General features: G+C 72.9%; 45 protein-coding genes (1 of these 45 running past the window's edge). 20 read left to right on the top strand and 25 right to left on the bottom strand.

The features are described from left to right. A protein-coding gene (locus ACZ6S0_RS28750) for a glycoside hydrolase family 2 TIM barrel-domain containing protein (protein WP_465922421.1) crosses the window boundary here: on the top strand, positions 1-2446 show its 3' portion. The gene continues 404 nt to the left of window position 1, outside the view; only the last 2446 of its 2850 coding nucleotides appear in the window; its start codon lies off the left edge, out of view; the stop codon is at positions 2444-2446. Between the two features lie 163 nt (positions 2447-2609). Here the strand turns inward: ACZ6S0_RS28750 and tuf are convergent, their stop codons facing one another. Continuing rightward, positions 2610-3782 carry an elongation factor Tu gene (tuf, locus tag ACZ6S0_RS28745; RefSeq protein ID WP_465922420.1) on the bottom strand — a complete coding sequence of 391 codons (1173 nt, stop codon included), beginning with the start codon at positions 3780-3782 and terminating at the stop codon, positions 2610-2612. A 253-nt stretch (positions 3783-4035) separates the two neighbouring features. Then, positions 4036-5331, bottom strand: coding sequence for a UDP-glucose dehydrogenase family protein (locus ACZ6S0_RS28740; RefSeq protein ID WP_465922419.1), 1296 nt, complete (start codon positions 5329-5331; stop codon positions 4036-4038). A gap of 249 nt (positions 5332-5580) precedes the next feature. Between ACZ6S0_RS28740 and ACZ6S0_RS28735 the strand changes: the two genes are divergently transcribed. Further along, positions 5581-6876, top strand: coding sequence for a serine hydrolase domain-containing protein (locus tag ACZ6S0_RS28735; protein ID WP_465922418.1), 1296 nt, complete (start codon positions 5581-5583; stop codon positions 6874-6876). Here ACZ6S0_RS28735 and menC read toward each other — a convergent pair. From menC to ACZ6S0_RS28720, 3 genes are all read right to left on the bottom strand, one after another. After that, entirely contained in the window at positions 6866-7966 is a 1101-nt protein-coding gene (gene menC / locus ACZ6S0_RS28730; RefSeq protein ID WP_465922417.1) for an o-succinylbenzoate synthase, read from the bottom strand. The genes ACZ6S0_RS28735 and menC overlap by 11 nt on opposite strands. Beyond that, on the bottom strand, positions 7963-8730 hold the full coding sequence (locus ACZ6S0_RS28725; RefSeq protein WP_465922416.1) for a GNAT family N-acetyltransferase: 768 nt from the start codon (positions 8728-8730) through the stop codon (positions 7963-7965). The genes menC and ACZ6S0_RS28725 overlap by 4 nt, the downstream gene beginning before the upstream one ends. Positions 8731-8835: 105 nt before the next feature. Beyond that, complete coding sequence (locus ACZ6S0_RS28720; RefSeq protein ID WP_465922415.1) at positions 8836-9399, bottom strand: acyclic terpene utilization AtuA family protein; 564 nt, start codon at positions 9397-9399, stop codon at positions 8836-8838. Between the two features lie 333 nt (positions 9400-9732). Here ACZ6S0_RS28720 and ACZ6S0_RS28715 point away from each other — a divergent pair, with 333 nt between their 5' ends. From ACZ6S0_RS28715 to ACZ6S0_RS28705, 3 genes are all read left to right on the top strand, one after another. Beyond that, positions 9733-10500, top strand: coding sequence for a bestrophin-like domain (locus ACZ6S0_RS28715; protein WP_465922414.1), 768 nt, complete (start codon positions 9733-9735; stop codon positions 10498-10500). Then, the gene (locus ACZ6S0_RS28710) at positions 10497-11345 is read left to right on the top strand and encodes a hypothetical protein (RefSeq protein ID WP_465922413.1); all 849 of its coding nucleotides are present in this window, start codon (positions 10497-10499) and stop codon (positions 11343-11345) included. Before ACZ6S0_RS28715 ends, ACZ6S0_RS28710 begins: the two co-directional genes overlap by 4 nt. Before the next feature lie 97 nt (positions 11346-11442). Then, complete coding sequence (locus tag ACZ6S0_RS28705; protein ID WP_465922412.1) at positions 11443-12240, top strand: phosphotransferase; 798 nt, start codon at positions 11443-11445, stop codon at positions 12238-12240. Here ACZ6S0_RS28705 and ACZ6S0_RS28700 read toward each other — a convergent pair. From ACZ6S0_RS28700 to ACZ6S0_RS28690, 3 genes are all read right to left on the bottom strand, one after another. Further along, positions 12209-13099: a carbohydrate ABC transporter permease gene (locus tag ACZ6S0_RS28700; RefSeq protein WP_465922411.1), complete on the bottom strand. Its 891-nt coding sequence runs from the start codon at positions 13097-13099 to the stop codon at positions 12209-12211. The two genes, ACZ6S0_RS28705 and ACZ6S0_RS28700, sit on opposite strands and share 32 nt — an antisense overlap. Positions 13100-13102: 3 nt before the next feature. Beyond that, a complete protein-coding gene (locus ACZ6S0_RS28695; protein ID WP_465922661.1) occupies positions 13103-13948 on the bottom strand; it encodes a carbohydrate ABC transporter permease in 846 nt (281 codons plus the stop codon). Between the two features lie 83 nt (positions 13949-14031). Beyond that, the gene (locus ACZ6S0_RS28690) at positions 14032-15348 is read right to left on the bottom strand and encodes an extracellular solute-binding protein (protein ID WP_465922410.1); all 1317 of its coding nucleotides are present in this window, start codon (positions 15346-15348) and stop codon (positions 14032-14034) included. A gap of 448 nt (positions 15349-15796) precedes the next feature. Here ACZ6S0_RS28690 and ACZ6S0_RS28685 point away from each other — a divergent pair, with 448 nt between their 5' ends. From ACZ6S0_RS28685 to ACZ6S0_RS28670, 4 genes are all read left to right on the top strand, one after another. Beyond that, entirely contained in the window at positions 15797-16822 is a 1026-nt protein-coding gene (locus ACZ6S0_RS28685) for a LacI family DNA-binding transcriptional regulator (protein ID WP_465922409.1), read from the top strand. Between the two features lie 154 nt (positions 16823-16976). Further along, positions 16977-18659: a protein kinase domain-containing protein gene (locus tag ACZ6S0_RS28680; protein ID WP_465922408.1), complete on the top strand. Its 1683-nt coding sequence runs from the start codon at positions 16977-16979 to the stop codon at positions 18657-18659. A gap of 113 nt (positions 18660-18772) precedes the next feature. Further along, positions 18773-19879 carry a coiled-coil domain-containing protein gene (locus ACZ6S0_RS28675; protein ID WP_465922407.1) on the top strand — a complete coding sequence of 369 codons (1107 nt, stop codon included), beginning with the start codon at positions 18773-18775 and terminating at the stop codon, positions 19877-19879. A gap of 130 nt (positions 19880-20009) precedes the next feature. Beyond that, positions 20010-21224, top strand: a complete 1215-nt coding sequence (locus tag ACZ6S0_RS28670) for an FAD-dependent monooxygenase (protein WP_465922660.1) — start codon at positions 20010-20012, stop codon at positions 21222-21224. Here the strand turns inward: ACZ6S0_RS28670 and ACZ6S0_RS28665 are convergent. The 3 genes from ACZ6S0_RS28665 to ACZ6S0_RS28655 form a co-directional block, all read right to left on the bottom strand. Next, a complete protein-coding gene (locus ACZ6S0_RS28665; protein WP_465922406.1) occupies positions 21197-23443 on the bottom strand; it encodes an effector-associated constant component EACC1 in 2247 nt (748 codons plus the stop codon). The two genes, ACZ6S0_RS28670 and ACZ6S0_RS28665, sit on opposite strands and share 28 nt — an antisense overlap. A 151-nt stretch (positions 23444-23594) precedes the next feature. Then, positions 23595-25076 (bottom strand): sugar ABC transporter ATP-binding protein, encoded by a 1482-nt coding sequence (locus ACZ6S0_RS28660; protein WP_465922405.1) that lies wholly within the window; start codon positions 25074-25076, stop codon positions 23595-23597. A gap of 87 nt (positions 25077-25163) precedes the next feature. Continuing rightward, complete coding sequence (locus tag ACZ6S0_RS28655) at positions 25164-25964, bottom strand: DeoR/GlpR family DNA-binding transcription regulator (protein ID WP_465922404.1); 801 nt, start codon at positions 25962-25964, stop codon at positions 25164-25166. 162 nt (positions 25965-26126) lie between these two features. On the opposite strand from ACZ6S0_RS28655, the gene ACZ6S0_RS28650 reads away from it, so the two are divergent. From ACZ6S0_RS28650 to ACZ6S0_RS28630, 5 genes are all read left to right on the top strand, one after another. After that, positions 26127-28652, top strand: coding sequence for a PA14 domain-containing protein (locus ACZ6S0_RS28650; protein ID WP_465922403.1), 2526 nt, complete (start codon positions 26127-26129; stop codon positions 28650-28652). A 109-nt stretch (positions 28653-28761) separates the two neighbouring features. After that, the gene (locus ACZ6S0_RS28645) at positions 28762-29829 is read left to right on the top strand and encodes an ABC transporter substrate-binding protein (RefSeq protein WP_465922402.1); all 1068 of its coding nucleotides are present in this window, start codon (positions 28762-28764) and stop codon (positions 29827-29829) included. Between the two features lie 10 nt (positions 29830-29839). After that, positions 29840-31438 carry a sugar ABC transporter ATP-binding protein gene (locus ACZ6S0_RS28640; protein ID WP_465922659.1) on the top strand — a complete coding sequence of 533 codons (1599 nt, stop codon included), beginning with the start codon at positions 29840-29842 and terminating at the stop codon, positions 31436-31438. Continuing rightward, positions 31431-32414: an ABC transporter permease gene (locus ACZ6S0_RS28635; protein WP_465922401.1), complete on the top strand. Its 984-nt coding sequence runs from the start codon at positions 31431-31433 to the stop codon at positions 32412-32414. Before ACZ6S0_RS28640 ends, ACZ6S0_RS28635 begins: the two co-directional genes overlap by 8 nt. Beyond that, positions 32411-33364, top strand: coding sequence for an ABC transporter permease (locus ACZ6S0_RS28630; RefSeq protein ID WP_465922400.1), 954 nt, complete (start codon positions 32411-32413; stop codon positions 33362-33364). The genes ACZ6S0_RS28635 and ACZ6S0_RS28630 overlap by 4 nt, the downstream gene beginning before the upstream one ends. 68 nt (positions 33365-33432) lie before the next feature. On the opposite strand, the gene ACZ6S0_RS28625 is transcribed toward ACZ6S0_RS28630, so the two are convergent. The 10 genes from ACZ6S0_RS28625 to ACZ6S0_RS28580 form a co-directional block, all read right to left on the bottom strand. Beyond that, a complete protein-coding gene (locus ACZ6S0_RS28625) occupies positions 33433-34344 on the bottom strand; it encodes a pirin family protein (protein WP_465922399.1) in 912 nt (303 codons plus the stop codon). Between the two features lie 29 nt (positions 34345-34373). Further along, on the bottom strand, positions 34374-35495 hold the full coding sequence (locus ACZ6S0_RS28620) for an MBL fold metallo-hydrolase (RefSeq protein ID WP_465922398.1): 1122 nt from the start codon (positions 35493-35495) through the stop codon (positions 34374-34376). Positions 35496-35656: 161 nt separating this feature from the next. After that, the gene (locus ACZ6S0_RS28615; protein ID WP_465922397.1) at positions 35657-36382 is read right to left on the bottom strand and encodes a DUF3152 domain-containing protein; all 726 of its coding nucleotides are present in this window, start codon (positions 36380-36382) and stop codon (positions 35657-35659) included. Positions 36383-36482: 100 nt separating this feature from the next. Then, positions 36483-37595: an NAD(P)/FAD-dependent oxidoreductase gene (locus ACZ6S0_RS28610; RefSeq protein WP_465922396.1), complete on the bottom strand. Its 1113-nt coding sequence runs from the start codon at positions 37593-37595 to the stop codon at positions 36483-36485. 123 nt (positions 37596-37718) lie between these two features. Beyond that, positions 37719-38687 carry a zinc metalloprotease gene (locus ACZ6S0_RS28605; RefSeq protein ID WP_465922395.1) on the bottom strand — a complete coding sequence of 323 codons (969 nt, stop codon included), beginning with the start codon at positions 38685-38687 and terminating at the stop codon, positions 37719-37721. A 207-nt stretch (positions 38688-38894) separates the two neighbouring features. Next, a complete protein-coding gene (locus tag ACZ6S0_RS28600) occupies positions 38895-41690 on the bottom strand; it encodes a sugar-binding protein (protein ID WP_465922394.1) in 2796 nt (931 codons plus the stop codon). Between the two features lie 13 nt (positions 41691-41703). Next, positions 41704-42504: a carbohydrate ABC transporter permease gene (locus tag ACZ6S0_RS28595; RefSeq protein WP_465922393.1), complete on the bottom strand. Its 801-nt coding sequence runs from the start codon at positions 42502-42504 to the stop codon at positions 41704-41706. Beyond that, the gene (locus tag ACZ6S0_RS28590) at positions 42501-43433 is read right to left on the bottom strand and encodes a carbohydrate ABC transporter permease (RefSeq protein ID WP_465922392.1); all 933 of its coding nucleotides are present in this window, start codon (positions 43431-43433) and stop codon (positions 42501-42503) included. The genes ACZ6S0_RS28595 and ACZ6S0_RS28590 overlap by 4 nt, the downstream gene beginning before the upstream one ends. A gap of 1 nt (position 43434) precedes the next feature. Then, a complete protein-coding gene (locus ACZ6S0_RS28585) occupies positions 43435-44835 on the bottom strand; it encodes an extracellular solute-binding protein (RefSeq protein ID WP_465922391.1) in 1401 nt (466 codons plus the stop codon). Between the two features lie 5 nt (positions 44836-44840). After that, positions 44841-46064: a PfkB family carbohydrate kinase gene (locus ACZ6S0_RS28580; RefSeq protein WP_465922390.1), complete on the bottom strand. Its 1224-nt coding sequence runs from the start codon at positions 46062-46064 to the stop codon at positions 44841-44843. Between the two features lie 133 nt (positions 46065-46197). On the opposite strand from ACZ6S0_RS28580, the gene ACZ6S0_RS28575 reads away from it, so the two are divergent. Both ACZ6S0_RS28575 and ACZ6S0_RS28570 read left to right on the top strand, forming a co-directional pair. Further along, the gene (locus tag ACZ6S0_RS28575) at positions 46198-46956 is read left to right on the top strand and encodes a DeoR/GlpR family DNA-binding transcription regulator (protein ID WP_465922389.1); all 759 of its coding nucleotides are present in this window, start codon (positions 46198-46200) and stop codon (positions 46954-46956) included. 10 nt (positions 46957-46966) lie between these two features. Then, on the top strand, positions 46967-48307 hold the full coding sequence (locus tag ACZ6S0_RS28570; protein WP_465922388.1) for a 6-phospho-beta-glucosidase: 1341 nt from the start codon (positions 46967-46969) through the stop codon (positions 48305-48307). Between the two features lie 113 nt (positions 48308-48420). Here the strand turns inward: ACZ6S0_RS28570 and ACZ6S0_RS28565 are convergent, their stop codons facing one another. Continuing rightward, a complete protein-coding gene (locus tag ACZ6S0_RS28565; protein ID WP_465922387.1) occupies positions 48421-50925 on the bottom strand; it encodes an ATP-dependent Clp protease ATP-binding subunit in 2505 nt (834 codons plus the stop codon). A 247-nt stretch (positions 50926-51172) separates the two neighbouring features. Then, complete coding sequence (locus tag ACZ6S0_RS28560) at positions 51173-51850, bottom strand: NAD(P)H-binding protein (protein ID WP_465922386.1); 678 nt, start codon at positions 51848-51850, stop codon at positions 51173-51175. A 22-nt stretch (positions 51851-51872) separates the two neighbouring features. Between ACZ6S0_RS28560 and ACZ6S0_RS28555 the strand changes: the two genes are divergently transcribed. Both ACZ6S0_RS28555 and gndA read left to right on the top strand, forming a co-directional pair. Then, a complete protein-coding gene (locus tag ACZ6S0_RS28555) occupies positions 51873-52565 on the top strand; it encodes an HAD family hydrolase (RefSeq protein WP_465922385.1) in 693 nt (230 codons plus the stop codon). A gap of 74 nt (positions 52566-52639) precedes the next feature. Further along, the gene (gndA, locus tag ACZ6S0_RS28550; protein WP_465922384.1) at positions 52640-54064 is read left to right on the top strand and encodes an NADP-dependent phosphogluconate dehydrogenase; all 1425 of its coding nucleotides are present in this window, start codon (positions 52640-52642) and stop codon (positions 54062-54064) included. Positions 54065-54133: 69 nt separating this feature from the next. Here the strand turns inward: gndA and ACZ6S0_RS28545 are convergent, their stop codons facing one another. Together ACZ6S0_RS28545 and ACZ6S0_RS28540 are read right to left on the bottom strand one after the other, a co-directional pair. Then, a complete protein-coding gene (locus ACZ6S0_RS28545) occupies positions 54134-54913 on the bottom strand; it encodes an acyl-CoA thioesterase domain-containing protein (RefSeq protein WP_465922383.1) in 780 nt (259 codons plus the stop codon). Between the two features lie 11 nt (positions 54914-54924). Next, positions 54925-55860, bottom strand: a complete 936-nt coding sequence (locus tag ACZ6S0_RS28540) for a helix-turn-helix transcriptional regulator (protein WP_465922382.1) — start codon at positions 55858-55860, stop codon at positions 54925-54927. A 50-nt stretch (positions 55861-55910) separates the two neighbouring features. On the opposite strand from ACZ6S0_RS28540, the gene ACZ6S0_RS28535 reads away from it, so the two are divergent. Both ACZ6S0_RS28535 and ACZ6S0_RS28530 read left to right on the top strand, forming a co-directional pair. Beyond that, complete coding sequence (locus tag ACZ6S0_RS28535; RefSeq protein ID WP_465922381.1) at positions 55911-57014, top strand: epoxide hydrolase family protein; 1104 nt, start codon at positions 55911-55913, stop codon at positions 57012-57014. A 92-nt stretch (positions 57015-57106) separates the two neighbouring features. Beyond that, a complete protein-coding gene (locus tag ACZ6S0_RS28530; protein ID WP_465922380.1) occupies positions 57107-57535 on the top strand; it encodes a type II toxin-antitoxin system PemK/MazF family toxin in 429 nt (142 codons plus the stop codon). Positions 57536-57671 lie beyond the last annotated feature (136 nt).

Below are 57671 nucleotides of genomic sequence, written 5' to 3'. Positions count from 1 at the left end.
GGGCAGCCGGCTGCCCGTCGAGTACGACGCGGGCCCTCACCTGCGCCCCGGCCGCAACGTGCTGGCCGTACGGGTGCACCAGTGGTCGGCGGCCACCTACCTGGAGGACCAGGACATGTGGTGGCTGCCCGGCATCTTCCGCGACGTCACGCTCACCCGCTCCACCGCCGACGTCTTCGTCCACGCCTCCTACCACGACGGCCGCGGCACGCTCAGCTTCGAGGGCTCCGGCAGTCTGAGCGTCCCCGAACTGGGCATCGACGCCCTGGAGCCGGGCACCGAGGTCACGGCCGACGTGGAGCCGTGGACGGCGGAGACCCCCCGCCTGTACGACGCCGTGGTGACCTGCCAGGAGGAGACGCTGCGGCTGCGCGTCGGCTTCCGCACGGTCTCCATCGAGGACGGCGTGCTGCTGGCCAACGGCCGCCCGCTGCTGCTCAAGGGCGTCAACCGGCACGAGTTCCACCCTGAGCGGGGCCGCGCGGTCACGTACGAGACCATGCGCGAGGACGTGCTGCTGATGAAGCGGCACAACGTCAACGCCGTCAGGACCAGCCACTACCCGCCGCACCCCGACTTTCTGGACCTGTGCGACGAGCTGGGCCTGTGGGTGGTCGACGAGTGCGACCTGGAGACCCACGGCTTCGGCCAGGTCGCCTGGCGCGGCAACCCCACTGACGACCCCCGCTACGCCGACGCGCTGCTCGACCGCATGCGCCGCACGGTCGAACGCGACAAGAACCACCCCAGCGTCATCATCTGGTCGCTGGGCAACGAGGCCGGCGTCGGCCGCAACCTGGCCGTCATGGCCGACTGGGCCCGCGAGCGCGACCCGTCCAGGCCGCTGCACTACGAGGGCGACCGGTCGTGCGCGCACACCGACGTCTACTCCCTCATGTACGCCTCCCACGCCGAGGTCGAGGCCATCGGCCGGCGCGAGGAGGAACCGCTCGACGACCCCGGGCTCGACGCGCGGCGGCGGCGCATGCCGTTCCTGCTGTGCGAGTACGCCCACGCCATGGGCAACGGGCCCGGCGGGCTGGCCGAGTACCAGGAGCTGTTCGAGCGCTACCCGCGCCTGGCCGGCGGCTTCGTCTGGGAGTGGATCGATCACGGGCTGGCGCACCCCGAGCACGAGTACGCCTACGGCGGCGACTACGGCGAGGCCGTGCACGACTCGAACTTCGTCATCGACGGGCTCCTCTTCCCCGACCGCACTCCGTCGCCCGGCCTGATCGACCTGAAGAAGGTGTTCGAGCCGGTCGGGTTCGAGTTCGGCGACGGGGTCGTCCAGGTGGTCAACGGCTACGACTTCACCGACCTGTCCCACCTGCGCTTCGTCGCGACCGTGCAGGTGGAGGGCGAGACGGTCGCCGAGCACCGCCTCGACGTGCCCGCGGCCGGCGGCGAGTGCAAGCTGCCCGACCTGGACGGCGGGCGGGGCGGTGAGCGCTGGCTGACCGTGCGCGCGGAGCTGGCCGCCGACCAGCCGTGGGCGACGGCCGGGCACGAGGTGGCGTGGGGGCAGGCGCTGCTGACCCACGCCCTGCCCAGGGACCGCGACGTCACGGTGCCGTTCACCCGCGGCGGCGGCGAACCGGCGGCAGGTGACTCGGCGGACGGTCAGCCGAGAGGCGGCGAGCCGACTGGTGGTGATTCGGCGGGTGGTGAGCTGACGGTCGGCGGTTGCGCGTTCGACGCGGTCACCGGGCGGCTCGTGCGGCTGTTCGGCGTGCGGGTGGAGGGGCCCAGGCTCGACCTGTGGCGGGCGCCGACCGACAACGACCGCTACGGCGGCCTCGACGGCCGGTGGCGCGCGCTCGGCCTGCACCGCCTCACCCACCGGGTGGACGAGGTCACCCTCGACGACGGGCTGACCGTGCGGGCCAGGGTCGCACCGGCCGCCACCGATCTCGGGATGGTGGCGACGTACCGGTGGACGTTCGACGGCGGGCTGCGGCTGGTGCTGGACCTCGAGCCAGACGGTGAGTGGCGCGACCCGATCCCGCGGCTCGGGGTGACGATGTCGCTGCCGGGCGCCGCGGTGGACGAGGTGACGTGGTTCGGGCTGGGGCCGGGGGAGGCGTACCCGGACACGGGCCTGGCCGCCCGGGTGGGCCGGTGGTCGGCCACGGTGGAGCAGATGCAGACGCCGTACGTCTATCCGCAGGAGAACGGGCACCGGGCGGAGGTGCGGTGGGCCGAACTCGGCGGGATCAGGGTTTCGGGCGAACCCACGTTCGGGCTGACGGCCCGGCGGTGGAGCACCGGCGAGCTGGCCGCCGCCCGCCACCGGCCCGACCTGGTGCCGGGGGATCGGCTGCACCTCCACCTCGACCTCGCCCATCAGGGCATCGGCACGGCCAGTTGCGGTCCCGGCACGCTGCCCGCGTACGACCTGCTGGCGCGGCGCGCGACGCTCAGGCTCCGCTTCGACCGCGCGTGACCCCGCACGGGGTGGCGGCGCGTCCCGGGTCACCCGCTTCGCGGTCGCGAGACGGGTGACCGGGCGCCACGCACGCCCCCTGCCCAGAGGGCCGGGCCCCGCGGAACGCGGGACCCGGCCCTGCTCGGACGCGCCCTGCTCGGACCGGGTGGGGCGGGCTCGGTCAGGCGGGGACGGTGAGGACCGTGCCCGCGCCGACCGTGAGGCCGCCCTCGCGGATGGCGAAGCCGAGCCCAGGCTCGACGGCGACCGCCTTGCCCAGCGCGACCGTCACCTCCACCGTGTCGCCCGGCCGGGCGTCCAGCTCGCCGGGCAGGACGAGCTGGCCGGGCACGTCCGTGGTCCGCAGGTAGAACTGCGGCCGGTACCCGGACGCGATGGGCCTGCGCCGCCCGCCCTCCTCCGGGGTGAGCAGGTAGACCCGGGCGGTGAACGACGCCGACGCCTGCTGGCTGCCGGGCGCGGCCAGCACCATCCCCCGCCGTACCTGGTCGCGGCGCACCCCGCGCAGCAGTACGGCGGCGTTGTCGCCGGCCTCGCCCCGCTCCATCGTCTTGCCGAACGTCTCCACGCCCGTCACGACGGCGGTGAACCCGTCGCCGAACCCGACCACCTCGACCGTGTCGCCGACGCGGACCGTGCCGCGCTCGATGGCGCCGGTCACGACCGTGCCGCGGCCGGTGACCGTCAGCACGTTCTCGACGGGCATGAGGAACGGCGCGTCCACGTACCGCACGGGTACGGGGATGTGCTCGTCCACCGCCTGGAGCAGCGCCTCGACCGACGCCGTCCAGACCGGGTCGCCCTCCAGCGCCCGCAGCCCGGACACCCGGACCATCGGGACGCCGTGGTAGCCGTGCTCGGCGAGCAGCTCCTGCAGCTCCAGCTCCACCAGGTCGGTCAGCTCCGGGTCGGCGCCGTCGGCCTTGTTGACGGCCACGACCAGGTGCTCGACGCCGACCCGCTTGGCGAGCAGCACGTGCTCCCTGGTCTGCGGCATGATCCCGTCGTGCGCGGACACGACGAGGATCGCGCCGTCGAGCTGCGCCGCCCCCGTGATCATGTTCTTCACGTAGTCGGCGTGGCCCGGCATGTCCACGTGCGCGTAGTGCCGGGTGGCGGTCTCGTACTCGACGTGCGAGATGTTGATCGTGATGCCCCGCGTGGCCTCCTCCGGGGTCCGGTCGATCCGCTCGAACGGCGTGTACGTGGCCTGCCCGCGCGCGGCCAGCACCTTCGTGATGGCGGCGGTCAGCGTGGTCTTGCCGTGGTCGACGTGGCCCATCGTGCCGATGTTGAGATGCGGCTTGTTGCGTACGTAGGCCTGCTTGGCCATGATGCCCTTCCCTTGAACCTGGAGAAAACGTGTGACCCGTGGTGGGCCGTCGACCTCCCCCCGCCGGGTCACCTCGGGACTAACGGGAAGAGGTCAGCGCTCCAGGCCGTCGCAGGCACGCCCGGGAGCGCCCGCGGGTGCGGGCGTCGCGTGGCTTGCGTACGGGAACATGAGGAACATAGTGAGGTGCTCAGCACCGGACCGCAACGGAATATTCCGCACGGTCAGAGCACGGTCAGCGGGCGGGCAGGGGTCAGGGGCGGCCGACGCCCATGTACGTGTAGCCCAGGGTCCGCATGCCCGCCGGGTCCAGCAGGTTGCGCCCGTCGAAGAGCACGGGCCGCCGCATCACCGCCGCCGCCCCCGCCCAGTCGACGTCCTTGAGCTGCGGCCACTCGGTGACCAGGATCGCCGCGTCGGCCCCCTCCAGGGCCAGCTCCGGCGTGGCGTGGCGGGTCGTCGAGACCCACGGCTCGACCTCGGCCGGCCGGGCCATCGGGTCCCAGCAGCGCACCTCCGCGCCCTCCGCCAGCAGCCGGGAGGCCAGCACCGTGCTGGTGGCCTCGCGCATGTCGTCGGTGCCCGGCTTGAACGTCAGGCCGAGCAGCGCCACCCGCATGCCCGTGAGGGTGCCCAGCTCGTCCTTGAGCTTCTGGACCGCCCGGCGCTTCTGCAGGTTGTTGACCTCGATCACGGCCGACAGGAGCTGCAGGTGGTAGCCGGTGTTGCTGGCGAGCTGCCGCAGCGCCTCGGAGTCCTTCGGGAAGCAGGAGCCGCCCCAGCCGACGCCGGGCCGCAGGAAGTGGGGGCCGAGGCGGTGGTCGAGGCCGACGGCGCGGGCGACCTCCTCGACGTCCGCGCCGGTCTTCTCGCAGAGGGTGGCGATCTCGTTGATGAAGCTGATCTTCGTGGCGAGCAGGGCGTTCGAGGCGAGCTTGACCATCTCGGCGGAGCGTACGTCCATGACCACGACCGGGCCGTCCACGCCCTCGTGCAGCTCCGAGATCAGGGCGGCGGTGGCCTCGTCCGACGCGCCGATGACGATGCGGTCGGGGTGCAGGAAGTCGTGCACCGCCGTGCCCTCCGCGGTGAACTCGGGGTTGGCGGCGTAGCCGACGTGGGCCAGGCCGCTCGCGTCGAGCGCGGCCCGCACCCGGGTGCCGGTGCCCACCGGCACGGTGGACTTCATGGCCACCGCCCGCAGGTGCGCGGCGCCCTCCAGCGACCGCACGACCGACCAGACCCGGGACAGGTCCGCGTCGCCGGACGACGACGGCGGGGTGTCCACGCACACGTACGCCAGCTCGGCGCCGTCGAGGGTCTCGCCCAGGTCGGTGGTGAAGGTCAGCCGCTCCTTGTTCCTGGTGATCAGGTCGCCCAGGCCGGGCTCGTAGATGGGCACGTCGCCGGAGCGCAGGAGGGCGACCTTCGCCGGGTCGATGTCACGGACCACCACGCGGTGACCGAGCTCGGCCAGGCAGGCGCCGGTCACCAGACCGATGTACCCGGCACCGAACACGGCGACCTGCCGTACCGGCTTGTGTGCCATGGCTGTCCATCCATTCTCGCGGGGGCCCTGGGGTCCGGGCCGCCTGGTCGGGGGAAAGTGCTTCCGGCCATTGTCCTCGGAGCCGTGGCCCCGTACCGATCGGCCCCCCGGCGGGCGGCGGGCCGGATTTCGTCCTCGGCGCAAGGCGGATCGGGTGAGCGCGGCCCGCGGCGCGGGTACGAGCCGTCTCACCCCGGACGATCCACACGACGAGAGGACCCCCACGTGGCCTTAGCAATGGATCAGCGGTTGACCGAGCTGATCGCCGAGTACGACGTGCCGGGCTCGGCGCTGGCGTACCTGCACCAGGGAGAGCTGCACGAGCACGCCGCGGGCACCCTCAACACCGCCACCGGCGTCGCGGCCACCCCCGACGCGCTCTACCAGATCGGCTCGATCACCAAGGTCTGGACGGCCACCCTGCTCATGCTGCAGATCGAGCGCGGCAGGCTGACGACGGACACCCCGGTGGCCGAGGTGCTGCCGGAGTTCAAGGTGGCCGACCCCGAGGTCACCGAGCGCGTCACGATCCGCCACCTCCTGTCGCACACCAGCGGCATCGACGGCGACCTGTTCCTCGACACCGGCCGCGGCGACGACTGCGTGGAGAGGTACGTCGCGGCGTGCGCCGACCTGGTCCAGAACCATCCCCTGGGCGCCACCCACTCCTACTGCAACTCCGGCTTCGTCGTCGCGGGCCGCGTGCTGGAGGTGCTGTCCGGCAAGCGCTGGGACGACGTGCTCCGCGAGGAGATCGTCGAGCCCCTCGGCCTCACCCACACCTGGACCCTGCCCGAGGACGTGCTGCGCCTGCGCGCCGCGATGGGCCACGTGGGCGGCGCGCCCGCGCCGCGGTGGGGCCTCATGCGCTCGGTGGGACCGGCCGGCCTGATCTGCGCCCGTCCCGCCGACGTCGTCGCCTTCGCCCGCGCCCACCTGGAGGGCGGCCTGCTGTCGGATCCCCGCGCGATGTGGGAGCCGCAGGCGGACGTGCCCAACCCGCACGGGCTGGGCGCGCAGTGGGGCCTCGGCTGGATCCTCGACACGTGGGGCGGGCAGCGGGTCCTGTCGCACGGCGGCAACACCGTCGGCCAGCACGCCATGCTCTGGGCCGTGCCCGGCACCGGCACCGTCGTCTGCGTCACCGCCAACGGCGGCTTCTCCGGCGCCTTCACCCGCGCCGTGGCGCGCGAGCTGCTCGCCGAGCTCGACGGGCTCACCGTCCCGCCGCTGCCGTCACCGCCCGAGACGCCGCCCGAGGTCGACGTCGCCCGCCACGCGGGGGTCTACGAGCGCACCGGGGCCCGCGTCACGGTGTCGCTCAGGGACGGCGAGCCGTGGCTGCGGTACGAGACCACGGGAGCGCTGGCCGCGCTGAAGACCCAGCCGGAGGAGTGCCGCCTGTTCCCGGTGGACGAGACCACGTTCGTCGGCAGGCTGGGCGGCGCCCCCGACTGGCTGCCCCTGAGGTTCTACGAGCTGGCCGACGGCTCCCCGTACGTGCACCTCGGCGGCCGGGCGACCCCCAGGACGCTCAGAGAGTGATCCACTCCGTGGCGGTCGTGACCTCCTCCAGCACCGAAGGGACCGGCTCGACCCCCAGCCCCGGCCCCGACGGCACCTCCAGATGCCCGTCCACCAGCTCGAACGGCTCGGTCACGTCGGTGGCGTAGTAGCGGCGCGAGCCGGAGGTGTCGCCGGGCAGGGTGAAGCCGGGCAGGGCGGCGAGCGCCACGTTCGCCGCCCGGCCGAGGCCCGTCTCCAGCATGCCGCCGCACCACACCGCGACCCCGTTGGCCCGGCACAGGTCGTGGATGCGCCGCGCCTCCAGGTAGCCGCCGACGCGACCCGGCTTGATGTTGACGATCGAGCACGAGCCCAGCGCGATCGCGGCGGCGGCGTGCTCGGCCGACTCGATCGACTCGTCGAGGCAGATCGGCGTTCTGAGCAGCCCGGCCAGCCTGGCGTGCTGGACGAGGTCGTCGTTGGCCAGCGGCTGCTCGATCAGCAGCAGGTCGAACGCGTCGAGCCGGGCCAGGCGGCGGGCGTCGGACAGCGAGTAGGCGGCGTTCGCGTCCACCTGGAGCAGCACGTCGTCGCCGAAGCGCTCGCGCACCGCCCGCACCGGCTCGACGTCCCAGCCGGGCTCGATCTTCAGCTTGACGCGGACGTAGCCCTCCTCCAGGTAGCCCGCCACCGCGTCCAGGAGCTGCGGCACCGAGTCCATGATGCCGACCGACACCCCGCACGGCACCCGTGTCGCGGCCGCGCCGAGGAACCGGCCGAACGACTCGCCCGCCGTACGGAGCTGCGCGTCGAGCACCGCCGTCTCCAGCGCCGCCTTGGCCATGCGGTGACCCTTGACCGGCTCGAGCGCGCGGCCGACGTCGTGGACGTCGAGGGTCCTGGGCAGCGCGGGCAGCAGGAAGCGCCGGATCACCTCGGCGGCGCCGTCGACGTACTCGGAGGAGTAGAGCGGCTCGGACATGGCCACGCACTCGCCCCAGCCCTCCGCGTCGGGGGTCACCACCCTCACCAGCAGCACGTCACGGGAGGTCTCGGTGCCGAAGGAGGTGCGGAACGGCGCCACCAGCGGCATCGCGATCCGGCGCAGCTCCACTCCAGTGATCTTCACATTCTCTCCACTACGTAGGACGACTTCCCGCAGAACCCGGTGACCTCGCGGCCTTCGGCCATCAGACCACCCAACACCTCGCGTACGGCGTGCCGCCACGCCTTGCCCGCCCCCGGGTCGGCGCGGCGCAGCGCCTCGATGTCCGCGGGCACCGCGACCAGCACGACCGGCGCGTCCGCCGGGCCGGGCACCGGCCGCCCGCCCTCGTCGGCCAGCGCCACCACCGCCTCCCGCAGGGCCGGGATGTCGGACGGCCCGCGCCCCGCCAGCGCCGCCACCACGCGCGGCGCGGCCAGCGGCCAGGACGCCAGCAGCCGGTCGGACTCGTCGCCGTGGTTGATCGCGTCCTCCATGACGCCGTAGAAGCACGGCAGGTACTCCACCGGCCGGGCGCCCAGTTTGGCCAGGTTGAAGTGCGCGTTGCGGCGTACCAGCGGGTCGTAGGTCCAGGTGATGCGCTCGAGCCCGCGATCCAGGGCCCAGCGGCGCTGGTGCCGTTTGAGCTCGAACCCGATGCCGCGGCCCGCCGCCGTGCCGGTGACGTGGGAGTGCAGCGCGGCGCCCGCGGCCAGGAACCCCACCGAGGCGCCGACCATGCTCCCGCCCTCGAACGCGCCCGCCACGTAGCCGCCCGCGTGCGACAGCGCGCACATCAGCTCCAGCGTGACGGGCGGGTCGGCGGAGCCGAAGTGCCAGATGCCGTCGAAGAGCGCGTGCACGCGCTCGAACTCCGCGATCTCATGGAGCTCCCTGACCTCGATCACCGTGCCGTCCTTCCACGCCGTCCTTCCACAAGGAGGTTCCCTGCACGCTACGCCATGGGACGGCCGCCGCGGTTCACGCCTGGGCCGGGTGCCCGGCGCGCGGGTTCAGGTGGTGACGGCGCCCGGCCGGAGGGCGATGCGGATGCGGCTGGGGGCCACCTGGCTCAGGCGTACCGACTCCAGGGGCACGGTCACCTCGGGCGTGCGGTAGCGGCCGTCGGGGAAGTGGCCGGCCAGGCAGGCGTGCACGGCCGCCGCCGGCACGTCGCCGTCGAGCGAACCGCGCCCGTCGCGCCAGAGCTCCAGCCGGCACGGGCCGGGATGGGCGGCCAGCGCCAGCCCCGCCACGGTCGCGCCCGCCAGCGCCCCGGTGTCGCCGCGCGTCCACCGGTAGTGCCAGATGCCCGCCGCCACCACGGGCGCGGCGGGACAGCAGCCGGGCGCGGTGCGGACCACGTCGAGCCCCTGCGACAACAGCGCCGCGATCTCCTCGGCGCAGCGGGCGACCGGGGCGCCCACCCGCAGGCCGGGGAAGTCCGGCACCGGGCCGCCGCCCGTGCCGTAGATGAGCTTGACGCCCGTCTCGAAGGGCCCGGAGTCGCTGTCGCGCCAGCCGCAGACGACGACGTCGACCGACTCGGCAGACCTCCACGTGCCGATGCGCAGCATGCTCTTTGACTACCCTTTGCGGTTAATCATCACACACCGTCGCCGTTGAGGTCTTCCCGGACGAGGGTCGGAAATCGCCCCCCGAGCGGGCCGCCCGCAGGGGTGTCAGCGCAGGCTGCGGGCGTCGAGCCGGCGCAGCACCCGGACCGGGCCCGTCCGGCGTGCGCCCGCAGCTCGCACCGCCCGGCGGGCACGGGCTTGCGGGGTCGTCCGGCCGGGTTCGGCGGGGCGTGGGGCTTGCCCGGGACTTTACTTTTCCGGGCCTGACGCCATCATTGCGCGGTGTGATAGTAATGTGACACTGCGTATCCGACAGAGATCCAGGAGATCTTCATGGTGGCGTACACGCTCTCGATCTTGGCGGCAGTGGGCGCGGTGGCGCTCACCGCGCTGGTGTTCAGGAGGGTGACGAGAGCCGGCGAGGACCGCGACCCGAGCGGCCCGTCCGCCGCCCACGCCGGCGCGATGTTGTCGGCCATGTTCCTGCTGGTCTTCGCCATCGCGATCATCGTGCCCTGGACCACCACCGACGCCGCCCGGCTCAACACCCACGCCGAGAGCCAGGCCGCCGTGGACGCCTACTGGGCCGCCGCCGAGCTGCCCGGCGCCGCGCCCGAGGAGGTGCGCAGGTCGCTGCGCGACTACGTGGCGTTTGTGGTCAAGGACGAGTGGCCGCTCATGGGCTCGGGCAGGATGCACCCGGTCGGCGCCGAGCGCATGGACGACCTGCGCGGCCGGGTCACCGGGCTCCAGCCGCGCGACGACGACGAGGAGGACGCCAAGGCCGCCGTGCTCGAACACCTCAGCGGCATCTCCACGGCCCGCGCCCAGCGCACCGCCGACGCCGCGGCCACCCCGCCCGACGGGCTGCTGTACCTGACGGTGCTCACGGGCGTGCTCGTCATCGTCTTCCCGTTCCTGGCCGGGGCCAGGCCGCGCGGGCTGGCGATCCTGCCGCTGGTGGCCACGGCCGGGCTGATCGGGTTCGGCACCTACCTGACGTGGGACATCTCCCACGCCTTCGCCGGGCCGCTGGCGGTCGGGCCAGAGGCGTTCCGGGGGGCGCTGGACGAGTTCGCGCGGATCGCCGGAGGGCTGTGACCGTGGGGGTCAGGCGCGCGCCGCTGCTGCTGGCCGCGGCCCTCGTCGCGACGGCCGCGGCCGGTCCGGCGACGGCCGACCTCGGCCACCGTCCGGCCCGCTCGCCCTCGGCTGCCACAGCCGCCGCGACCGCCGCGACCGCCGCGACCGTGAGGTCCGGGCGGGTGCCGGTGGCGGGGTGGTGGATGCGGGGTGACGGGCGATCGGTCGCGGGCGTCGTGGCGGCGGCGGACCGGGTGCGACCGGCCGATCGGCTGCCGGGGACGGCGCGGGTGCGCGCCGTCGGCAAGGTGCCGGAGGACGGCCGGGTGCCCGGGGGCGGCCGGGTGCCGTCAGTGCCGTCGGCCGGGCGGCCGCGCAAGCCACGGCCGGTCCCCAAGCTCTCCGTACGACGGCCCGCCCCGCCCAAGGGCGTCACCGTGGGCCCCACGGTCAAGGTGCCGCGGGTGGCGGTGCAACGCACGCCCCGTCCCCGGGTGTCGATCTCGATGCCGCGCGCCGACCGGCGGGCCAGGCCCGAGGTCACGGTGCCGCACGTGACCGTCTACCCCGACGGGGTGTGTGCGGGCGGCGTCCAGGTGGGGGAGTGCCCGCGTCCCGCGCCCAGGGCGGTGCGCAGCCCGGCGTCGCGCATGGCGCCGCCCGTGGTGCCGGTGCAGGTGGTGCCCATGCCGACCCCGACGCCGACGCCCACCCCGTCCCCGACCCCGACGGCCAGGTCGCACCTCAAGCGGCTCGAGCCCCCGGCCCGGCGACCCAACCCGATGAACAGTGTCCTGCTCACGGTCGTCCTGGTGACGGCGATCACCTCGACCACGGCCGTGGCCTTCCGCGCCCGTCGCTGACCGCCGGGGTCCGGTGACCTGACGGCCCGGCGGGTAAAGGGCGCGCGCGGGTTCGGAGCCCCGTGGCACACTGGCCGGACGCGACCGAGGAGGGCCGGTGCCGGACGAAGAGGTGCTGACCGGCGGCGGCGTCAACCACGTGGTCAGGTCGGGCGACACCGTACGCCGCCCGGCCGGCCCCTGGAGCCCGGCCGTGCAGGCGCTGCTGCGTCACCTGGCCGTCCGCGGGTTCACCGGAGCCCCGCGCGGCCACGGCTTCGACGAGCGGGGCCGGGAGATCCTCGACTTCGTGCCGGGGCGGACCGCCGGCCACCCGCTGCCCGGCTGGGCGCGGGCCGACGAGGCGCTGACGGGCGTGGCCCGGCTGCTGCGCGCCTACCACGACGCCACGACCGGCTTCCCGGCCCCGCCGGACGCCGTGTGGTACTTCCCGCCGGTCGAACCGGTCGAGGTGATCTGCCATGGGGACGTCGCGCCGTACAACTGCGTGTTCGAGGGCGGGCGGCCGGTGGCGCTCATCGACTTCGACACCGCGCACCCGGGGCCGCGCGTCTGGGACGCGGCCTACGCCGCCTACCGGTTCGTCCCGCTCCACGACCCAGGCCACGTCGATGCCCACCCGGTGGAGGAGCAGGCGAGGCGGCTGCGGCTGTTCGCCGACGCGTACGGGCTCGGCGCGGCCGACCGGGAGGCGCTCGCCGAGACGGCGCGGGCCCGCCTCGTCCACCTGGTGCGTTTCATGCGCGAGCAGGCCGCCGCGGGCCACGCGGCCTTCGCCGGCCACGTCGCCCGCGGCGACGACCGTTGCTACGAGACGGACGTGGCGCACCTGGCCCGCCACGCCGGCCCGCTGACCGGGGCGCTCACTTCCCGAACCCCACCGTCAGGCCGCTGAGGAGCTGGCGGCGGCCCACGACGTAGAGGGCCAGGATGGGCAGCGTGGTGAGCACCACCGAGGCCAGCACCGCGGGCACGTTGACGCTGTACTGGCCCTGGAACGACCACAGCGCCAGCGGCAGCGTGCGCTTGTCGGGGCTCTGCGTGAGGATCAGCGGCAGCAGGAACCCGTTCCAGATCTGCAGCGCGTTGTAGACCGTCACGGTCACCACGGCCGGGCGGGTCAGCGGGAACGCCAGCCGCCAGAGCATCCCCGACTCGGTGGCGCCGTCGATCCGCATCGAGTCGAACAGCTCCTTCGGCACGTCCCTGATGAAGTTGGCCAGCACCAGCACCGACAGGGGGATGGCGAACGCGATCGACGGCAGGATCAGCGCCATCAGGGTGTCGTACAGGTTCAGCCGGATGATGATCAGATAGATCGGGATCACCGTGGCCTGCAGCGGGATGGCCAGGCCCATGAGGAAGAGCGAGTTCGTCCACCTGAGCAGCCGGCTCCGGGCGCCGCGCACGATCGCGTACGCCGCCATGAAGCTGACCAGCACGGCCGGGACCACGGCGCCGAGCGTGACGACGACGCTGTTGACGAAGTACCGCGGGAAGTCCGACTCGACGACCAGCAGGTAGTTGGCCAGCGTCGGCTCGGCCGGCGGCGCCAGCGGGTTCTCGGCGTAGTAGGTGGCCTGCGACTTGAAGCTGGTGATGACGATCCAGTAGATCGGCACGATCACGATCGCCAGCCAGATCACGCTGGTCAGGCCGGCCGCCCAGTTGGGGCGCCGCCGGGCCTGGCCGGGCCTGCGCGCCCGTCGCCGCGCGGCCTTCTCGCGCGGGCCGCTCGTGAGGGTGGTCGCCATGGGTCAGACCCCTTCGAGCTGGCTGTGGCCGGCGTCGCGCCCGCCGATCCGGCGCAGCAGCAGCGCCAGGGCGAGGCCCACCAGGACGAGGATGACCGCGATCGCGCTGGCCGGGCCCATGAGGTTGGCCTGGAAGCCGCGCTTGTACATGTCGAGGGCCAGCACCCGGGTCGCGTCGCCGGGGCCGCCCGCGGTCAGCACGAAGATCAGGTCGAAGAAGGTCAGCGAGCCTATGACGACCATGGTCGAGGACGTGATGATCGTGTACTTGAGCTGCGGCAGCGTGATGCTGAAGAACGTACGGACGCGGCCCGCGCCGTCCAGCTCCGCGGCCTCGTACATCGAGCGCGGGATCTGCCGGACGCCGCCCTGGTAGAGCAGCGAGTGGAACGGGATGAACTGCCAGGACACCACGAAGATCACCACGCCGAACGCGAGCACCGGATCGCCCAGCCAGTCCTGGACGAGCAGCGGGATGCCGAGGCCCGCGCCGAGCCCGAAGTTCGGGTCGAGCAGCGCCTTGTAGGTGATCGCGATGGCCGCCGAGCTGAGCAGCAGCGGGATGAAGTACAGCACGGACAGGACCGCGCGGTAACGCTGCCGCCCGGCCAGGAACACGCCGAGCAGGAGGGCCGCCGGCGTCTGCACCGCCCACGACAGCGCCATGACCAGGAACGTCACCCACAGCGCGTGCGGCAGCCCGGGGTCGCCGAGCACGGCCCGCCAGCTCTCGAACCCGGCGAGGCGGATGTCGCCGAGCCCGTCCCACTGCGTGAAGCTGAGCAGCAGGACTCCGGCCAGCGGGATCAGGCCGAACCCGGCGAAGGCCACCAGCGCCGGCGCGGCCATCCACCCGAGTGAGCCGCCCCGGCCCGCGCGCGCCGCGGGCCGGGTGGTGGTGGTGGTGGTGGTGGTGGTGGTCGTCGGTGCGCTCACTTGCCGATGACCGCGTTCATGCTCGTGGCGAACTGCTGCGGCGAGATCGACAACTGGAACAGCTTGGCGATGTTGTCCAGCAGCACCTCGGCCGCCGTCGGGCTGAGCGCCTGGTCCCACGACTGGGCGAATGACTTGGCGTTGACCGCGATGCCGTAGACGAAGTTCAGGAACGCGGCGTCCTTGGAGGTGGCGAACTGCGCGTCGGCGCCCTTGACGATCGGCACGGCGCCCGTCTCGACCCACTCCTTGACCGCCTGGTCGCCCATCAGCTCGGTGGTGAAGAACTTCTTGGCGATCTCCTTCTGCTCGGCGGTGGCCTTGGCGGAGATCGAGAGGTACTGGCCGGGGTTGCCGACGGTGTTGCCGGGGTCGCCCGTGCCGCCGTCGACCGGCGGGAAGTTCATGTAGCCGAGGTTGCCGCCGGAGACGAAGTCGCCGCCGTCGGTGGACATGCCGCCGTACGTCCAGCCGCCGTGCAGCATCATCGCGGCCTTGCCGGTGTACAGCAGCGCCTGGTCGGCGTTGGAGTCGGCGGTGACGGAGGAGAAGCCCTTGATGAACCCGTCGGCCTTGACCAGCTCCTGCACCTTGCCCAGGGCGTCGAGGGCGATCGGGTTGTTCCAGGCGTCCTTCTCGCCGTCGAACACGGCCTGGAAGATCTCGGGCCCGCCCATGCGGTCGAACAGGAACTCCAGCCACATCATGTTGGTCCAGCGCGACTGGCCGCCGAGCGAGAACGGCGCGATCCCCTGGGCGTTGAACTTGGGCACCAGGTCCATGATGTCGCCCCACGTCTGGGGCGGCTGGGCGCCGATCTTGTCGAAGGCCCGCTTGTCGTAGTACAGGACGATCGGCTGCATCGTCTCGCACGGCATCGCGTAGATCTTGCCGTCGATGGTGGCCGCGCCGAAGGAGGAGGGGAACAGCCGGTCCTTGACGGCGGCGTTCTGGCCGAACCAGGAGGTGAGGTCGTCCACCTGGCCCGCCTGCACGTAGCTGCGCAGCGTGCCGCCGCCCCAGCCCCAGATCAGGGTGGGCGCCTGACCGGCCCCGATGGCCGTCTTGATCTTCGTCTTGTACGCGTCGTTCTGGAACGTCGTGCCGGTGATCGTGCCGTTGGGGTTGGCCTTGTTGAACCGCTCGACGGTCCTGGTGCGCACGCCCTCCTGCGGCTGCGTCGACAGGTACCAGTAGGTGGCGCCACCGCCACCGCCGCCCGCGCCGGTGGCCGCGGTGCCACCGCCCGCGCCGGTCTGTGTGGGGCTCGAACCGCCGCACGCGGCGAGTGCCGCTCCCAGGGGGAGCCCCATGGAGAGGCTGAGGAAGGTACGGCGAGAGGTTGTCCTGGACTCCACGCTGATCTCCGTACGTGAGTGCCGCGGGCTGGGGGCGCGGCTCGTTGATCACTGGATGCGATGGCCGGCGGTCGCGGGTCGGCATCGTGGTGATGCCACGTCCACCCCTCCTCATGTCAGCTCACCTGTCATCTCGTCGAAACATTTTCGACATGACCGCGGGGGTCGCCAATCTAGATTTCGCGAATTGGCCTGTCAATAGCTTGTGGATCAGGGAATGTCTGGCTTTTCGGCTATGCGCGTGTAAGGTACTTTCGCGTATGCCGTCACCTGGTGATCTGAGAAGGAGGGGCTTCTGTGCCGAGCTTCGGCGGCGACGTCGAAACATTTTCGAAAAGTTGCGAGAAGGCCACACCTCTTTAAGGAGCGCAGGAGATGACGGGCCCAGATCCGAGGGGTGGAGATGCCGGCCAGTCCTAGACGCGCGACGCTCGCCACGGTCGCCGCCTCCGCCGGGGTGTCGGTCGCGACCGTCTCCAAGGTGCTCAACGGCCGCAGCGACGTGTCCCCGGCCACCCGCTCGCTGGTGCAGTCGCTGCTGCGCCAGCACGACTACGTCGCCCCTGCCCCGCGCCGCGAGCCGTCCGCGCAGGCCACCGTCGAGGTGCAGTTCGACACCGACCTCAACGCCTACTCCACCGAGATCATCCAGGGCGCGGTCGAGGCCGGGGCCGAGGCGGGCGTCGGCATCGTGGTCAGCATCAGGAGCGGCGCGGCGCGTACCACGGCGTGGGCGCGCGAGCTGGTCACGGCCGGGCGGCGGGCGCTGATCGCGGTCACCGGCGAGCTGACCGCGGGGCAGCCCGCCGCGCTGGCCAGGGCCCGCCTGCCGCTGGTGCTCATCGACCCGCTCAACCTGCCGCGCACCCGGGTGACCAGCATCGGCTCCACCAACTTCGCCGGCGGCCTGGCCGCCACCCAGCACCTGCTCTCCCTCGGGCACCGGCGCATCGCCTACCTCGGCGGCCCGGCCACCGCGGCCTGCAACCAGGCGCGGCTGCACGGCTACCGGGCCGCCATGGAGGCCGAGGGCGCGCCGGTGCTGCCCGGCCACGTGCGCTCGGGGCACTTCCGCTACCACGACGGCGTGGAGGGCGGGGCCGCGGTGCTCGACCTGCCGCACGCCCCGACGGCCATCTTCGCGGGCAGCGACGAGATGGCGGTCGGGATCATGGAGGCGGCGCGGGCGCGGGGGCTGCGCATCCCGGAGGACCTGAGCATCGTGGGGTTCGACGACACCCAGATCGCCCAGGTGACCTCGCCGCCGCTGACCACCGTCCGGCAGCCGCTGCGCGAGATGGGCGGGGTGGCGCTGCGTACGGCGCTGCGGCTGGCGGCCGGGGAGCGGATCGACTCCCACCACGTGGAGCTCGCGACCGAGCTGGTCGTACGGGGCTCCACGGCTCCGGTGCCGAGGCGGCGGGCCTGACGGCCGGTCACCCGGCCGAGGTTCCCGTCCGAAGGCGGAGGAATATCGGCTGCCGTAGCGGGACGGTGACTCTCGTGAGGAGGGCTCGACACGGCCTGTGACGCCGGGATAGCGTCCTGACATAAGGATCTTTATCCGGGCAGGAGGTCCCTTCATGGAGGTTCCCGGCTACACGGAGATCCGGGAACTCGGCCACGGTGGGACCGGCCGGGTGATGCTCGCCGTACGCGACTCCGACGGCCTGGCGGTCGCGATCAAGCACTTGTCGGAGCCACTCCGCGACGACGAGGGGTTCCGGGCGAGGTTCCGGGCGGAGGCCCTGGTCATCCGGGAGGTCGACAGCCCCCACACCGCCCGCCTGCTCGACTACGTCGAAGGCGACGACGACGCCGTCATCGTGATGGAGCTGGTGGAGGGCGTCACGCTGCGGCGGCTGCTGCGGCACGAGGGCGCGACCGGCGCCGAGGCGGCTCTCACCCTGCTGAAGGGCGCGCTGCTCGGGCTGGCCGAGGCGCACCACCACGGGGTCGTGCACCGCGACTTCAAGCCCGAGAACGTCATGATCACCCAGGACGGCGACAGCAAGCTCGTCGACTTCGGCGTGGCGGCCCACTTCGGGGAGGCGGCCGCGCTGGTCGGCACCCCCTCGTACATGGCGCCCGAGCAGTGGGACGAGGCCCCCGCTGGCCCGGCCACCGACGTGTACGCCGCCACCCTGGTCTTCTACGAATGCCTGACCGGTCACCGCGCGTTCCACGGCGAGAACGTGGCCGCCCTCGCCTACCAGCACCAGCACGTGCCGCCCCCGCTGGAGGACGTCGAGGAGCCCCTGCGTCCCCTGCTCGAACACGGCCTGGCCAAGGACCCCGCGAGCCGGCCCGAGTCGGCGGAGGCGTTCCTGGCCGAGCTGGAGCGGACCGCGCGGGCGGCGTACGGGGAGGACTGGGAGCTGCGGGGACGTACCGGGCTCGGGGGCCTGGCCCTGCCGTTGGTGGTCCTGCTGCCCAAGCCGCAGCCGGTCGCGGACGGCGGCGCCACCAGCCTGTTCCACAGCGCGCTCTCGCCGGTGGGCAAGTTCGCGGTGACGGGCGGGCTGGTGCTGGCCACGACGGCGGCGGTCGTGTCGACGTTCGTGATCTTAGGCGACTCGCCCGACCTGGAGAGCGGCACCGCCCTGCCGCCCGCCACGTCCGCACCGCCGTTCACGCCGGCCCCGGCCCCGCCCACCTCCGCCCCGCCCGCCACCGCCGCGCCCACCCCCGTCGGGCCCACTTCCGTCGGGCCCACCTCCGTCGGGCCGACGGGGGCCGTGCCCACGCGGAGCGAGCCGATCACCCCGCCCGTCGGGGACCCGAGCCCTCCGCCCTCCTCCGGCGGCACGCGACCGCCGATCGGGGCGCCCCCGACCCGCGAGCCCACCAGGCAGCCCACCCGGGAGCCCACCCGCGAGCCGACGCGCGAACCGACCCGGGAGCCGACCGGCCGGCCGACACAGCCCGACGACCCGGGGCCGACCTCCCGGCCGCCCACCACCTCGCCCCCGGACGACCCTCCCGGCACCGACCCGCCAGGCGGCGGCGAACCGCCGCCCCCCACGACGAGCGCGCCCGAGCAGCCCCCGGCCCGAGCGCGCGGCCCGCTGGTGTCGATCTCGGTGAGCGTCTCGCTCGGCCTGCCGGTGCTCGGCGGCGACGGCGACGGGCTGCTGGACGCCGAGGTCGGCCTGGGGCTGGGCTCCAGCCTGCTCGGGCTGCTGGTGGTGCCCGGATCGGCGCTGGTCGGACGGCAGATCGTGGTCCGCAGGGTACGTAAGGGTCGCTATACCGAAATGAGGTGAGTTGCGGGCAAGGTCGCGTGATCCCCTACTATCGTGCGTCGGATAGAGGGCGTCCCCCCGGCCTGGAAAACTCGTGACCGGAACCTGCCCTGAGGCTCGGGCTTAGGAGAACTGTGGCGGTTGCGTCCCCCGCCGGCCGGTCGCGGGCCCGTACGTCCGCCGTCCAGACGCGCCGCGGTCCGGCGCTTGTGTCCGCCGCCTCGAGCCGCCGCGGTCCGGCGCGCAGGACCACCGCCGCCGCGCTGGCCGTGCTCCTGCTGGCGCTCCCGTTCCTGCTGCCCGTCCCGCTCCTCGCGGGCCAGGCGCAGGCCGCGCCCAAGCCCTCCGTCAAGCAGCTCAAGAAGGAGCTGGCCGCGCTCCAGAAGGACTCCGACCGGCTCATCACCGACTACTACAACAGCCGCATCGCCCGCGAGCGCGCGGACAAGGCGGCCAAGGCAGCCCGCGACAAGCTGGCCGAGGCCCAGGAGGCGTACGACCGCAACTCGGAAGAACTGCGCGCCATGGCCCTGGCCCAGTACATGGGCGGCGGGTACGGCCCGCTCACCCTGCTCGTCAGCGGGAGCGACCAGGGCGGCGCGGACCCGTCCGACGTGCTCTCCCGGATGGCGCTGACCCAGCACCTCATCAACCAGCAGGACGCCAGGCTCAGCGGCTACGCCCAGGTCAGGGACGACCGCCAGCGGGCCGAGGACGAGGCCGCCGCCCGCGCCGAGGAGCTCGACCGCACGGTCGGGGAGCTGGAGGAGCGCAAGGACAAGGCCGAGAAGCAGATCGAGAAGATCCGCGACAAGATCGACCAGCTCTACACGGTGCCCGGGGTCCGGCGTCCCGACGGCACGTGGGTGCCGCAGCTCCCCGAGGGGTCCGACCACATCACGCCCAGGATGCGCCTGGTCAAGCAGCTCATCCAGGAGCGGTTCGAGGTGCCGTACGGCATCGGCTGCTACCGGGTGATCCAGGACGGCGGCGAGCACCCGCTCGGGCGGGCCTGCGACTTCATGCTGAGCCGCGGCGGCGCGATGCCGACGGGGGAGGAGCTGAAGCGCGGCGACGAGATCGCCGCCTGGGTGATCAAGAACGCCAAGCGGCTGGGCATCATGTACGTGATCTACCGGCAGCGCATCTGGCACGTCAGGACGGGCGCGTGGCGCACCATGTCCGACCGCGGCGGCACCACGGCCAACCACTACGACCACCCGCACGTGTCGGTCTACTGACCGCGGCACGCGCTCACCCGGCGCGACCTCAGCGCCCGTCACGACGGCCCGAACCCGCCCTCCACCTGCCCGGCGACACCCGCTGATACGCTGTGCAGCAGGTTGACCGCATGGTGTCACATTGGGGGATGTGGTGAAGGTGGCCTGCGTCGGCGGCGGACCCGCCGGCCTGTATTTCGCGATCCTGATGAAGCGGGCCGACCCGTCCCACGACATCACCGTCCTCGAGCGGTACCCCGAGGGCTCGACGTACGGGTGGGGCGTCACCTACTGGCGCGAGCTGCACGACACCCTGCACGACATCGACCCCGAGTCCGCGCGGGCCATCGGCGACGACTCGATCCGCTGGGACACCTGGCAGGCGCACGTCCACGACCGGCCGCCGCTCCTCATCGACCACTGGGACGGCGGCTACGGCATCGGCCGGGGCAGGCTGCTCGCCATCCTCGCCGACCGGGCCCGCGACCTCGGCGTACGCGTCGAGTACGAGCGTGAGATCACCTCCGAGGCGGAGCTGGCCGGGGCCGACCTCGTCGTCGCCTGCGACGGCGTCAACAGCACGCTGCGCGAGCGCCACGCCGACCACTTCGGCACCCGGGTCGCTCTCGGCCGCAACGTCTACCTCTGGCTCGGCACCACCAAGGTGTTCGGCTCGTTCACCTTCGCCTTCACCGACACCCCGCACGGCTGGATCTGGTGCTACGGCTACGGCTACAGCCGCGACCGCAGCACCTGCGTGGTCGAGTGCTCGCCGGAGACGTGGGAGGGGCTGGGGTTCCACCGGTCCGGCGAGGCCGACAGCCTCGCCCTGCTGGGGAAGCTCTTCGCCGACCTCCTCGACGGCCATCCGCTGATCGGCAGGGGAACCAACGGGGAGAGCGCCCGCTGGCTGAACTTCCGTACCCTCACCAACGAGACGTGGCGTCGCGGCAACCTCGTCCTGATGGGGGACGCCGCGCACACCACCCACTACTCCGTCGGCGCGGGCACCGCGCTCGCCCTCGGCGACGCCGCGTTCCTGGTTCACACGCTGCACTCACGGCCGCGGCTCGACTCCGCACTCGCCTGCTACGAGCGCGAGCGCAAGTCCACGATCCGGTGCGCGCAGCGGGCGGCCCGCAACAGCGCCCGCTGGTACGAGAGCCTCCCGCGCTACGTCACGCTCCCGCCGGAGCAGATGTTCGCGCTGCTCGGCCGGCGGCACTCGGCGCTGCTCCCGCACCTTCCGCCGCGGCTGTACCACGGGCTCGACCAGGCGTACGGGAGTGTCGCGTGGCTCTGGTCGAAGATCACCCGCCCGGCCTCCAGGCGAGATGGTCACAGGAGGCGGACGTCGAGCTTGTAGACCCGGGTGGTCTGAGCACTGCTGAGGTTGTCGTCGGAGACCAGGTAGAGCACCCGGCGCCGGTCCGGCAGCACGGGGCCCAGCGCCATGCCTTCGACGTTGTCCAGCAGCGCGTTGTACTGGGGCTGCGGCGCGGGGGCGTCCGCCGCCGGGCAGTCGCCCAGGTCGGCCAGGAGGGTCTTCTCGGCGAAGACCTCCTCCGGTTCGTCGCGCAGGGACCCGTTCCAGGAGAGGTTCCAGCGCTTGGTGAGTGAGGTCTGGAAGATCCGGATGGTGTTTCCCACTCCCTTGACGTGGCCGCGTTCCAGCGTGAGCAGTTCGCCGTCGTCCAGTGCCACGATTTCGGTGAGGCTCAGGCCGATGTCGACCTTGTACGCGTATTGGGCGTCAGGCTCGTAGGCGTTGCCGGCCGCGGCCGAATAGCGCACGATGCGCAGAAGACCTCCGCCCTGGTAGGTGCCGTCGCGCGACAGCGGAGTCTCCATGCCGGCGTAGAGATGGTCCCCCTTGGGAGTGGCGGACAGCGACTCGATCGTCTCTCTGCCCGCCTCCCCGCCTTCCGACTGCGCCCGGAAGAGGGGCGGCACCGGCAGCGAAGCGGTCTGCCGGCCCGTCGACAGGTCGAACGCGAGGATCGCGGGCCCGGCCTCCGAGGAGACGAGCGCGCTGTCCGGGCGCAGGACCAGGCCCTCCCCATCGATCTCCTCCGCCGCGAAAGGGGAGCCGTCGGGACGGAGCAAAGGGGTCACGTCGCGGATCTCGACCTCGAGATCCTCCGCATCGCCCAGCGAAAGGTGCAAAAGACCGCCCGGCTGATTGTCCATCAGGGCCATGGCCTCGGTCTTGCCGGTCATGGCGATCGCCGACAGGCCGCCCACCGTGGCGCCCTTGAACATCTGCTTGTCGAGCGCGTCGGAATAGTCGAGCAAGGTCGCGTTCGCCGAGCAGGAGCCGATCGGCCCCGAACCAGGCCACACCGCCACAGCGGCGACCACGAGGGCGACCGACAGCACGATCCCGCCCCCGACGAGCAACGGGCGTCGCCGCCGGCCCCTGGACTTCCCTTCGGCCGAGCCCGTTGGCGGTCGGGGACGGCCGATGTCCGGGTCTCCGTCCGTTCCCTCGCCGGCGGGGGTGAGGCTCGGCGGGTGCCGTACGGCGCGGAAGAAGGGCAGCGCGCCGATCTGCGCGGGGTCCGCCCGCTGCGGCTCCGGCAGGTTGGGGACGAGCGCGGTGCGGACCCGGTGAAAGACGTCGTCCAAGGTCAGGAACTCGGAGTGCTCCTCAGGGGCGCGGAGCACGTTGATGAGCCTTCCGGTGAACGCGGTGTGCCGTTCGGTACGCGGGGAGATCGCCAGGCTGTCCTTCGTCGCCGACGTCAGCGTGTAGACGCCCTCGGCCTTGACGGACTCCAGGAGGCTGGCCGACGGGTCGCTCTCGCCCAGGGCGAGACCGCTGTAGCAACAGTCGAGGATCACCACCCGCCGCATGGCCCGGCTCTCGTGCAGGATCCTGCGCAGGTCGCTCCAGGGCACGGTGTCGGCGGGCGGGTCCGCGGGTTCGCCCCCCGCCGTCGGCTGGGCGGCCCCGGACAGGCACAGGTGGAGATCGTCGCCGCCGGGGGCACGCAGCCCATGCCCGGCGAAGTACACGATCAGGGTGTCCGTGGCGGCCGCTGCCGCGTCCCGCACCTTGTCCAGCAACTCGCGTGGAGTCGCGGGGTTCGAGACCACCTGGCACTGGTTCCAGGGCACGCCCCAGATGTCCGGGTCGACCAGCGCGCTCGCCAGGTCCACGCAGCTCTGCCCCACGGCGGGCAGATCGCCCAGGTGCGGGTAGTCGGTGACACCGATGACCACGCAGTGGGACTTTCCCGGATCGGGCTGTCCGCCCAGGGCGCGCAGGGCCGACGACGGGGTGCGCAGGTCGTCCTCGGTGAGGACCCTCATGGTGCCGTCGAGTTCGACGACCAACTGCGCCGCCTGTGCGCGGTCCTGGCGCCAGGCCAGGAGCGCGAGCGCCAGAGTGGCGAGCTGGAACCCGCTGTCGACGATGAGCTGGATGACCTCGAAATCGGGACCCATCGTGTCGGACGCGTGCGGAGCCGACTCCAACGAGATCTTCGCGTCCCGCAGCCTCGGATCGTTGAAGAGTGCGTTGATCAGCGAGCGCTGGGCCTCCTTGTCCCGCTGACCGGGAACCCAGACAGAGATCTTCACGCTGCCCCTTCCCACCTGGACCAGGCAGTGGGAATTTTACCGCGCAGAGGTAGTCGGGTGAGTGATTTGCAAATAGCGAATAACGTGTGAAAGCCATTGTTCGCCGTGTTATTCGGCAGGTAATTCCCGCTCTCCCGGGAGCGGCGGGGTGTCAGTCCTTGGCCAGGGCGGCGAGCAGGCGGTCCTCGGTGACCTCGGGGCCGGTGAGCTGCTCGGTGATCGACCCGTCCCTGAGCACCACGACGCTGTCGCAGTTCTCGACCAGCTCGGCCACGTCCGAGGAGATCAGCAGGATGGCCAGCCCGTCCACGGCCAGCTCGTCGAGCAGGGCCTGCATCTCCAGCTTGGTCGCCAGGTCCACGCCCCTGGTGGGCTCGTCCAGCAGCAGCACCTTGGGGTGCATGGCCAGCCAGCGGGCCAGCAGCACCTTCTGCTGGTTGCCGCCCGACAGCTCACCGGCGGGCTGGCGGGGCGAGACCGCCTTGATGCCCAGCCGCCGCATGAACGTCGTCACGATGTTGTCCACCTGCGCGTCCGACACGATGCCCGCCCGCGACAGGCGCGGCAGGGCGGCCAGGGCGATGTTGTCGCGCACCGACAGGGTGGGCACGATGCCCTCGGTGCCCCTGTTCTCCGGCACCAGGCCGATCCCGGCGCGTACGGCGCTCCTGATCGACCACTTGCGCGCCGCCGCCCCGGCCACCGTGACCTGCCCGGCGTCCACCGGCAGCACGCCCGCGATCGCGCGGGCGGTCTCGCTGCGGCCCGCGCCGAGCAGCCCGCCCAGGCCGACGACCTCCCCCGCCCGCATCGCCAGCGACACGCCGTCCAGCATGTGGTGACGGGTCAGCCCCTTGGCCTCCAGGACGGGCGCGTCGGCGGGCGGGTCCGGCTCGCCCGCCCGCGGCGGCGGCTCCACCGGGTGGAACGGGCGGCCCAGCATGAGGGAGACCAGCCGCAGCCGGTCGAGCCCGGCCAGCGGCCCCGTGTGCACGACCCGGCCGTCGCGCAGCACCGTGACCCGGTCGCAGATGCCGTACAGCTCCTCCAGCCGGTGGGTGACGTAGACGACCGAGCGGCCCTGCTCGCGCAGCCTGGTCACGGCCCCGCGCAGGGTCTCCAGTTCGGCGTGGTCGAGCGCGGTGGTGGGCTCGTCCATGATGACCAGCCGGGCGTCCGCCGAGGCGGCCCGCGCCAGGGCCACGAGCTGGCGGGCGCCCTCGCCGAGCGAGCCGAGCGGGCGGCGTACGTCCACCTCCAGCCCGTACGCGGCCAGCAGCTCCTCGGCGCGGGCGTGCACGGCCGCCGAGTCGATGAGCCCGAGCCGTCCTCGGGGTTCGCGGCCCAGCAGCAGGTTGCGGGCCACGCTCATGGTCGGGACGAGGTTCGTCTCCTGGTGGATCGTGGCGATCCCGGCCCGCTTGGCGTCGGCCGGTCCGGCGAACCGCACGGGCTCTCCGAGGAGCCGCAGCTCGCCCGCGTCCGGCTGGTGGACGCCCGACAGCACCTTGACCAGGGTGGACTTGCCCGCGCCGTTGCCGCCGACCAGGGCGTGCACCTCGCCGGCGCGTACGGACAGGGTGACGTGGTCGAGGGCGGTGACACCCTGGAACGCCTTGAGAACGCCAGCCACCTGTAACACGGTTGCCTCCGCCTCGATCGTGGTTGAGGGAGGAAACATTCCAGTAACGGAATTGTCACATTCGATCAGAAGCGGCGCTCAGAACTGGGCGACGTGCAGGCGGACGCCGCGCCCGCTCAGGTCGTCGAGCACGTCGCGGGGCGCGGCGTCGTCGGTGACCAGGTGGCCGATCCGGTCGGGGGCCACGGTCTGCACCATCGTGTCGATCCCGATCTTGGTGTGGTCGGCCAGCACCACGACCTCCTCCGCCGCCGCCGCCAGCGCCCGATCGACCCCCGCCACCTGCATGTTGGGCGTGGACAGGCCGCGCTCGGCGGTCAGGCCGTTGCCCGAGATGAACGCCCTGCGCACCCGCAGCCCGGCCAGGGAGTGCTCGGCCGCGCTGCCCACCAGCGCCAGGATCGAGCCGCGCAGCGTGCCGCCGGTGAGCATCACCTCGACGCGCGGCGAGCCCGCCAGCACCTGGGCGACCAGCAGCGAGTTGGACACCACGGCCAGCTCGGAGTGCCTGGTCAGGCGGCGGGCGAACTCCTGCGTGGTGGTGCCGGGCCCGACCACGATGGCGTCGCCGTCCTCGACCAGGGCGGCGGCCAGGTCGGCGATGGCGGCCTTCTCGGCCGACTCGACGGAGACCTTGTGGGCGTAGCCGGCCTCGCGCGACAGCTCGCCGGGCAGGGTGGCGCCGCCGTGGTGGCGGTTGAGCAGGCCCTCCGACTCCAGCGCGCGCAGGTCGCGGCGGACGGTCACCTCGGACGAGTGCACGGCCTGGGCCAGCTCGCGCAGCGACACGGCGCCGTTGGCGCGCACCAGCTCGAGGATGCGCTGCCGACGTTCAGCGGCGAACACGGGCCTGCGTCCGTCGCTCTGCGTGTCGCTCACGTCCCGATCATAGTGGACCGGCCAACATGAGTTCACGTCTGACCGAACGAGAACGAATCTGATCGAAAATCTTGACCACCTCGGTCCGGTGGTGCTTACTTTGGAGCATGTCAGGGTCAAAAGCTGTCCGAACCTGATCGGCGCGTTTCGAAAGGACCCCCCGTGCGTAAGCGCCTCGCGATGCTGCTGGCCGTGGTGATCTCCGTCTTATGGCAGATCCCGGCACCCGCCTCCGCCGACGCGGCGGCCCTTCCCGAGCGGAACGGGCTGCGCGGCGACTACTACCTCGCCTCGGCGGCGGGGAAGTTCGACTTCGCCGAACTCAAGGCGAGCGTCATCGACCCCAACCTGGAGCTGGCCGACCTCAACCCGACCTTCAAGCTGCTGACCGGCAGGGAGGACGACGTCACCGTCCGATGGACGGGACAGATCACCCCCAAATACTCCGAGACCTACACCTTCTCCATCATCGGCGACAACGGCTTCCGCCTCTGGGTGAACGGCGAGCCGATCATCGACCACTGGGTGGACGACTGGGACAAGGAGCAGATCGGCACCCCGATCGCCCTGGAGGCCGGGCGGAAGTACGACATCAAGGTCGAGTACTTCGAGCACTTCGGCGGCGCCAACCTGCGCCTGCGCTGGCAGAGCCCCAGCCAGCCGAAGGCCGTGGTGCCCGCGGACGCGCTCACCGTGCCAGCGGACTTCCAGCCGGACGGCCCGTACGACGCCCGGCTGAACCCGGCCGGCGACGTGGCGACGCTGACGTTCGGCAGGCCCCTGAGCGCGCTGCCCGCCGACGCCGCAGGGAAGCTGGCCGTCACGGTCGGCGCCGCGGCCTGGCCCGTGACCTCCGCGGTCCAGAAGAGCCCCGAGACCGTGGAGCTGAAGCTGGGCCACCCGGTCCCGGCCAAGGCCGGCGCCACCGTCCGCACCTCCTACGACGGCAGCGGCGGCATCGCCTACGCCGACGGGACCCCGCTGTCCGCCTACGCCTTCGCGTACGTGGTCAACGCCTCTGCCTACGTACTCAAGACGAAGTGGACCGACGAGGTGGACCCGGCGAACCCGCTGCCCGAGTACCCCAGGCCGCAGCTCGCCCGCGACCGCTGGCGCAGCCTCAACGGCACCTGGCAGTTCGCCCCGGCCAAGGCGGGCGAGGCCGCGCCCATCGGCCGCGACCTGCCCGAGCGCATCGTGGTGCCGTACCCGGTGGAGTCGCAGTTGTCGGGCATCGGCCGGCACGAGGAGCGCATGTGGTACCGCCGCACGTTCGAGGTGCCCCGCGACTGGCGCGGTGAGCGGCTGCTGCTGCACCTCGACGCCGTCGACTGGAACGCCACCGTCTACGTCAACGGCAAGCAGGTGACCACCCACAAGGGCGGCTACGACCGCATCAGCGTCGACGTGACCGCCGCGCTCAAGGGCTCCGGCACCCAGGAGCTGGTCGTCGGCGTGCACGACCCGACCGACCAGGGCGCCCAGCCCATCGGCAAGCAGCGGCTCAGCCCCAGCGGCATCTGGTACACGGCCGTGTCGGGCATCTGGCAGACCGTCTGGATCGAGCCGGTGCCCAAGAGCCGCATCGACCGCGTGGACACCACCCCCGACCTGCGCGGCGAGGCCCTGTACGTGACCGTGCGAGGCTCGTCCGGCACCGCCACCGTGATCGCCAGGGACGGCCGCCGCGTGGTCGGCGTCGTCCGCGGCCAGGTCGGCAAGGAGCTGCGCCTGCCCGTCCCCGACCCCAAGCTGTGGTCCCCCGACGACCCCCACCTGTACGACCTGGAGGTCAGGCTCAAGGACGACAAGGTGGAGTCGTACTTCGGGATGCGCTCCATCGAGGTCTCCGGCAACCGCATGCTGCTCAACGGGCAGCCCGTCTTCCAGATCGGCCCGCTCGACCAGGGCTTCTGGCCCGACGGCATCTACACGCCGCCGACCGACGAGGCCCTGCGCTACGACCTGGAGCAGACCAAGGCCCTCGGCTTCAACGCCGTGCGCAAGCACGTCAAGGTCGAGTCGGACCGCTGGTACCACCACGCGGACCAGCTCGGGCTGCTGGTCTGGCAGGACATGCCCTCGGCCTTCCGCACCACCGACCGGCCGCAGTTCGAGGCCGAGCTGCGCGAGCTGGTCGACCAGCACCGCAGCAGCCCGTCGATCGTGATGTGGGTGCCGTTCAACGAGGGGTGGGGCCAGTACGACCAGGTCCGCATCGCCGACCTGGTCAAGAGCTGGGACCCCGCGCGCCTGGTGAACAACATGAGCGGAATCAACTGCTGCGGCGCCGTGGACGGCGGCAACGGCGACGTCAAGGACTTCCACATCTACCCGGGCCCCGGCAACCCCGGCAAGCCATCGGGCACCAGGGCGAACGTCATCGGCGAGTACGGCGGCCTGGCCCTGCCCGTGGTCGGCCACACCTGGTCCGGCGGCGGCTGGGGCTACGCGGTCGAGCCGGACCCCGAGGCCCTCACCACCCGCTACGTCAACATGATCAAGGAGATCGAGCGGCTGCACGCCTGCGAGCAGCTCAGCGCCGCGATCTACACCCAGACGACCGACGTCGAGACCGAGATCAACGGCCTCATGACGTACGACAGGGCCGTCACCAAGCCCGACGTCAAGCGCGTCCGCGACGCTCACAAGGCGCTCACGAGCGCGATCAACCCCACCTGTAGCTGATCTCTCCTGTAGTTGATCTCTCCTGGAGCCGATCTCCGGCGCGCCCGGGCCCGCGCGGCCCGGGCGCGACCCCGGACAAGCCCGGGGACCTGGTAAGAAGGGAACCGCGATGACCCCCCATCTCCGGACCGCCGCGCTGACACTGGCCGTCCTCCTCACCGCGGCGGGCTGCGCCAGGGCGGAGGCGCCGCAGAGCGCGCCCGCCGCCACCGGCACGGCCGGGCGGCAGGTGGTCCAGACCCCGACCGGCACCGCCGGCCCGACGTGCACGCTGGAGCAGTTCGGCGGCACGAAGTTCGACCTCAAGACGGCCACGGTGGGCTTCTCCCAGTCCGAGAAGGAGGCCAATCCGTTCCGCATCGCGGAGACCAAGTCGATCAAGGACGAGGCGGCCCGGCTCGGCATCGCCGACCTCAAGGTCACCAACGCGCAGTCGCAGTTCTCCAAGCAGATCACCGACGTCCAGCAGCTCATCGCGCAGGGCGTGCGACTGCTGGTCATCGCGCCGCTGAACTCCGACGGCTGGGAGCCCGTGCTCCAGCAGGCCGCCGCCAAGAAGATCCCGATCATCACGGTCGACCGCAAGATCAACGCCAGGCCGTGCAGCGACTACCTCACCTTCATCGGCTCCGACTTCTACGAGCAGGGCAAGCGCGCCGCCGACCGCATGATCGAGGCGCTGTCCGGCAAGGGCAAGGTGGCCATCCTGCTCGGCGCGCCCGGCAACAACGTCACCACCGAGCGCACGAACGGCTTCAAGGACCGCGTCAAGGAGCAGGCCCCCGGGATCACGATCTCGTTCGAGCAGACCGGCGAGTTCGCCCGCGAGAAGGGCCAGCAGGTCACCGAGCAGCTCATCCAGTCCAACCCCGACATCAACGGCATCTACGCCGAGAACGACGAGATGGCGCTGGGCGCGGTCACCGCGCTCAAGGGCGCGGGCAAGGAGCCGGGCGACATCAAGATCGTCTCGGTGGACGGCACCCGCAGCGCCGTCCAGGGCATCGCAGACGGCTGGCTGCACGCGGTCATCGAGTCCAACCCGCGCTTCGGCCCGCTCGCCTTCGAGACCGCCGGCAAGTTCCTCGACGGCGAGGCCATCCCCGACAAGGTGATCATCTCCGACCGCGACTACGACACGACCAACGCCAAGGACTCCCTCGGTGAGGCGTACTGACTTGGCTGAGGTGATCCACTCCACGGGCGTGGAACCGGTGCTCGAGGCCCGGGGGATCAGCAAACGCTTCCCCGGGGTGCTCGCGCTCGACGGCGTGTCCCTCGCCCTGCGCCCCGGCGAGGTGCACGCGCTCGTCGGCGAGAACGGCGCGGGCAAGTCCACCCTGATCAAGGTCTTCACCGGCGTCTACCGGCCGGACGGCGGCGAGCTGCGCTACCGGGGCGCCCCGGCCGCCTTCGGCACCCCCATGGAGGCGCAGCGGGCCGGCATCCAGACCATCTACCAGGAGGTCAACCTCGTCCCCATGATGTCGGTGGCCCGCAACCTGCTGCTCGGCCGCGAGCCGCGCGGCAGGTTCGGCGTGATCGACGCGGCCGCGATGTACGGCGAGGCCGAACGCGTCCTGGCCGGCTACGGCGTCGAGACCGACGTACGCCGCCCGCTGCGCACCCTCGGGGTGGGGGCGCAGCAGATGGTCGCCCTGGCGCGGGCGGTGTCGGTGGAGGCGCGGGTCGTCATCATGGACGAGCCCACCTCGTCCCTCGAACCCCGCGAGGTGGAGACCCTGTTCGGGGTCATCGGGCGGTTGCGCGACCGCGGGATCGCGGTCATGTACGTCAGCCACCGGCTCGACGAGCTGTACCGGGTGTGCGACCGGGTGACCGTCCTGCGTGACGGCCGCCTGGCGCACACCGGCCCGCTGGCGGAGCTGGAACGGCTGCGGCTGATCTCGCTCATGCTGGGACGCGACCTCGGCGACGTACGCTCGCGGGGCCTGACCCGCTTCTCCCGCGACCGCCACCGCACCCCCGGCGCCCCACCGGCACAGGACACGCCCAGCCAGGAAGAGGGCGGCTCGGAAGAGGGCGGCGCGGTCGTCGAGGCGCGGGGCCTGACCCGGCGGCACGTGCTCGACGGCGTGGACGTCTCGGTCCGGCCCGGCGAGGTCGTCGGCCTGGGCGGCCTGCTCGGCGCGGGACGCACCGAGACCGCCAAGGCCATCGTCGGCGCGCTGCCGCTGGACGACGGCCAGGTGCTGGTGGCCGGACTGCCGCTGCGGGCCGGCTCCACGGCGGCCGCGATCAGGGCGGGCGTCAGCCTGCTGCCCGAGGACCGCAAGGCCGAGGGCATCATCCCGACCCTGTCCGTCCGCGAGAACATCGCCCTGGCCGCCCTGCCCTCCCTCGGCCGGGCGGGCGTGGTGTCCGAGGCGAGGATCGACCGGGTGGTCGAGATCTTCATGCGGAGGCTGAGGATCAAGGCCGCCTCGCCGCACCAGCTCGTCTCCGAGCTGTCCGGCGGCAACCAGCAGAAGGTGCTGCTGGCCCGCTGGCTGGCCGTGCGCCCCAAGGTGCTGCTGCTGGACGAGCCCACCCGGGGCATCGACGTCGGCGCCAAGGCCGAGGTCCAGGCGCTGATCGACGAGCTGGCCCAGGAGGGCCTGGGCGTGCTGCTGATCTCCTCCGACCTGGAGGAACTGGTCGAGGGCGCCGACAGGATCCTCGTCCTGCGCGAGGGCGCGGTCGTGGGGGAGCTGTCGGGCGACGAGGTCACCGAGGAGAGGATCATGGCGACGATCGCGGAGCAGGCGGAGCCGGCCGATGGCTGAGCCGGCGCACGACCGGGGCGGCAGGCCGGACGGCCGCGCCGTCGCGCTCAAACCGCAGGTGTACGCGTGGGTGCAGGACTACGGCGTGTACGCGGCAGTGCTGGCGCTGCTGCTGTTCAACGTGCTGTTCACCCCGCACTTCCTGGACGCGGCCAACTTCCGCACCCAGCTCGTCCAGGTCACCCCCATCGTGATCGTGTCGCTGGGCATGGCCCTGGTGATCGGCACCCAGGGCATCGACCTGTCGGTCGGCTCGGTGATGGCGCTGGCCGCCGCGCTGACCGTGCTCTACCTCGGCTACGGCTGGCTGCCCGCGCTCGTCGTGGCCGTGGTCGGCGGCGCGGTCGTGGGGGCGGCGGGCGGGGCGCTGGTCGCGTACGTCGGGGTGCAGCCGATCGTGGCGACCCTCGCCCTGCTGGTCGGCGTGCGCGGCCTGGCGAACGTCCTGGTGCCGCAGCTCGTCGAGTTCCGCAACCCCGACCTGATCGCGCTGGGCAGCAGCTCGGTGGCCGGGATCCCGGTCATCGTGCTGATCGCGGCGGCGTTGACCGTGATCGTGCTGTTCGTGGTGCGGCGCACCACGTTCGGGCGTCAGGTGGTCGCCATCGGCGGCAACCGGTCGGCCAGCGAGCTGTCCGGGCTGCCGGTCAAGCGGGTGCTCCTGACCGTGTACGTGATCTCCGGCCTGCTCGCCGCCCTGGCCGGAGTGCTGGCCACGGCCCGGCTCCAGGCCAGCGACCCGACCTCGCTCGGCCTGTTCATCGAGCTGTCGGCGATCACCGCCGTCGTGGTCGGCGGCACGCCGCTGACCGGCGGCCGGATCAGGGTGCTCAGCACGGTGATGGGCGCGCTGCTCATGCAGCTCCTGGCGGCCACGCTGATCAAGCACAACCTCCCGCAGTCCTGGACCCAGATGGTCCAGGCGGTCATCATCCTGGCCGCCGTCTACGCCACCAGGAAGCGGGGGACCCGATGAACCGCGAACAGGTGAGCCGGGTGCTCCAGCAGCACGGCGCCGTGATGGTGCTGGGCATGCTGGTGATCGTGGGCAGCCTGGCCTTCGACTCCTTCGCCACGCCCGCGAACGCCGCCAGCGTGGTCGTCTCCTCCTCGTTCCTGGCGATCATCGCGATCGGGATGACCTTCGTGATCATCAGCGGCGGGATCGACCTGTCGGTGGGCTCGCTGTTCGTCCTGGGCGGAGTGCTGGCGGCCTACGGCTCGCAGTACGGCCCGCTCGTCGCCCTGGCGCTGCCGCTGGCGGTGTGCGGGGTGGTGGGCCTGCTGCAGGGCCTGGTGATCGCGCGTACGGGCATGGCGCCGTTCATCGTCACCCTGGCCGGGCTGCTGGGCGTGCGCGGCCTGATGCTGGCCATCTCCGACGAGGGCGCGACCACGTACCTCGTCGAGGACCGCGCGTTCGCCGCCCTGGGGCAGGGGGAGATCCTCGGCCTGTCCTACCCGGTCTACATCACCGCCGTCCTGGCCGTGGTCGCGATGGTGCTGCTGCAGCGTACGGGCTTCGGCCAGAACGTCTACGCCATCGGCGGCAACGAGCAGGCGGCGGCCCTGATGGGCGTGCCGGTCACGCGTACGAAGGTGTCCGTGTACGTCATGTCGGGCCTGCTCGCGGGCCTGGCCGGGGCACTGAACGCGGCCCGGCTCTCGTCCGGGGTGACGATCCTCGGCATCGGCCTCGAACTCGACGCCATCGCCGCCGTGGTGATCGGCGGCACCCTGCTGACCGGCGGGGCGGGCGGCGTCACCGGCTCGGTGGCCGGGGTGCTGCTGCTCGGCGTCATCCAGAGCCTGATCAACCAGGTGGGCAGCCTGACGTCGGCGTTCCAGCAGGTGGTCAGCGGCGTGTTCCTGGCGCTCGTGGTGGTGGCCCAGCGGCTGCTGAGCAAGGCCCAGCGCCTGACGTGACGCCCCGGTGGCGCTCCCGGCCCCGGGAGCGCCACCGAAGTCGGGGCCTTCGGCCGAGGCCCCGGACGCTAGCGGACCCGGCCGCGCGGTTTGAGCCGGGTGCCAGGGAGGGCGGGCGCGGGCAGCGGCGCGCCGTCGTACCCGTCGACCATGCCGAACCCCTCGCCCTCCATCCACTCCTCCCGGTACGCGGCGATCTCGTCGTGGGAGCGGCCCACGAAGTTCCACCACATCACGATCTCCTCGCCCAACGGCTCCCCGCCGATCAGCAGCACCCGCCCGCGCCCCGACAGCCGCAGCCCGGAGCGGCCCGGCGGCAGATACACCATCGGCCCCCGCTCCAGCTCCGCCACCTCGCCGTCGAGCAGCAGCAGCCCGTGCTCGAACCCCCGCTCGACCGGCACCTCGCCCGCGCCGTCCACCGCGATCTCGGCCCCGACCAGCGGGCTGTAGGCGGTCGCGGGCGAACTCACCCCGCCCAGCGACCCCATGACGACCCGCGCCTCGAACCCGGGCCCCCGCAGCACGGGCAGCGCCGGGTGATGCTCGAACCCCGGCTCGACGTGCCTGCTCCCGCCGGGCAGCGCCACCCAGAGCTGCACGCCGTGCAGCACGGTCCTCGGCGACTCCTCCGAGTGCGAGATGCCCCGCCCGGCCGTCATCAGGTTGAGCTGCCCTGGACGGATCTCCTGCAGCGTGCCCAGGCTGTCGCGGTGCAGCACCGACCCCTCGACCAGCCAGCTCACCGTCTGCAGGCCGGTGTGCGGATGCGGCGGCACCCGCATGGCGGCCTCGTCGGGACCGTAGGCGTCCACGAAACACCAGGCTCCGATCATGCGCCGGTGCACGCCCGGCAGCGTCCGGCTCACCGACATCGCGCGCGGCCCGCCCAGCGGCACCTCGCGTCCCGTCAGCACTTCGCGGTCGCCCGCCTCGGCGGCGCAGCGGATCTCCTGCGGATCAAGCTCCAGGTTGCTCACGCCACGACTGTACGTCCCCCGCATCCCCCTCAGATCAGCGTCTCCCACCAGCCTTCGACCGCGGGGGCGGCGGAGGCGTCCACGGCCTCGCCCGGCCTCGGCACCACGATCCGCGCGTCGCGCGCCTTGGCCTCCCGCCACAGCCGCTCCACCGGCTCGGCCCACGGGTGCAGGGCCAGCGTGAACGTCGCCCAGTGCACCGGCAGCAGCAGCGACCCGCCGAGGTCGAGGTGGGCCTGGACGGCCTGCTCCGGGTCCATGTGGATGTCCGGCCACGACGGGCTGTAGGCGCCGATCGGCATCAGCGTCAGGTCGAACGGCCCGTGCGCCGAGCCGATGCCCCGGTAGCCCTCGAAGTATCCCGAGTCGCCCGCGTAGAACACCCGCCTGGCCCGCCCGGCGACCACCCACGAGCCCCACAGCGTGTCGTTGCGGGTGAGCGAGCGGCCGGAGAAGTGCCTGGCCGCCGTGGCGACGAAGCGCAGCCCGGCGACCTCGACCTCCTCGTCCCAGTCCAGCTCGACGATCCGGTACGTGGGCACGCCCCACCGCTCCAGGTGCGCCCCGATGCCCAGCGGCACCAGGAACGGGGCCCGCTGCGTACGGTTCAGCGTGCGCACGGTCGCCATGTCGAGGTGGTCGTAGTGGTCGTGGGAGATCGCGATCGCGTCGACCTCGGGCAGCTCACCCAGCTCGACCGGCACCGGGTGGTGCCGCTTCGGGCCGACCAACTGCGAGGGGGAGGGCCGCCTGCTCCACACCGGGTCGAACAGCACCCGCCTGCCCTCGATCTCCACCAGCGTGGACGCGTGGCCGTACCAGATCGCGCGCACCCCGTCGGCGGGCGGCGGGTCGGCGGGCGGGACGCGCAGCGGGACGAGACCGGCCGGGTGGCGCTGCCCGCGCTCCCTGGCCAGCTCGCCGAGCATGCTCGCGGGCGGCGTGCTCATCAAGGCGGTCGGCTCGGGCATCGTGTTCACGAACGTGCCGTTGCTGAACTGCGGCGAGCGCCTCATCCGCGCCGCCCGGTCAGGTCCGGACGTCAGCGGTCGCACGCCCAGCTCGGCGGGCACGTCGCGCAGGGCCCACCCGGCCGCGGCGAGCGCCGCGCCGCCCGCGAGGATCCGCCGTGCCGTTCGCTTTCCTGCCATCGCCCACTCTCCCCTGGAAGGTCTACTGCTCGAAGGTCACTGCTGGAGGTCACTGCTGGAGGTCACTGCTGGAAGGTCTCAGCGCCCTGTCCAACCGGACAGGGCTCCCCGGTGTTCCTGTTCTACGATATATCGCGATAGTTCAGGTCGGTCGGCTGGGCTCAGTGGGGTTCGTCGCGTTCGCGTTCGCGCTCGGGGAACGGCCACGGGTTGGGGCGGCAGCGGCCCAGCGACTTCGACTGCTGGGTCATGACCGGCGCGAGCCGGCCGGGGCCGGGACACGGGCGGTGCTCGTGTCCCAGGCTGTGGCCGACCTCGTGGCTGATCACGTACTGGCGGTAGGCGGCCAGGTCGCCGTCGTACTGGGGGACTCCCTGCGCCCAGCGCAGGGCGTTGATGACGGAGCGGCGGCCGTTCCAGCAGGACAGCTCGCCTCCGGTGCGCAGCGGGAGGCACTGGCTGTTGGTCAGCTCCGGGCTCGACAGGGCGACGCGCACCAGGACCGGGCCGGTGTCCACGCGCTCGAAGCGGCCCCAGCCGCGGACGTCGTTGAGCGTCTTGTGCACCTCGGCGGCGAACTCCACGGGGTCGAACGGCAGCCCCCGCTCCACCTCCACCAGGTACCGCATCACGTCCCCGCGTCCGGGCCGGGCGGGTGCGCCGCCGCGTACGACGTCGTACTCGCCGGACGCCTCGTGCGGGACCCGCACGGGCGCGGGCGCCCGGTCGCGAGGCGCCAGCGGTCTGGGCACGGGGGTGGACGGCCCGGTGGACGGCGGGGTCGGGCTCGGTGCGGGCCCGGCGGGTGTGGAGGGGGCCGGCCGCTCGCTGGTACACCCGGCGGCGACGAGCAGCAGCAGGAGCATCAGCGGTGCGAGCAGCGGCACGGCAGTCTCCCCACGACGTCACAGTGGGGAGGTATCCGATGTTACGGCGAAGCTTGTCGCGCTTGACGGGCGGGGCGGCTTGTCGTGCGCCGTGACCGGACTACCGGGTCGCGGGGGCGTAGGGCGCGATGTCGATGGGCGGCGTCTCGCCGAGCGCGAGCGCGGCGGCGATCTCGCCGGTGAACGGGCCCGCCGTCAGCCCGTACGCGCTCAGTCCCGTCGCCACCACCACGCGGTCGGTGAGGAGGCCGATCAGGGCGTGGCCTGGGGCGTAGACGGGGCGCAGGCCGACCCGCGTCTCCGTGACCGTCGCGTTGACCAACCCCGGCGCCACCTCCAGCCCCGCCTCGATCACCTCCGCCAGCCCGCCCATGGTGACGCGCGGGGCGAACCCCACGTCCTCGACCGTCGCGCCGATCACGATGCGGGAGTCGGGGAAGCCCAGCAGGTAGGGGCCCTTCCTGGGCAGGATGATGGGCCAGAACGCGGTGTCCACGCCCTCCAGGGTGGCGTGCAGGATCTGGCCGCGCCGGGGGAAGACGGGCAGCTCGACGCCCAGGGGCCGGCACACCTCGCCGGTCCACGCGCCGGCCGCCACGATCACCTTGTCGGCCTCGATCGGGACACCGTCACCCGCCGGGCGCTCCGGCTGGTCCGGCGGGCTGGGCTCGGGGTGCAGGGTCACCTCGCCGGCCGGGGTGAGCGCGGCGGTGCCCGTACGGACCTGTGCGCCCTGGGCCACGGCGGCGCGCAGGAGCGCGTCGCGTACCGCGCAGCCGTCGACCCGGGCGGCGCCCGGCACCATGATCGCGCTCAGCGTGTCGGACAGCGGCGGGAACAGCCCGGCCGGGGTGGTCACGTCGGTGATCTCCCCCATCTCAGGCGCCCCGGGGTGGCGGCGGAGCAGCAGCGCGCGTACCGGCTCCAGGTGGGCCGGGTCCTCGGCCACCAGCAGGGCGCCGACCTTGGCGTACCCGATGTCGTCGCCCAGTTCCTCCACCAGGCCCGGGTAGTGGCGGGCGCCCTCGCGGGTCAGCCGGTACCAGGCGTCGTCCTCCGGATGGTCCACCCACGGGCACACGATGCCCGCGCCCGCCCGCGTCGCCTCGCCGTGGAACCCGCCGTCCACCACGGTCACCGTCGCGCCCCGGCGGGTCAGGTGGTAGGCCGCCCCGGCCCCCACGATGCCACTCCCGATCACCACAACACGCATGTGCACAATGATCGCAGCCGGGGTCTCCCGGGCCGATGACCGGGTTCGCGCACTTGCCATGCGGATACCCCGGCACGGGCGTCTCCGTGCCTGAACCCCGCCCGGCCTCGCGGCGTGGCGGCGTCAGGTGGCCGGTGCGGTCATCCGCATGCTCTCCCTGACCCGCGGCGACAGGAACGACGACCGCGGCCCGGCCAGCGCCGCGTCCATCCGCTCGGCCTGCCCCTTCGTGAACATGAACATCGCGGCGTCCGCCACGTAGTCCATGTAGTTCATGAACATGTCCCCGTGAGGGCCGTTGGCGCAGCTCAGCTTGGGGAACGACGGGGTGCCGCGGTTGAATCCCGCCTGGTTGGGCGTGTCGTCGACGAAGTCGGTGCCCGAGCAGCCGTCGCCGTCGTCGCCCCAGATGTGACGCAGGTTGAGCCAGTGCCCGATCTCGTGGGTGGCGGTGCGGCCCCCGTGGAACGGCTCGGCCACCGTGCCCACGGTGCCGAACGCGCTGTGGCTGATCACCACCCCGTCCAGCTCGGCGGGGCCTCCGGGGAAGGCGGCGTAGCCCAGGGCGTGCCTCAGCTCGCACACCCAGACGTTGAGGTAGCGGTCGGCGGGCCAGGCGTCTGAGCCTCCCCGGGAGGCGAACTTGACCCCGTCGTCGGTGGAGAAGCTCTCGGTGTCGGTCTGGCGGCGTACGACTCCGGAGGTGGGGTCGCCGTCGGGGTCGGTGTCGGCGAGCCGGAACTCCAGCAGCGCGTCGGCCGCGAGGTCCCGCCACACGTCGGGCACCTTGGCGATGTCGGGGTTGGCGCGCCGGAAGTCCTCGTTGAGCACCTTGAGCTGGCTGTCGATCTGGTCCTGGCCGAGGTCCTGCTCGGGGGTGTGGTGGACGACGTGGACGACCACGGGGATGGTGACCACCTCTTCGCGGGCGGCGATGCGGGCGTTCTTCCTGGCGAACGTCTCGTTCTCGATGGCGGCGAGCGCCACGGCGTAGCGGGGTGAGGAGGTCAGGAGGCGGCGGTGGACCGGCATGGTGGCGCAGCGCTCCCGGGTGGGCGCGCCGGACTCTCGGGCGGGCTCTTGGGCGGGCACGGGGGACTCCCTTTCGTGGGCGCGGGGGGCGCGTGCGAACGCCGGGGTCTGGGGGACGACGACGCTCCGCCCCGCGGGGGGACGTTGGCTTCCTGCACCCTTACCCGAAGAGTAGTCATCGAATCACCGAAAGTGAGGCGGGGTCCCACGGCCGCATCCGTGACCGGCGACGACGGGCGGCGGTCGCCGCCGATCACGGGTCGGCGGTCAGCGTACGGCGGCTCGGGAGGCCGCCGTGCCGCCGTCGGCGGCTTCCCAACCCGCCACCACCGCGCCGCCGGAGCCCAGGGCGCGGGTCAGGGGGACGGTCACGGTCGTGGTGCCGCGGCCGGGCACCGCGACCACCCGGCTACCCGCCGTTCCCCGGGCGTCCCGTACGAACAGGTGGGCCCTGCCCGCCGCGTCCGCGCGCAGGGTCACCCGCACCGCGTCCCGCCCGGCCGAGGCCGAGACCACCCGGCCCACCTCGGTGGCCGCGGGGCCTCCCGCCAGGGGCAGGCGCACCCGTACGGCCTGCTCCAGGGACTGGGGCGAGTCGAGGCTGGACAGCACCGTGTCCGGGATCACCGGGTCGGGCGGCGTCGTGGGACGGTCCGGCGGAGGCCGGTATCCGGGCAGGGTGGCCACACCCCACCGGTACGGGTCGCCCTGCACCCCGCCCCACGTCGACCAGCCGATCCGGGTCTGGCCGGTCCTGTCCTGGGTGTCGGAGTCGTACACCAGGATGTTCAGGCCCAGGTGGGCCGGGTCCACGGCGCCCGGCAGCACCGCCATCGGGATCGACAGCTCGACCGTGTACGCCCCGGCCGACACCGCCGAGGCCACCCGCATCCCCGGCGCCGTCTGCTCGCCCGTCCCCTGGCGGTTGTCGGCGTCCCGCAGGTGGCACGGCGGGCCCTCGGCCGTCACCGGCAGCACGGCGGTCTTGAACGTCGTCGAGGTGTTCTCGGAGACGCCGCGCGGGTCGAGGGTGACCTCCACCGCGTCGGTACGCCAGTGCCGCTTGCAGTCCGCGGCGGCCAGGCGGGTGCCGAGCACGTCGTCCTTCACCTGGACGAGCAGGTAGAGCGTGTCGTCGTGCCAGGTGACCTTGGCCGTGCCCGAGCAGTCGGCGGCCGACGCGCAGGCGGCGCCCTCCCACAGGCGGGAGATGTTCAGCGCCGGGCCCGCGTACTCGGCGTCGCCCTCGGCCCCATCCACGGCAGGGGCCGCCGTCGCCTGGGGGACGGTGGCGGCCGGGACCAGTTCGAGCGCCGGGCGGCTGGTGGCGGAGCCGTCCTGGCTCGTCGTGGTGATGGTGTAGGCGTAGTCGCCGCCCTCGTTGGACGTCTTCAGCGAAGGGTCGGTGTTGGTCACGGTGAACGGCACCGTCGTCGTCGCCCCCGCGGCCAGCCCGCTGTACGGCGCCTCGGCGCGGTCGGCGGTGAACCCGGCGGGCAGGTCCACGCGGACGGTGCCCGACCGTGTCGTGCCGCTCACGTTCGTGACCTCGACGCCGACCTGCCTGACGCCGCCGGAGGGGAGGGTGAGCACGGGCGCGACCAGGCCGCGCAGGTGTGGTACGCCGACCTCGGCGGTCCACTTCTCGTACTGGGCCACCTGGGGGAGCGACTGCTGCGCCCCGCGTACGGCCGGGCTCACCTCGACCTGCCGGTCGGTGTAGCCGCCGCCCCGTTCGCTGGTGAGGGTGGCCGCGACGCGGGCGCGGCCCGCCTGCGCCCCCGGCGGCGGCGTGACCGTGAACGTGGCGGACGCGTCCCGCCCTGCACCGATCCTGCCCAGTTCCCCGGACCCGGTGGCCTGCCAGCCCTCGGGCACGCGGAGCGCCACCGTCGAGCGGCCGAGCGGCTCACGGGGCGGCGCCGTCACGGCGACCTCGACGGTGAACGCGGCGCCGGGCCGCACGTCGAAGCCGCTCGTCCGCAGGCCGAACCGGGTGCCGAGCGGGACCGTCCCGTCCGGCCTGGTCAGCGCGCCGTCGAGGACGGCCGTCGCCGCCGCGGCGGCCGCCGTGCCCGGCTGCGGGAACGGCACGCGGGCGTCCACCTGCGTGAAGAGGTCGCAGCCGAGCTGGGCCGGGTCGGACGGCACGTCGGGGAAACCGGCCCAGCCCTGGGAGGCGTACGTGCGCTGGGCCTCGCGCTCGACGGCCGCCCACGTCTTGCCCCTGCTGGGCGAGGCGCGCCCGCTCCACACGCCGAACACGTTCTGCGCCGGGTTGGCGGGACGGAACGCCGACGCGCAGTTCTGGCCCGGCTGGGCGGAGCCGCGCGCCCCGCCGGTCAGCAGGCGGGCCGGTGCGAAGGGCCGCAGTCCCTCACGGGTGATCTGCTCGGGGAACGCCTTGGGGTCGGCCGCCGCGTAGAACGCCTCGACGGCCAGCCGCGCGGCCTCCTGGTGGTTGCCGTGGTTGCCCGGCGTGGGCGCCGGATCCATGGTCAGCAGGATCTCGGGACGGGTCTGGCGGACGAGGCGGACCACCTTCGCCAAGGTGTCGCCGCCCCACACCTGGTCGGTCAGCGGGGCGCTCACCGTGTAGTAGAAGCCGACGTCGTCGAGGTTGAACACCTCGCTGACGCCCGCCTTGCCGACCGCCGTCCGCTCCTCGGCCTCGCGCAGCAGCCCGAGCGCCGGCCCCTCCTCGGGCCCGACGGCGTTCCCGCCGCCCTCGCCCCTGGTGACGGTGACGACGCCGGTGCGCACGTCGTGGTCCTCGTTCCACTGGCCCAGCGTGGACAGGGTGGAGGCTTCGTCGTCCGGGTGCGCGCCGACGAACAACGCGTCCAGGTCGACGGGTTCCGCCGCGCCGGTCGTGGCGGTCGCGGTCGCGGTGGAGGGGAGCGCGAGGGCGGGGGCAGTGGCGGTGGCGGTGGCGGGGAGTGCGGGGGCGGCCGAGGTGAGCACGAGGGCGACCGCGGCGGTCAGCAGCGCCCGGCGGCGCCTGACGCCCGTGCGGGCGAGGCCGGTGACGTGGTGGTGGGCGGTGGTGGGACTGGTGCGCATCGAACCTCCGGAATCAGTCGCGGACCGCGCCTTGGAGCAGTCCGCGGACGAAGTGGCGCTGGAGGAACAGGTAGAAGATCACAACAGGGGTGGCGACGATCACCGATCCGGCCGCCAGCAGCGTGAAGCCGGAGGTGTACTGGCCCTGGAAGAAGGCCAGCCCCAGGGGCGCCGTACGCAGCGACTCGCTGGTCACCATGATCAGCGGGATGAGGAACTCGTTCCAGGTCCACATGAAGACCAGGACGGTCAGCGTGACGACGGCGGGACGGGCGGGCGGCAGGAGCACCTGCCACAGGATCCGCCAGCTCGACGCGCCGTCGATGCGGGCCGCCTCGACGATCGCCCGGTTCGAGGCCAGGAAGTACGCCCGCATCCAGAACGTGCCGAACGCCACCGACAACGCGACCTGCGGCAGCGAGATCGCCCAGAACGTGTCGATGAGGCCCAGGCTGCGCAGGTCGAAGTAGAGGGGCACCGCCACGGCCTCGCTCGGCATCATGATCCCGAGCATGAACAGGTAGAACAGCGCGGACCGGCCGCGAAAGCGCATCGTGCCGAACGCGTACCCGCTCATGACGGACAGCAGGACGCTGACGACCACGACGAACCCCGACACCGCCAGGCTGGTACGCAGGTAGGTGCCGAACCGGCCGGCCTCCCACGCCGCCGCGAAGTTGGCGAGCCCGGCCGTGCCGCCGCTGTCGGCGGGGCCGAGCGCGGCCCCGAGGATCACGACCACGGGATAGAGCGCGAACGCGGCGAACGCCGACAGGATGACGTAGTTGGCCAGTCGTTCCCAGCGGGAGATCACGAGAGCCTCCTGTCCGCGAACCGGTTGATCCCGAACGAGATCACGAAGATCACCACGGTGAGCGTGACCCCGACGGCCGCCGCCGATCCCACCTGCCCGAGTCCGAACGCCCGGTGGTACACCTCGTACGACGGCACGGACGTGGAGTCGCCCGGCCCGCCCCGAGTGGTGACGTACACCAGGTCGAAGGTGCGCAGGGCGGCGATCACCGTCAGCGTCAGCGCCACCGCGATCTCCCCGCGCACCGACGGCAGCGTGACCGCGAAGAACTCGCGCACGGCCCCGGCCCCGTCGAGGCGGGCCGCCTCGTACAGCTCGCCGGGGATGCGGCTCATGCCCGCCAGCAGCAGCACGGTCACCAGTCCCGTCTCGAACCACGTGCCCACCACCCCGACCGCGGGCAGCGCGAAGGCGTAGTCGCCCAGCCAGCCGCGCGTCAGCGAGTCGAGCCCGAGCGCGCCGAGCAGCGAGTTGAGCGAGCCGTCGGGGGCGTAGACGCGCCGCCACGCCACCGCCACCACGACCATGGCGATCACCTGCGGCAGGAACACCACGGTGCGGAAGAAGCCCAGCCCGCGCACCTTGGCGTGGTTGAGGATCGCGGCCAGCGCCAGCCCGATGACCAGGGGCGCGACCGCGTAGAACACGATGAGCACCAGGGCGTGCGCGAAGGCGGCCCGCAGCCCCTCGTCCGCGACGATGGCCACGTAGTTGTCCAGCCCGGCCCAGGTGCCGAGGGTCAGCCCGTCCCAGTCGTACAGGGAGAGCTGCACCGCGCGCCCGATCGGATACAGCAGGAACACCGCGTAGACGGCGAAGGCGGGCAACAGGTAGAGGTAGGCGACGCGACGGGGCTCTCCCGGAGACCCGGAGGTCCTGGCCGCCACGGCGGCGGGCCCTCCCGGAGACCCCGCCTTCCCGGCTGCCACGCTAGCCGTTCTGCGCGGAGAAGGTCTGGTAGTCCTTCTCCAGGGTGGCCAGGAACTCCTGCGGGGTGGCCTTCTCGGCGAGCAGGTCCTGCAGGGCCGCGCCCAGCGTGTCGGCGAACGTCGGGGTGGCGTAGTCGAGGTAGGGCACCAGTCCGTCCTTCCCGCTCACCGTGCCGAACGCGGTGAAGACGTCTTGCTGCGGTCCCTCCCGCACGCTCTGTGCGCCCGTGTCGGCGACCGGCAGGTTGCCCGTCTCGGTGAGCACCTTCATGGCGTCGGCTCCGGTGATGAAGTCGATGTACGCCGCCGCCGCGTCCGGATGGGGGCTCTTGGCCGTGATCGCGAACGGCAGCCCCGTGCCCCCGGTCGCCACCGGCGCGGCATCGGCCGTGGCGCCCGGCGGCAGCATGAACCCCAGGTCGGCGCCGAGCGCCTTGTCCAGGTCGGCCAGCAGCCAGGTGCCCGCGATGAGGAAGACGCCCTGGCCCTTGCCGAACGCCTGCCAGGCCGCGTCGTAGCCCTGCCCGTTGAAGCCCTTGGCGAAGTACCCCTTGTCCACCCAGCTCACGAGCTGCTCGGCGGCCTTGACGTTCTCGGGGGTGGTCCAGGACGCGCCCTTGCGGCCGAAGGCGAGCGTGCCGATCTGCTCCTTCGGGACGCCCCGGCTCTGCACGGTGCCGAACACGTGCACGGCCGGCCACTTGTCGAGGTTGCCGAACTGGAGCGGCACCTGGCCCGCCGCCTTGGCCTTCGCGAGCGCGGACTCGAAGTCGGCCCAGGTCGCGGGCGGCTCCAGGCCCAGCTCGGTCAGCTTGGCGGCGTTGTAGAAGACGCCGACGACCTCGCCGACCTGCGGCAGGCCGTACAGGTTGCCCTCGCCGAACAGCTTGCCGTCGGCGCTGTAGCGCGAATACCGCAGCACGGTCTCGGGGTAGCGCTGCTTCCAGCCGTACGCCTCGGCGTAGGCGTCCAGCGGCCGGAGCTGCCCGGCCTTGACGAACGCGCCCATCGAGGAGCGGCCGTTGTTGGCCTCGACGACGTCGGGTGGCTCGTTGCCGCTCAGCGCCAGGCGCAGCGTGGTGGTGAGGTCGTCGAACGAGCGGGACACCCGGTTGAGCTTGATGTTGGGGTACCTGGCCTGGAAGGCGGCGTTGAGCCGCTCCATCTGGGCGGCCTGCCCGCCGCGGACCTCCTGGTCCCAGACGGTCAGCGTGACGTCGCCCAGGGCGGCGGCGTCGGTGCGCACCGGGGAGGCGCTCGACTGCGGGGAGGAGGCGGCGGGCGGGGCGGAGGAGCCGGGCGCGCATCCGGCCAGGGCCGTGGCGCCCGCGACAAGCAGGGCGAGCGGGGTGAGCGGGGCGGGTGTCCGGCGGGCGCGGGGTTGTCGCTTCGGGGGTGTCATGCGTTCTACTCCTTCTGCACGGGCCTGCGCGGCGGGTCCGGTTCCTCGTGCCGTGGCGGGGCGGAGGAGGGCTCCACGCCGGTGTTCATGCCCGTGCTGACGCCCCCGTCCATCCCCACGTCGGCGTAGCGGGCGATGGTGGCGGCGGCGCGGCGTACCGCGCCGACCGGGACCGCCGGGACCAGCCGGTCGAGGAAGGCGTAGCGGCGGGCCAGCGAGTTGCCGTACGCGCCGCTGCGGTCGGCCGCCGCCCGGACCTCGTGCCACCAGTCGGCGATGTCGCCCCAGCCGGGCGCGGCCAGCGAGCCGCCGAACTGCTGCACCGCCAGCGCCGCGCACACCCCCGCGAACGCCAGCCGGTCGGCCAGCGGCCACCTGGACAGCGTGCCGAGCACGAAGCCCGCCCCGAACACGTCACCCGCGCCCGTCGGGTCGAGCGCCGTCACCCGCGGCGCCGGCACGAACGCCTCCTCGCCCGTCGTCGAGTCGATCGCCATCGCCCCGTTGGCGCCGTCGGTCACCACGGCCAGCGGCACCTTGTCGGCGAGGGCGTACAGCGCGTCGCGCGGCGTCTCGGCCCCCGTGTAGGCCATGGCCTCGATCGCGTTCGGCATGAACGCGTGGCAGACCGCGAGCTGGTCCAGCACCGAGCCCGGCCAGGCGCCTGAGGGGTCCCAGCCGACGTCGGCGAAGATGAGGGCGCCGTCGCGGTGGGCCAGCTCGGCCCAGTTGCACGAGCCGCCGGGCGAGCCGAGCGGCTCCTCGGGCGACAGCGTGACGATCACCGCCCGCGAGCGCGGCGGCGTGCCGATCATGTCGGAGGCGGGCATGGGCGCCGGGTGGCCGTGCGTGACCATGCTGCGGTCGCGGTTGACCGCCATGGAGACCGTCACGGGGGAGTGCCAGTGCTCGAAGCGCCGCGACCTCGACAGGTCGACCGACTCCTGCTCCTCCAGCGTGCGCCAGCAGAAGTCGCCGTAGTCGTCGTCGCCGAACGCCGCCGCCAGCGACGTGCGCAGCCCCAGGCGGCTGGTCGCGATGGCCAGGTTGGCGATGCCGCCCGGACACGAGCCCATGCCCTCGGCCCAGATCTCCGTGCCCGCCGCGGGCATCGCGGGCAGGCCCGTGAAGATGATGTCCAGGAAGACCGTGCCGGCCAGGAAGACGTCGAACTGCGGACCCTCGGGAGTGCGCTCGCCGGCGAGAGGGTCGTACGCCTGGGCAGACACGGTAATAGGTCCTCCTCGACACACCGGGCTGTGCGCAATCTTGCACGTTTACCCGGACACTTCAAGGGTCTTGACGCAAGTATTTGGTGGAAGATGCTTACTTGTGCGCGAAATTGACTGATACACTGCCGCCGTGCTCCAGCGCCTCAGGCATGCCGAGATCATGCGCCGTGTCCGCAGCTCGGGTGCCACGAGCGTGCGCGATCTCGCCAGCCAGCTCGGCGTGAGCCCGTCCACCATCCGCAGGGATCTCGAGGTGCTCGACCGCGACGGCACCCTGCGCCGGGTCCGCGGCGGCGCCCTGGCCAGTGTCGACGCCGACGCCGACCGGCCGTTCGCCGAGGTCGCCGCCACCGACGAGCAGGACAAGGAGGCCGTGGCCGAGCGCGCCGCGCGGCTCGTCGCCGACGGCGACGTGGTGCTGCTCGACATCGGCACGACCACGATGCGGCTGGCCAGGCGGCTGCGCGGGCGTCGCGTCACCGTCGTGACCTCCAGCCTCGCCGTCCTCGACGTGCTGCGCGCCGACCCCGAGGTCGAGCTGCTGCTGCTCGGCGGCATGCTGCGCAGGCCGTACCACTCGCTGGTCGGGATGCTGACGGAGGGCGCGCTGCGGCAGGTGGTGGCCGACCGGGTGTTCCTGGGCGCCAGCGGCGTGCGCCCCGACGGGCAGCTCGTCGACACCACGCTGGCCGAGGTGCCGCTGAAGCGGGCCATGATGGCCGCCGCCGGGCAGGTGGTGCTGCTCGTCGACCGGCACAAGTTCCCCGGCACCGGCGCCCTGCGGGTGTGCGGGCCCGAGGACGTCGACGTGATCGTCACCAACGACGGCGCCGACCAGGCGACGCTGCGCACCTGCGCCTCGGCGGGAGCCGAGGTGCTGCTCACGTGAAGGGGTGAGGATGAGGCTGGCCGTTCTCGGCGGCGGAGGCTTCCGGGTCCCGCTCGTCTACGGCGCGCTCCTGCGCGACACCGCCAAGCCGCGCGTGGAGGAGGTGGTGCTCTACGACGTCTCGCCCGAGCGGCTGGCGGCCGTCTCCCACGTCCTGCGCGGGCTGGCCGCCGGGCACGACGACCCGCCCCGCGTCCACGTCACGACCGACCTCGACGCCGCGCTGCGTGACGCGTCCTTCGTCTTCTCGGCCATCCGGGTCGGCGGGCTGGCCGGCCGCACCGCCGACGAACGCGTGGCGCTGGAGCTGGGCCTCGTCGGGCAGGAGACGACCGGGCCGGGCGGGGTCGCCTACGGGCTGCGTACCGTGCCGGTGGCGGTGCGGGTGGCCGAGCGGGTGGCCGCCCTGGCGCCCCGGGCGTGGGTCATCAACTTCACCAACCCCGCCGGGATGGTCACCGAGGCGATGCGGCGGGTGCTCGGCGACCGCGTCATCGGCATCTGCGACACGCCGATCGGGCTGGTCAGGCGGGCCGCCCGCGCCCTCGGGCTCGACCCGGGGCGGGTGTCGCCCGGCTACGTGGGGCTCAACCATCTCGGGTGGCTGTGCGGGCTCACGTACGAGGGGCGCGACGTGCTGCCCCGGCTGCTGGCCGACGACGCGGCGCTGAGCCGGGTCGAGGAGGCCCGGCTGCTGGGCGCCGACTGGGTGCGCTCGCTGGGGGCGCTGCCCAACGAGTACCTGTACTACTACTACTTCGCCAGGGAGGCGGTGGCCGCCGGCGCGGGGCGCACCCGGGGTGAGTCGCTGCTGGAACAGCAGGACCGGTTCTACGCCGCCGTACGCGCCCGGCCCGGCGACGCGCTGGCCGAGTGGCGCAGGGCCCGGCAGGAGCGGGACGCGAGCTACATGGCGGAGGCCCGCGAGAGCGCCGACGCCGGGGAGCGGGACACCGCCGACCTGGAGGCGGGCGGGTACGAGGGGGTCGCGCTGGCCCTCATGGCCGCCATCGCCAGGGGCGAGCCCGCCACCATGATCCTCAACGTGCGCAACGGGGCCGCGGTGCCCGGCCTGCCGGACGACGCCGTGGTGGAGATCCCCTGCGCGGTCGACGGCTCCGGCGTGCGCCCGCTGGCCACCAGCCCGCTGCCGGGCCGCTTCCTGGGGCTGATGCAGCAGGTCAAGGCGATGGAGCAGACGGCCATCGAGGCCGCGCTGACCGGGTCGTCGCGGCTGGCGGCGGCGGCGTTCGCGCTGCATCCGCTGGTCGACTCGGTGACGACGGCCCACCGGCTGCTGGACGGCTACCGCGCCCGCATCCCCGAGCTGGCCGCGGTGCTGCCGGACTGACGCGCGCCCACCACCCCGCCGCCCCGCGCCACCACCCCGCCGTCCCGCGCCGCCGACGTGCCGCTGCCGTGCCGCCGTCCTCCGGAAGCGGCGCGGTGGCTCGAGGCGGGAGGTCAGGTGGCCGGCTGGGGATTCCGGGCGCGCAGGCGAAGCTCGCCGTTCTCGACGTCCACCGTCACCTCGCCGCCCTCGGCGACCTCGCCCGTCAGCAACATCGCCGACAGCCGGTTGTCCAGCTCCCGCTGCACCGTGCGGCGCAGCGGCCGGGCGCCGAACTCCGGCTGGTAACCGCGCCCCACCAGCCAGTCCTTGGCCTCGTCCGTGACCGTCAGCGCCACGTCCTGGCCGCGCAGCCGCTGCCGGGTGCGCTCCAGCAGCAGGTCCACGATCTGGCGGAGCTGGTCGCGCTCGAGCCGCCTGAAGACGATCGTCTCGTCGATGCGGTTGAGCAGCTCCGGCCGCAGCGAGTGCCGCAGCAGGTCCATGAGCTGGTCCTCGAGCTGCTGCGGGTCGCCGGAGAAGTCCAGGATGAGCTGGGCGCCGATGTTGCTGGTCATGATGACGATCGTGTTGGTGAAGTCGACCGTACGGCCGTGCCCGTCGGTCAGGCGGCCGTCGTCGAGCATCTGCAGCAGGACGTTCATGACGTCCGGGTGGGCCTTCTCGACCTCGTCCAGCAGGATCACCCCGTGCGGACGGCGGCGTACGGCCTCGGTGAGCTGCCCCGCCTCCTCGTACCCGACGTATCCGGGCGGCGCGCCGATGAGCCGCGAGAGCGTGTGGCGCTCCTGGAACTCGCTCATGTCGATGCGCACCATGTGGTCCTCGCCCCCGAACAGGGCCGCGGCCAGGGCCCTGGCCAGCTCCGTCTTGCCGACGCCCGTCGGCCCGAGGAACAGGAAGCTGCCGATCGGGCGGTTCGGGTCCGACAGGCCCGCCCGCCCCCTGCGCACGGCCTCGGCGATGGCGGTGACGGCCTCGTCCTGGCCGATGACCCGTTCGTGCAGGTGCTCCTCCAGCCGCATCAGCCGGTCGCGCTCCTGCTCGGTGAGCTGGGTGACCGGGATGCCGGTGCGGCGGGAGACGACCTGGGCGATGTCCTCCACCATGACCTGCGGGACGTCGTCCGCCCCGTGCCTGGCCCGCTCCAGCTCCGGCCGGACCTTGTCGATCTGCGCGGTCAGCTCCTTGGCGCGGTCGAAGTCGTCGGAGTGGATGGCCTGGTCCTTGTCGCGGTGCAGCGCGTCGAGGCGCTCCTCCAGCTCCCGCACGTCCGCGCCGGGCGTACGCGAGCGCAGCCGCACCCGGGCCGCCGCCTGGTCCATGAGGTCGATCGCCTTGTCGGGCAGGAAGCGGTCGGAGACGTAGCGGTCCGACAGGTGGGCCGCCGCGTCGAGCGCCTCGTCGGTGATGCGGACCTGGTGGTGGGCCTCGTACGCGTCGCGCAGCCCGGCCAGGATCTCGACCGTCTGCTCCACGGTGGGCTCGGAGACCAGGAGCGGCTGGAAACGGCGTTCGAGCGCCGCGTCCTTCTCGATGTTCTTGCGGTACTCGTCGATGGTCGTGGCCGCGATGACGTGCAGCTCGCCGCGGGCCAGGGCCGGTTTGAGGATGTTGGCCGCGTCCATGCCGCCCTCGGCCGAGCCCGCCCCGACCAGCGTGTGCACCTCGTCGATGAACACGATGACCTCGTCGGCGTGCGCGCGCACCTCGTCGATGACCTTCTTGATGCGCTCCTCGAACTCGCCCCGGTACTTCGTCCCCGCCACCATCCCGGTCAGGTCGAGGGCGACGACCCGCCGGTTCTTGAGCGGGTCGGGGACGCTGCCGTTCACGATGCGCTGGGCGATGCCCTCGACGATCGCGGTCTTGCCGACGCCTGGCTCGCCGATCAGGCACGGGTTGTTCTTGGTGCGCCGCGACAGCACCTCGATGCACTGCTCGATCTCGTCCTCGCGGCCCACGACCGGGTCGATGCGGCCCTGGCGGGCCTCCTCGGTGATGTCGCGGCCGTACTCGTCGAGCGAGGGCGTGTCGGTGGCGGGACGGCCCGCGCCGCCGCCCGTACGGGCCGCGCCGGAGAGGAGGGCCTGCTGCAGCTCGTTCGCCGTGACGCCCTGCTCGTGAAGGAGGCGGGCGGCGAGGGAGTCGGGGTTGGCGGCCAGCGCGAGCAGGAGGTGCTCGGGCCCGATGTACGACGACTGCAGCGCCCGCGAGATGCGCTGGGCGTCCAGGATGGCGCGCTTGGCCGCCGGGGACAGCGTCGTGGGCGGCTCGCCGGCCTGGCCTGGACCGGCGGCGGCGGTGATCCGGTCGCGCAGCCGCCCGACGTCCACCCCGGCGCCGCGCAGCATGGCCTGCACGGTCTCGGACCCGGCCAGCGCGTCGAGCAGGTCGAGGACGTCGAGGTCGGGCGCGCCGCGCCGGCCGGCGTCCTCCAGCGCCCGGCTCAGCACCTCCCTGGCCTCGGCGCTGAGCATCCGGCCCACGTCCACCCGCTGCACGCCGGGGCGGGACGGCGGCCAGCCCTCCATCCCCCCGAACACGCGGCCGGTGAGCTCTTCGAACCCCCTGAACGGGTCCCCGCCGAAGAATGATCTGAACGGCATGTCCGACATGGCTGACGCCCCTCTCGCGCTCAGGGGACATCTAGCCGCATATGCCGCAAGTCATAGCAAGTATTCGGCAAAGCATCCGGCCACGGCCGTGGCGTACCCACTGGTCCGCCGGGGCGGTCCTTGGGCTCACTCGCACGGTTCGGTTTGGGGCGGACCTTGGGCTCACTCGCACGGTTCGGTTTGGGGCGGACCCTGGGCTCACTCGCACGTGTCCGTCCGGACGGAGCCGGTGCTCACCCGCTCGGAGTCACCCGGTCGCGACGGCGTCGGCGAGGGGCGTGTCGCCGGAGACGAGCTCCAGCGTCCGCCCGGCCGTGCGGGGGGCGCCCAGCAGCGCCACGATGACGGCGGCCACGTCGTCGCGGGACACCGAGCCCGGCGGCACCTCGGCGGCCAGCCGGACCAACCCGGTGCCCGGCTCGTCGGTGAGGCGGCCGGGCCGCAGGATCGTCCAGTCCAGGTCGCGGGCGCGCAGGTCGTCCTCGGCCTCGGTCTTGGCCGTGATGTAGGCGGCCCACACCGCGTCGCGGCCGGGCACGGGCGGCCTGCCCGCACCCATCGACGAGATCTGGACGAACCGCCGCACCCCCGCGCGCTCGGCCGCGTCCGCGAGCAGCACCGACGCGGCCCGGTCCACGGTGTCCTTGCGCGCCGCGCCGCTGCCCGGCCCCGCCCCGGCCGCGAACACCACGGCGTCCGCCCCCTCGACGATCCGCGCGACCTCCTCGACGCCCGCGCTCTCCAGGTCGCACACCACCGCCTCGGCCCCGGCGGCCGCCACGTCGGCCACGTGCGCCGGGTTCCGCACCAGCCCCACAGCGCTCCCCGCTGTGGCCTCCGCTGTGTCCCCCGCCGGACCCGAAGTGAGCCGGGCCGCCAGCTTCAGCGCGATCTTGCCGTGTCCACCCGCGATGATGATCCGCATCCCGTCATGGTGTCATGGACGCATGCGTGACTTCCCGCAGACGCCCACGCCCGCCTTCCTCTTCGACCTCGACGGCACCCTGATCGACAGCGTCTACCAGCACGTGCTGGCCTGGCGGCAGGCGCTGTCCGGGATGGGCATCGACCTGTCGGTGTGGCGCATCCACCGGCGCATCGGCATGAGCGGCGGGCTGTTCGTCAGCGCGCTGCTGCGCGAGACGGGGCTCAAGCTGACCCAGGAGGAGATAGACGAGCTGCAGACCACCCACGCCGAAGCGTACGAGCAGCAGGTCGGCTCGGTCAGGCCGCTGCCGGGCGCGACGGAGCTGCTGGCCGAGCTGACCGCGCGCGGCGTGCCGTGGGCCATCGCCACCAGCGGCTACGCCCGTACGGCCCGCCTGTCGCTGGGCATGCTCGGCCTGCCCGAGGACACGCCGATGGTCACCCGCGACCTCGTGCGCCGGGCCAAGCCCGACCCCGACCTGTTCCTCGCCGGTGCGGCGCTGGTACGCGTGGATCCCCGGCATGCCATGGTGGTGGGCGACAGCGTCTGGGACCTGCTCGCCGCCCGCCGGGCCGGCGCGCTGGGCATCGGGTTGCTGTCCGGTGGGTACGGCAGGGACGAGCTCGAGCGGGCGGGCGCCTTCAGGGTGTACGCGGATCCGGCGGACATGCTGGACCGGCTCGACGAACTCGGGGTCCGGCAGAGCGACTAGCCGGGCCGCCGAGGCGGGAATATCACTGCGACCCCCCGAGCTGGATCATGCGTATCCCCCACAGAGGAGCTGAAATGGACTTGGCAGACATCGGCGTCACCGGCCTGGCGACCATGGGGCGCAACCTGGCCAGGAACCTGGCCAGACACGGGTACGCGGTGGCTGTGCACAACCGTTCGTCGGGCCGCACGCGGCAGTTGGTGCAGGAGTTCGGCGGCGAGGGCACGTTCGTGCCGTCGGAGGACCTCGCCGGGTTCGTGGCCTCGCTGAAGCGGCCACGGCGGGCGATCATCATGGTGAAGGCGGGAGCGGGCACCGACGCGGTGATCGAGCAGCTCGCCGACCTGATGGAGCCCGGCGACATGATCGTCGACGGCGGCAACGCGCACTTCGCGGACACCCGCCGCCGCGAGGCCGCGCTGCGCGAGCGCGGCCTGCACTTCGTCGGCACCGGCATCTCCGGCGGCGAGGAGGGCGCGCTGCTCGGCCCGAGCATCATGCCGGGCGGGTCGAAGGAGTCGTGGGAGGCGCTCGGCCCGATCCTGCAGGACATCGCGGCCAAGGTGGACGGCGTGCCGTGTTCGGTGCACGTGGGCCCCGACGGCGCCGGGCACTTCGTGAAGATGGTGCACAACGGCATCGAATACTCCGATATGCAGCTCATCGCCGAGTCGTACGACCTGCTGCGCCAGGCACTGGGGGCGACGCCGGCCGAGCTGGCCGAGGTGTTCAGGGAGTGGAACCGGGGCGAGCTCGACTCGTACCTGATCGAGATCACCGCCGAGGTGCTCGACCAGGTCGACGCCGAGACCGGCAAGCCGTTCGTGGACGTCGTGGTCGACCAGGCCGAGCAGAAGGGCACCGGCCGCTGGACCGTGCAGAGCGCGCTCGACCTGGGCGTGCCGGTGACGGGCATCGCGGAGGCGACGTTCGCCCGCGCGTTGTCCGGCCACCCCGAGCAGCGGGCCGCGGCCCGGTCGCTGAGCGGGCCCGACCTGTCCGGCGTCGGCGGGCGCGAACTGGTCGACGACGTGCGCCACGCCCTGTACGCCTCCAAGATCGTGGCCTACGCCCAGGGCTTCGACCAGATGGCGGCGGCCTCGAAGGAATACGGCTGGGACCTCGACCTCGGGGCCATGGCCACGATCTGGCGGGGCGGCTGCATCATCCGGGCCAAGTTCCTCGACCGGATCCGGGCCGCGTACGACGCGGACCCGCAGCTCCCGACGCTGCTGGCCGACCCGGCGTTCGCCGGGGCGCTGGAGAGCGCGCAGGAGGCGTGGCGGCGCGTGGTCACCACGGCGGTGCAGATCGGCGTGCCGACGCCCGGCTTCTCCTCGGCCCTGGCCTACTACGACGGGCTGCGCCGCGACCGCCTCCCGGCGGCGCTGGTGCAGGGGTTGCGCGACTACTTCGGCGCGCACACCTACCACCGCGTGGACAAGGAGGGCTCCTTCCACACCGACTGGTCCGGCGACCGCTCGGAGCGCCCGGCCTAGCGCCCGGCGGCACCTCTCGGCAACCGCGTCGGCGACCCCCGTCCCCACGCGGTTGCGCCGTGAGCGGGGTCAGCGGCCGTCCACGGTGGTCGGGTTGGCGACGGCCGTCACCACGCAGAAGCCGAGTGGCCCGGCGGTGTCGTGCACGGTCACCTGCCCGGTCGCGACGCCGTCGGCGCTGACGTGCCCGGCCGACTCCATGCCGACGAACTCGCCCTCCGGCGGCCGGGCCAGCGTGAGCGTGTAGTCGGCGTTGATGAAGCGCAGCCCGCCGGCCTGCACGTTGCTGAGCGGGCTGGCGAAGTCGGCGGCCAGCGCCGCGCGGACGAACGGGGTCAGCGGCTCGTCGTCCACCAGCGGATGCCGTTCGCGCATCCACACCCGCCCCGCGCCGGGGGCGCCCCACGGGGTCAGCCGCCACAGGTCGAACGGCGGCTTCCACGGGCCGCCCTCCTCCGGCGGCCCCGAGGGCGGCGGCTCGTCCCAGGCGGGCGTCGCCAGCAGGGGCTCGCCCTCGGGCTGCTCGCCCTGCCGCAGCAGCACCGCGCCGGCCCGCCCGATCACGCCCTGGTCGGTGGAGATCGTGGCGTCGGCCACCCGGATCCTGCGGCCGTCCCTGACCAGGGACGTCTCCACCCTGACCGGCAGCAGGGGGCTGTTGCGGAACAGGTCGACGGTCAGCCGGGCGAAGCGCAGGCCGGGACCGGCGTGGCGCTCCTCCAGGGCACGGGCGGCCAGCCCGCCGAGCAGGCGGCCGTGCAGCATGTCGGGGGACCAGGGGCCGCGGGCGCGCGGCGCGGGGACGAGTTCGTCCCTCTTTCGCGTGAAGAACGCTGTCGTCGACGACACAGAATCAGATTCTAGAGGAGCAGGCGGCGGCCGAGCGCGCGCAGGCGCTCCTTCAGCTCGGGCGGGTCCAGCACCTCGAAGTCCACGTCGAGGAAGGCCACCACCACCGCCATCAGGTGCAGGTCGTCGCCGCGCAGCGTGAGCACGCAGCGGTCGTCGCCGACCGGCTCCACGGTGCCGGAGGTCTGCCCGGCCACCCGCTCGGCGGGGGCGTGCACCAGGAACCGGGCCCGCATCGGCCACATCTCGTGGATCAGGCGGTTGTCGAGCCAGGCGGCCACGTCGGGCGCGGGCGGCTCGCGCGGGGCGAACCGGGGGCCGTTGGGGGTGCGCAGCCGGATCCGGTCGGCCCGGTACGTGCGCCAGTCGCGCCGGTCGGCGTCCCAGCCGACCAGGTACCAGCGGTTGCCCTTGCTGACCAGGCTGTGCGGCTCGGCCCTGCGCGTCGCGGGCTCGCCCCGGTGGCCGGTGTAGTCGAAGCGGAGCTGCTCGCGGTCACGGCAGGCGGCGGCGAGGTGGGTGAGCACCTCGGCGTCGACGGTGGGGCCGTCGCGGTTGATCCGCACGGTGTGGGTCTGCAGCGTGTTGACCCGGTCGCGCAGGCGGGCGGGCAGCACCTGCTCCAGCTTGGCCAGCGCGCGCAGGGAGGTCTCCTCGATGCCGGTCACGGTGCCGTTCGCGGCCGTACGCAGCCCCACCGCCACCGCCACGGCCTCCTCGTCGTCCAGCAGCAGCGGCGGCAGCCGCGCGCCCGCGCCCAGGCGGTAGCCGCCCGCGACCCCTGGCGTGGAGTGCACCGGGTAACCGAGATCGCGCAGCCGTTCGACGTCGCGGCGGACCGTACGCGGGGCCACGCCGAGCCGTTCGGCCAGGTCGGCGCTGGACCAGTCGCGGCGGCTCTGCAGGAGGGACAGCAGACGCAGCAATCGGGCTGAGGCGGGCAGCATGTCCCCATTGTGGCCCGTCTCTGGCCGCAATGGCGCCTAGCTTGCCGGGCATGGAGAAATTCGTGATCGACATAGCCCAGGACCGGCTCGACGACCTGCGCGAACGGCTGGACAGGACGATCTGGCCCGACGCCCTCGGCGGGGCCGGATGGTCGTACGGGGTGCCGCCGGAGGCGGTGCGGGAGCTGGCGGCGTACTGGCGGGAGGGCTACTCCTGGCGCGCGCACGAGGCGCGGCTGAACGCGCTGCCGCAGTACACGACCGAGATCGACGGGCAGCGCGTGCACTTCGCCCACGTCCGCTCGGCGCGGCCCGACGCGACGCCGCTGCTGCTGACCCACGGCTGGCCCAGCTCCTTCGCGGACTTCTCGCACGTGGCGGCGCCGCTCAGCCGGGACTTCCACGTGGTCGTCCCGTCCATCCCGGGCTTCGCCTTCTCCAGCCCCAGCCGGGAGCCCGGCTGGGGCGTGCGGCGGGTCGCCGCCGCGTGGGTCTCGCTCATGGACCGGCTCGGTTACGACCGGTTCGGCGTGCAGGGCGGCGACTTCGGCTCGCTCATCTCGGCCGCCGTCGGCCGCGCCGCCCCGGGACGGGTGATCGGGGTGCACCTGAACGCGTCCGTGACCGCGTTCCCCACCGACGACCTGTCCGGCCTCACGGACGAGGAACGGGCGCGGGCCGGTGGGGTGGAGGAGTGGCAGAAGGTCTCCGGGTACGCCGTCATCCAGGGCACCCGCCCGCAGACCCTCGCCTACGCCCTGACCGACTCGCCCGCCGGGCTGCTGGCCTGGAACCTCGACGCGTTCGCCTCGTGGGGCGCCTCCTGGGGCGCCTTCCGGGGACAGGACGTGGGCGGGCTCGCCCCGGACGACGTCCTGACCAACGTGGCCCTCTACTGGTTCACCAGGACGGCCGGCTCGTCCGGCCGCCTCTACCGGGAGAGCACCCCCGACTGGGCCCCGCCCGCCGAGCCCGACCCGACGCCGACCGGCATCGCGGTCTTCCCCGGGGACTCGACCGTGCGCCGCTACGCTGACCAGGTGCACAACGTGGTGCACTGGTCGGAGTTCGAGCGGGGCGGGCACTACGCCGCCCTCCAGGCCCCGGACCTGTTCGTGGACGACCTCAGGGCGTTCTTCTCCGGACTCGGCTGACCGCTGCGAGGGGGTTCGAGGGGGACGGAGCCGTGGGCGCGGGTGCGGGGGCCGGGTGGATCTCGGGGCGGGATGCGCCGTAAGCTCCCCCAATGCGCGATCTAGGTGAGGACCCCCGGCCGGCCCGGGGTGCGGTACGCGAGATCCACCTGCTCCAGGGGGCCGCCACCCTGGCCTACTCTCCCGACCTCGACGGCCTGGCCGACCCCGGGGAGATCGTCTGGGCGTGGGTCCCGTACGAGGAGGACCCGTCGCGGGGCAAGGACCGGCCGCTGCTGATCGTCGGCCGCTCCGGGCGCAGGCTGCTGGGCATGATGCTGTCCAGCAGGGGCGACGACGGCCCCGACTGGCTCGAACTGGGCGCGTGGGGGCGTGACGAGCGGGTGTCGTACGTGCGGCTCGACCGGGTCTTCGTGCTGGACGAGGACGACATCCGGCGCGAGGGCGCGGTGCTCGACGGGGAGCGGTTCGCCCGGGTCGCGGCGCGGCTCATGAAGACCCACGGCTGGGGCACCGGCTGACGACGGCCCTCGGCTGACGGCGAACCCCGCCTGACGACGTGCTAGATGATTGATGCCAAGGCATAGCTGCGGAGATAGGGCGAGGGTGCCCATGCTCGATGTGTGACGAAAGAGTTAGACACCCTCGCAACTGCAC

Source organism: Nonomuraea sp. NPDC051298 (assembly GCF_055586305.1).
This window is presented reverse-complemented; position numbering and strand designations above follow the sequence as displayed.

Bases quoted from the DNA above. Each gene is read 5' to 3' on its own strand.
- tuf (WP_465922420.1), bottom strand. From the start codon at position 3,782: ATGGCCAAGCAGGCCTACGTACGCAACAAGCCGCATCTCAACATCGGC.
- ACZ6S0_RS28740 (WP_465922419.1), bottom strand. From the start codon at position 5,331: ATGGCACACAAGCCGGTACGGCAGGTCGCCGTGTTCGGTGCCGGGTAC.
- ACZ6S0_RS28720 (WP_465922415.1), bottom strand. From the start codon at position 9,399: ATGCTGCGCATCGGCACGTGGAGGTCTGCCGAGTCGGTCGACGTCGTC.
- ACZ6S0_RS28715 (WP_465922414.1), top strand. From the start codon at position 9,733: ATGGTGGCGTACACGCTCTCGATCTTGGCGGCAGTGGGCGCGGTGGCG.
- ACZ6S0_RS28700 (WP_465922411.1), bottom strand. From the start codon at position 13,099: ATGGCGACCACCCTCACGAGCGGCCCGCGCGAGAAGGCCGCGCGGCGA.
- ACZ6S0_RS28695 (WP_465922661.1), bottom strand. From the start codon at position 13,948: ATGGCCGCGCCGGCGCTGGTGGCCTTCGCCGGGTTCGGCCTGATCCCG.
- ACZ6S0_RS28690 (WP_465922410.1), bottom strand. From the start codon at position 15,348: ATGGGGCTCCCCCTGGGAGCGGCACTCGCCGCGTGCGGCGGTTCGAGC.
- ACZ6S0_RS28685 (WP_465922409.1), top strand. From the start codon at position 15,797: ATGCCGGCCAGTCCTAGACGCGCGACGCTCGCCACGGTCGCCGCCTCC.
- ACZ6S0_RS28680 (WP_465922408.1), top strand. From the start codon at position 16,977: ATGGAGGTTCCCGGCTACACGGAGATCCGGGAACTCGGCCACGGTGGG.
- ACZ6S0_RS28645 (WP_465922402.1), top strand. From the start codon at position 28,762: ATGACCCCCCATCTCCGGACCGCCGCGCTGACACTGGCCGTCCTCCTC.
- ACZ6S0_RS28635 (WP_465922401.1), top strand. From the start codon at position 31,431: ATGGCTGAGCCGGCGCACGACCGGGGCGGCAGGCCGGACGGCCGCGCC.
- ACZ6S0_RS28630 (WP_465922400.1), top strand. From the start codon at position 32,411: ATGAACCGCGAACAGGTGAGCCGGGTGCTCCAGCAGCACGGCGCCGTG.
- ACZ6S0_RS28620 (WP_465922398.1), bottom strand. From the start codon at position 35,495: ATGGCAGGAAAGCGAACGGCACGGCGGATCCTCGCGGGCGGCGCGGCG.
- ACZ6S0_RS28610 (WP_465922396.1), bottom strand. From the start codon at position 37,595: ATGCGTGTTGTGGTGATCGGGAGTGGCATCGTGGGGGCCGGGGCGGCC.
- ACZ6S0_RS28600 (WP_465922394.1), bottom strand. From the start codon at position 41,690: ATGCGCACCAGTCCCACCACCGCCCACCACCACGTCACCGGCCTCGCC.
- ACZ6S0_RS28585 (WP_465922391.1), bottom strand. From the start codon at position 44,835: ATGACACCCCCGAAGCGACAACCCCGCGCCCGCCGGACACCCGCCCCG.
- ACZ6S0_RS28570 (WP_465922388.1), top strand. From the start codon at position 46,967: ATGAGGCTGGCCGTTCTCGGCGGCGGAGGCTTCCGGGTCCCGCTCGTC.
- ACZ6S0_RS28565 (WP_465922387.1), bottom strand. From the start codon at position 50,925: ATGTCGGACATGCCGTTCAGATCATTCTTCGGCGGGGACCCGTTCAGG.
- ACZ6S0_RS28560 (WP_465922386.1), bottom strand. From the start codon at position 51,850: ATGCGGATCATCATCGCGGGTGGACACGGCAAGATCGCGCTGAAGCTG.
- ACZ6S0_RS28555 (WP_465922385.1), top strand. From the start codon at position 51,873: ATGCGTGACTTCCCGCAGACGCCCACGCCCGCCTTCCTCTTCGACCTC.
- gndA (WP_465922384.1), top strand. From the start codon at position 52,640: ATGGACTTGGCAGACATCGGCGTCACCGGCCTGGCGACCATGGGGCGC.
- ACZ6S0_RS28540 (WP_465922382.1), bottom strand. From the start codon at position 55,860: ATGCTGCCCGCCTCAGCCCGATTGCTGCGTCTGCTGTCCCTCCTGCAG.
- ACZ6S0_RS28535 (WP_465922381.1), top strand. From the start codon at position 55,911: ATGGAGAAATTCGTGATCGACATAGCCCAGGACCGGCTCGACGACCTG.
- ACZ6S0_RS28530 (WP_465922380.1), top strand. From the start codon at position 57,107: ATGCGCGATCTAGGTGAGGACCCCCGGCCGGCCCGGGGTGCGGTACGC.